A 56207-nucleotide genomic window follows, 5' to 3' on the forward strand; every position below is an offset into this window, starting at 1 on the left:
CCGAAGCCAATTGCTCAGGCGCTGGCAGAAGGTAAATCTCTCGACGATTTCCTGATCTAATTACTGAGGCCGGATGTCGCTGCTAGGGCGCGTCCGGCGTCGCTTCTCAAGCTCGTTGGTTCCACGGCATCTTATCTAACAACCTTGCCATTCCACAAAAACCGCTGATTCCTGCAAACAGTAACCCGGCACCAACAAAGCCACTTAATAAGAAGAAACCGCTATTTACGGTATAACCCAGTACAACGCCGATTAATATTAAACCACCCGCAGCGATCTGCACCTGGCGCATTAACGGCAAGGGTTGAGATTTATTTACCGCTACTGGCAATCCTGCTTTTTTCCAGCCATCAATCCCATCTTCGAGTAAAAAGATTTCTGCGGGGGCGGCAATCGCTGCTAATTTATCGACATTATTACTGGTGCGTTTACCTGCCTGGCAGTGGAATATAATTTGCTCGTGACGTAATTTAGCCGGAAGACCTGACTGTTCCAGCACGGATAATGGAGCCAGATCTGCTTCAGGAATATGTTCACGAAGATATTCATCAGCATCACGAATATCGATTAACTTTGCGCCGCGTGCGATTAATTCTTGTGCATCATGCGGCGAAATGGTTGTCAAAGCCATAGTGACTCCTTACGGACAATAGACATTTTTCAGGGTGGCGATAATGGCATTTACCGCCTCATTTTTAATGGAATATAGAATGCGTTGGGCATCCCGTTGGCTGTCGATAAGCCCTTCGTCCCGCATACGAGCGAGATGCTGTGATGTCGCAGAGGCACTCAGTCCGGTAATGCGCGTCAGCTCTCCCGCGCTGGTGCCGGGGGAACCGCTAAGCATGCACAGAATCAGCAATCGTTTAGGGTGGCTCATTGCTTTCAATAAGGCCGCTGCCTGTTCGGCACTGGCCTGTAATTGCGCGAGTTCAGTCATATTTATTTAAGTATTTTCTAAATTAAGTAAACTCTAAACTAAAAATGCAACATATACCAGCCTCAGCAGCGTAAATGAGAGTAAAAGCGTAAGCTGAAACTGGCAGGCTCCGCTAAAATTACTACGCTTAAGAGATAAAATCTCTTTTTAAACAATGAGTAATTTTCTTATAGGGAGTACATATGGGTTTCTGGAGAATCGTCATCACCATCATTCTGCCGCCGCTCGGCGTGCTGCTCGGTAAAGGGTTCGGTTGGGCGTTCATTATTAATATTCTGTTGACACTGCTTGGGTATATCCCCGGTTTGATTCACGCGTTCTGGGTGCAAACCCGCGATTAAACCTGTGCTCATCCCCGCGGCGTTAACGCGCCGCGTTCCTCTGCTACACTTTCTGAGTGTTTCCGTTAACGAATGAGGTAGCTATGGGTCTGTTCAATTTTGTGAAAGATGCCGGAGAAAAACTCTGGGACGCGGTTACAGGTCAGCACGATAAAGACGATCAGGCGAAGAAGGTGCAGGAGCATCTGAACAAAACCGGTATACCGGATGCCGATAAAGTGAATATTCAAATTGCCGACGGCAAAGCGACGGTCACTGGTGACGGCCTGAGTCAGGAGGCGAAGGAGAAAATCCTTGTTGCGGTGGGGAATATTTCCGGTATTGCCAGTGTCGATGATCAGGTGAAAACGGCGACACCAGCCACTGCCAGCCAGTTTTATACCGTTAAGTCTGGCGACACTCTGAGTGCCATTTCCAAACAGGTCTACGGTAACGCTAATCTGTACAATAAAATCTTCGAAGCGAATAAACCGATGCTAAAAAGCCCGGATAAAATTTATCCGGGGCAAGTGTTGCGTATTCCGGAAGAGTAGTTAATTGCCAGCCATCGCCTGCTGGATAATGGGAATTGGCGTCAGTAAATGCTGGCGCATTAACTCACTGGCGCGCGCGGTATCTCGCGCCAGTACCGCCGCAGTCAGGGTCTGGTGCTGATCGTGTTTATCCTCCAGCATTTCCACCGAAAGCACCGTTCGCCGCAGCCAGATAAATCGATAACGCGCCGCCAGATCAAACAACCGTTCACGCATTTGCAGCAAATAGTGAGAACCACAGCCCGCCACAATTGCCGTATGAAACGCCTGATGACGCAGATCCCACTCATCAAGCATTTTCTCGCTGGCGTCACAGGCCTCAAGCTTACTCAGCAGATGCGCTTTTGCGAGAACGTCTGCCTCCCACTCATCGCCACCGCGGGCAATCGCCAGACTCACTAACATCGCTTCCATATTGGCGCGGGCGTCGAAAATATCGAGCAGCTCCTGCTCTGACATAGACGCCACCCGATACCCTTTTTGATTCACCACCGTGACCAGCCGTTCCGCCACCAGTTGCGAAAGAGCTTCCCGTAACGGCCCAACGCCAAGTGCATAACGCGATGTCAGCAAACTCATTCGTAATTTTTCATCCGGTTGAAAATTACCGCGAATAATATCGTTCTTCAGCCAGCGATAGCCATCCAGAGACGTAATGGTCATGGTGTGACTCCTGATCATGATCAGCGCGTATTATGAACGGGTGTTTTTTGCCACAATACCAGCTTTTTCCAGCGAGCCATAATTGGCACGGTACAGATAATCCCTATCGCTAATAAGCCGGTGGAGATCACTTCTAACTGTTGCGCCGGACGGAATAGCATCACTACCAACACAAAGGTAATAAAGCCGATGACTAGCCAGGTGAGCCACGGATAAAGCCACATTCGCAAGCGAATTTCGCTTCCTTCTGCTCGCAGAATTTTGCGCATCCGCAACTGTGAAACGGCGATGACTAAATAAACCAGCAGGGCGATAGCGCCGGAGCTGTCGATCAGAAATTTAAATACCTTCGCAGGCGCGTAATAGTTCACCACCACCGTTAAGAATGCCGCGCCGGTGGAGAGTAACACCGCCACGTACGGGGTTTTACTGCGGTTGATTTTACCCATTACCGCGGGAGCATCACCGCGACGGCTTAAGGAGTAGAGCATCCTTGACGCGGTATACAGCGCCGAGTTCAGGCAACTGGTTACGGAAAGTAATATCACGCAGTCCATGATTAATTTCGCATGGGGAATATTGAGCAATTCCAGTACCGAGCGATAAGAACCGACGGCTTTTAGTCCGGGCATATTCCACGGAATTAATGCCACGACGACAAAAATAGAACATAAATAGAAGATAGAAATACGCCAGATAACCGAGTTGGTGGCGCGGACAATATGTTTTTCCGGCGTGTCGGATTCCGCGGCGGCAATGGTGACAATTTCTGCGCCCATAAACGAGAACATGGTGATCAACATCGCGCTTAATACCGCACCGAAACCGTTGGGCATAAAGCCGCCGCTATCCCACAATCTTGAGATCCCGCTCACTTCGGCATACGGGTAAAAACCGCTAATTGCGACTGCACCAAGGAAAATAAAGGCCAGGATAGCGATGACTTTGCACAGCGCCAGCCAGAACTCAAATTCGCCGTAGTTTTTAACGCTTAATAAGTTACTGCCAGTTAAGGCGAGGGTAATGACGAGGGAAAATAACCAGATGGGAATGCCTGGAACCCATGAGTGCAGGATCATGGCGGCGATGTTGGCTTCCAGCGGGATAACCAGTACCCAAAACCACCAGTACAACCAGCCGATGGTATAGCCCGCCCAGCGACCAATGGCTTTATCGGCATAGGTGGAAAACGAACCGGTATCGGGCGTGGCAACCGCCATTTCCGCCAACATCCGCATAATCATAACCACCAGTAGCCCGGCGAACAGATAGGCCAGTAATACCGCCGGGCCCGCTTCGGCGATGGCGACGCTGGAACCGACAAACAGACTTGCGCCGATAACACCGGCAATAGACAACATGGTGACGTGGCGTGACTTCAGCCCGCCGCCTAACTCATGTGGTTGCGATGATTGCCCCATCCTGAATCCTCTCGAAAGTGTGTCACTTGGGAGAGCGCCCCGACATTTCCCGCGCCGGGTCACGCGTATAATTGTTATTGATTCTTTTTGCCGGAGAGCGGCTCCGCCTTACCCGGCCAACATAGATTTCTTCCTGTTCACGTACAGATTGTCGGATGCGGCGTAAACGCCTTATCCGACCTGGATCCCCGTAGGCCGGACAAGACGCGCAGCGTCGCCTCCGGCATAGGAGCGGCGCTACTGCTTCGCCTCATCAAAACACTGGCTGATGATCTCCAGACCCTGACGGATCTGAGCGTCTTCAATGGTGAGCGGTACAAGGATGCGCAGCACGTTGTAATACGGGCCGCAGGAGAGAAGAATCAGGCCTTTATCGCGGGCGCGAGCCACGATCTCGGCGGTGAGTTTGGCGTCCGGCTTGTTGTGATCGCCGTCTTCAAACAGCTCAATGGCGATCATCGCCCCCAGCCCGCGTACGTCGCCGATCTCCGGGTGTTTTTCGGCTATCGCCAGCAATCCGTCTTTCAACTTCTGCCCCAGATCGTTGGCTTTTTGCAGCAGATTTTCCTGCTCAAACACCTTCAACACTTCCAGCGCAGCCACGCAGGCAATCGGGTTACCCGCATAGGTGCCGCCCAGACCGCCTGGAGCGACGGCATCCATTACTTCCGCGCGCCCGGTGACGCCCGCCAGCGGGAAGCCGCCCGCGATCGATTTCGCAAAGGTGGTAAGATCCGGCGCAACGCCCATCTGCTCCATCGCAAACAGCGTGCCGGTACGCCCCGCGCCGCTCTGCACTTCATCGGCAATCAGCATGATCCCGTGCTCGTCACACAGAGCGCGTAAACGCTGCATAAAGGCTGGCGACGAGGCGTAGAAACCGCCTTCGCCCTGAACCGGCTCAATCACGATGGCGGCGATATCTTCCGGCGCGGCATCATTTTTGAAGATCCGGTGGATGCTGGCGATAGCGTCATCCTCGCTTATGCCGTGCAGCGGGCAAGGATAAAGCGCGCGATAAACATGACCCGGCATCAGCCCCATGCCCGCAGAGTACGGATTCACCTTGCCGGTCAGCGCCAGCGTGTAATGCGTGCGGCCGTGATACGCGCCGCTAAAAGCGATGGTGCCGCTACGTTTGGTGGCGGCGCGGGCGATTTTCACCGCGTTTTCCACCGCTTCAGAACCTGTGGTGACCAGCAGCGTTTTCTTGGCAAAATTGCCTGGCACCTTCTGATTCATAATCTCGCACAGCTCCAGATACGGCTCGTAGGCCAGCACCTGGAAGCAGGTGTGCGACAGTTTTTTCAACTGCGCTTCCACCGCAGCCACCACTTTCGGATGCAAGTGCCCGGTATTGAGCACCGCAATCCCGCCCGCGAAATCAAGATACTCACGGCCTTCAACGTCCCACACCCGGCAGTTTTCCGCGCGGTCAGCGAAAATCGGGTGAATTTGCCCAACACCACGGGGAATCGCCTGACTGCGGCGCTGCATTAACTCTTTATTGCTGCTCATTCGCGTTCTCCAGTTAAAGACCGATGCACATATATTTGATTTCTAAGTAATCTTCGATGCCATACTTCGAACCTTCACGACCCAGACCCGAGGCTTTAATGCCGCCGAACGGGGCCACTTCATTGGAAATGATGCCGGTATTGATGCCGACGATGCCGTACTCCAGCGCTTCGCCCACGCGGAAGACGCGGCTTAAATCACGGGCGTAGAAATAGGCGGCAAGGCCAAACTCGGTGTCATTGGCTTGCGCAATCACATCGGCTTCATCTTTAAAACGGAACAGTGGGGCGAGGGGGCCGAACGTCTCTTCTTTCGACACTTTGGCGTTGGCTGGAACGTCCACCAGAATGGTCGGCTGGAAGAAGTTGCCGCCGCGTTCATCCGCTTTACCGCCGCAAACCACACGCGCACCTTTCTCCAGCGCATCGGCAATATGCTCTTCCACTTTTGCTACCGCTTTTTCATCGATCAGCGGCCCGATGGTGACGCCTTTATCCAGCCCGTCGCCGATGTGCAGTTTGCTCACCGCCTGCTGTAATTTTTCGGCAAAGCGGTCATACACGCCGTCCTGCACGTATAAACGGTTGGCGCAGACGCAGGTTTGCCCGGCGTTGCGGAATTTCGAGGCCAGTGCGCCTTCCACGGCTTTGTCGAGATCGGCATCATCAAAGACGATAAACGGCGCGTTGCCGCCCAGCTCCAGCGACACTTTCTTGATGTCTTTCGCGCACTGTTCCATTAACTGGCGGCCAATTTCGGTCGAACCGGTAAACGACAGTTTGCGCACCAGCGGGTTGCTGGTCAGTTCGTTACCCACCGCGCCCGCCGAACCGGTGACCACGTTAAATACGCCAGCCGGAATGCCCGCGCGAATCGCCAGCTCCGCCAGCGCCAGCGCAGAGAACGGCGTCTGACTGGCGGGTTTCAGCACCATCGTGCAGCCTGCCGCCAGCGCCGGACCGGCTTTACGGGTAATCATCGCCGCCGGGAAGTTCCACGGCGTGATGGCGGCGGTAACGCCAATCGGCTGCTTGATAACAATCAGGCGCTTATCGGCCTGATGACCGGGAATGGTGTCGCCATAAATGCGTTTGCCTTCTTCGGCAAACCACTCAATAAAGGAAGCGGCGTAGCTGATTTCGCCTTTCGCTTCAGCCAGCGGTTTACCCTGTTCGAGGGTCATCAGGCGCGCTAAATCGTCCTGATGCTCCATCATCAAATTGAACCAGTTGCGCAGAATGGTGGCGCGTTCTTTGGCGGTGAGCGCGCGCCAGGCTGGCAGGGCGCGGTTGGCGGCGTCGATAGCGGCGCGGGTTTCATCCGCGCCCATTTTCGGCACGCTACCCAGCTTGTCGCCGTTCGCCGGATTGGTGACGTCGATGACCTCGCCATTGTTGGCGTCCAGCCATTCCCCGTTAATCAACGCCTGCTGGCGGAATAAGTTACTGTCGTTAAGTTTCATTGTTACGTCCTGTTTTCAAAGGTTATTGATTAAATGCGGCGTGTAAGGCATCCACACTACGTGCCGCTCGCAGCGTGCGTCCGGGGTTACTCTGGCTTGCCAACAGCGTTTGTACCTTGCTGACAATATGCGCACCAATAGGAATTGCTGATGTCGCTGCCGGGGAGGGCGCATTGCAGGTGTGGATCGTGCGCGGGGTGGTGACAAACAGAAAATCGTCAATCAGCTTGCCGTCCGGCGATACCGCCTGCGCCCGCACACCGGCGGGCCAGGGCTGGAGATCGCTTAACGAAAGCCGGGGACAATACTTTTGCACCAGCCGCAGATAGCCGCTTTTGCACAGCGAGTTTTTCATCTCGCCCAGTCCTGAGCGTAGATGGTTTTGCAGCACCCGGCGAATCCCCGACGAGCCCAAAATTTCCAGCGTGTCGCTAAATGAGAAGTCGCGCTTGCGATAGCCTTCACGTTTGAAAGCCAGCACCGCGTTTGGCCCGACGGTCACGCTGCCGTCGATCATGCGGGTGAGATGCACGCCCAAAAACGGCATTGCCGGGTCGGGGATGGGGTAAATCAGGTGGTTAACAATCTGGTTATGCTCCGGCGCAAGGCGGAAATACTCGCCACGGAACGGGCAGATGATAAAGCCCGGTTCGAGTCCGAGCATTTTCACCAGCCGGTCAGCCATCAGCCCGGAACAGCTAATCAGCGTCGATGCTTCATATTCACCGCCCTGACGGGTACGTATCACCACGCCGTTTTTATGCTCATTAAGGGCGCTGACTTCGGCGTTATAAATAATCTCGCCGCCTCTGTCCTGAAAGATTTTTGCCATCGCCGCTGTCACTTCGCGGTAGCTGACAATGCCGCTGGACGGCACAAAAATACCGCCGAGCCCGGTGATATTCGGTTCGCGCTCGCGCAGTTCGTCGGCGTTTAGCCATTCGCGCTCGATACCGTTCGCCGCTGTGCGTTCCCATAAGGCGCGCATCCGTTCCATTTCGAGCGGAGACGTGGCGACCAGCATCTTGCCGCAGTTGTCAAAGCGAATGCCGTTTTGATCGCAAAAGGCTTTAGTGGCGCGGTTTCCCGCCAGGCAAAACTGTGCCTTCAGGCTACCGGGCGTGTAATAGACCCCGGCATGGATCACGCCGCTGTTGTGGCCCGTCTGGTGACAGGCCGGGCCGGACTCTTTTTCCAGCAACGCAATGCGGGCATCCGGATAGACATCAATCAGTTGCATGGCGGTCGACATGCCGATGATGCCGCCGCCAATAATCACAAAATCATACATCCGCTCAATTCCTTTGCGCTTACTGATGCGTCTGGTAGTGGTTAGAGGCGTAAGCGAAATAGCCACGCTGACGCATCAGTTCACGGCGCAGATCCGGGTGCGGAGTAAAGCGGTCGCGACCGTGCAGCCAGAACAGGTTGTTTATCAACAGGAATTTGCCAACGGGAACGGGTACAGAAAGAATGCCTTTGCTGGTTTCAATGGCATCGGAAAGCTCGCTCAACCACACGCCTTCTTCAAAATCTTTTGGCTGGACGAACTGGTCGATATAGCGCATCACCGGGCGACCCTGTTGATCAACGTCGAACACTGGATGGAAAACATCTTTGCTGACGTTTTTGCTCGGCGGCGCGGCAAAGCGCATCGGGCGACGCGCCAGTGGATGGCGGAAATAGTGGTCCAGATGTTCCCAGTCATCGAGATGCAGCAGCAACGAATTTCCACCCTGCATGTTTTGCTCATCGATTTTCATCATCAGCACGTAATCGGTGATCTCTTCGACATACGTGCCGTCGTTGTGCAGTTCCATCACGCGGTGCGGCTGACGCAGATAGCTGTCTGAGTTATCGATATTTTTCACCACGAAACGCGCGTAATACTGACCGCTCATCGCATCGAAATTTGAGCGACCAATCAGATGCGCTACCGCCGTTGCCAGCTTCACCATCTCATCTGCCTGCGCCACATCATCGATACCCACCGCATTGATCAACAGCGCACCTTCAGCACGGTTTAGCAGGGTCTTCAACAGCAATGGTTGCAGCTGATTCGCACACAGATCGTCAAGAATTTTGCCTACCCGAAAACGCAGAAAGGATTTGTACTCCAGCGCCTGTACGGGCCATTCGGCAACCTGTTCGAGAAACTGTTTGGTCGTCTGTTCGGTGAAGGTAAGTTCCAGCAGACGCGGGGATTGCGCCGACGGGATGAAAGTGAATCCGCTATAGTCCTGGCCTGAATCGACAGCGTTATTTTGTACGGCGGTCAGTGCATTCATCAGAAGCGATCCTCTTATGAGATGTAGGGTGACATGGCGATGCTCATTTCGTAGCCATAATCTAAAAATATCTACATTTCTGAAAAATGCGCACAAAAGCGACATATTGTTTTCTTATTGTGATCAAAAGCAACAAATTAGTAACATTTAACGTAGGGTATTAAGGCAAAGTGAGACAGGAAATGAATAACTAAAGCAATAGGTTAGGGGGAGTTACCATCAGAGAACAGATTATCTGGTCGATAAAAAACAGTAAATGGCTTCAATGCAAAATGACCGTTAGTAAACTAAACATATTATCTGCCCCGTTTTAGCGGGGCAGATATAACATTAAATTACAAATAGAGATAGTTCAGCGGTTCGGTGATGCTGCCAACTTACTGATTTAGTGTATGATGGTGTTTTTGAGGTGCTCCAGTGGCTTCTGTTTCTATCAGCTGTCCCTCCTGTTCAGCTACTGACGGGGTGGTGCGTAACGGCAAAAGCACCGCCGGACATCAGCGCTATCTCTGCTCTCACTGCCGTAAAACATGGCAACTGCAGTTCACTTACACCGCTTCTCAACCCGGTACGCACCAGAAAATCATTGATATGGCCATGAATGGCGTTGGATGCCGGGCAACAGCCCGCATTATGGGCGTTGGCCTCAACACGATTTTACGTCACTTAAAAAACTCAGGCCGCAGTCGGTAACCTCGCGCATACAGCCGGGCAGTGACGTCATCGTCTGCGCGGAAATGGACGAACAGTGGGGCTATGTCGGGGCTAAATCGCGCCAGCGCTGGCTGTTTTACGCGTATGACAGGCTCCGGAAGACGGTTGTTGCGCACGTATTCGGTGAACGCACTATGGCGACGCTGGGGCGTCTTATGAGCCTGCTGTCACCCTTTGACGTGGTGATATGGATGACGGATGGCTGGCCGCTGTATGAATCCCGCCTGAAGGGAAAGCTGCACGTAATCAGCAAGCGATATACGCAGCGAATTGAGCGGCATAACCTGAATCTGAGGCAGCACCTGGCACGGCTGGGACGGAAGTCGCTGTCGTTCTCAAAATCGGTGGAGCTGCATGACAAAGTCATCGGGCATTATCTGAACATAAAACACTATCAATAAGTTGGAGTCATTACCAGCGTCGGCATGGTTCCAGCGATCAGATGTCACCGACAGAATATGAAAACCAGTATTATCAACGGCTCGGAAGTGTCTAGATTATCCGTGGCGATTCAGGCTGGTGTGCAAATACATTTCGCGAGCGTTTTAACGAATGGCCCAGAAATTTAAGTGACTACCCAATGGAAATTACTCCCGTGGTTTCTAACTTCATCAAACATAAACAGATCGCTTTTGTTAAACGGCGAGAAAAAGAGCAACGCGGGCAGATGATTAATGAACAACAGCAGAAGCCCATTGCTCCAAAAGTTCAACAAGCTTTAGACCGGATTAGTGACATAAGACAGGAATTATCTAAGCGAGTGCAGGCATGAAAACAGCAGAAGCAGCAAAGGGCCAGTGGGCCATGATTTTCAAGCATTACCGCCTGCCACCAATTACAGGAAAAAATCACTTCAAAGGTAAGTGTCCTGTATGCAGTGCTCGCGGAAAATTCCGCATTGATGATCGTAATGGTGCCGGGACTTGGATCTGCATCTGCGGCAGCGGTGACGGCATGAAGCTTGTCACCCTGACACAGGGGAAGCCATTTAATGAGATTTGCACCGAAATAGACCGTTTGATCGGTAATAATTTTCAGCGTGTGAAAATTCCGGTGATCAGTAATGCTGCTAGTCTGCGCAGTCGCGTGCTGAGCAAGTTTTCGAAGCTGGTGGCGCTGCGTGGTACAACCGGAGCTGACTATCTAAATTATCGTGGAATATTCAACCTGCCTGCTGAGGCGATCCGATTTAACGATAAACAGAGACATAACGGGCGCGTGTTTCAGTCTCTTTATTCTCTGGCTACAGATGATAAAGGGGAATTGTGCTACCTGCACCAGACCTTGCTTGATGGAGCCAAAAAAGCAGACATCGGTTCCAGCGCCAAGCGTCTCAAATCATTACAGGAAGATAACTACCTGGATTATGCGCGTTCAGTTGCGATCAGAATGTTTCCCGTCTCCACTACTCTGGGCATCGCTGAAGGCATCGAAACGGCGTTGTCTGCTCACCAAATTTACAAGGTAAACACTTGGGCAACAATCAATAGCGGCTTCATGAAAAAGTTCCGCGTCCCTTCAGGCGTTAAGCACCTGATTATTTTTGCCGACCGTGACGAGAACAGTGCCACCGGGCTGGCTGCGGCCTACGAATGCGCCCATGCCAATTTGCTGGCAAAGAACGACCTGGAGCGCGTAAGCGTGTACTGGCCGGATCACGATGATTTCAACAATATGCTTATGAACGGCGATCAGGTTCGTGAGCTGGTTTTCTATAAAAAACAGCAGGAGGCCGCATGAAACTGGAAGCAGCACTTAAACATTTTAGCCCGCAAAGCATGCATATCAGCGATACGGTCGGCAGTACAGGTCCTGATCGGCTCACCGGTACCGACATCATGGCGGCATTAGGCACCACCAGCAGTAAGGCCCGTTTTGGGCTGGCTGCATATCTGGGCAAAGCCGGTGTAAGCAAATCAGATGAACAACTGGCTGTTCAGGCGCTCGCCAGGCACGCTATAGATATTGCACCCAAGAGCGTGCGCAAAGCAGCTGGCGGTGAATTCGGCCAATGTATGCTGGTGCTGGCGCAGTTTGCCTTTGCTGAATACTCACGATCGGCGGCCACCAGCGTGACGTGCCACAGCTGTAGTGGTACCGGCTTTACATCACTGTATGAAGATGTGGTTAAACATCCAGGTATTATCAATTCCGAAGGTGTCGAGGCGGTACCAGCAAAAGTTAAGCGTGAACTGGTGAAGCATATCTGCGACGCATGCAATGGGAAGGGGGTTATTTATGCCCGTTGTCGTTGTGGTGGTAAAGGGGAAGTGCTCGACCGCAAAGCGACCAAAGAGCATGGCGCACCAGTGTTTAAAAAATGTGAGCGGTGTGATGGTAATGGTTATTCTTCGTTACCCTCAACTGCTGCATACAGGGCGATTCTTAAGCGCGTCCCGGATCTGCATGTCAGAACATGGACCCGCAACTGGAAGCCATTTCTGGAGCTACTGGTGGATTTTTGCCATCGACAGGAACAGAGGGCTGAAACTGCCTTTGAGACTGCAACCAGCTTTCGTGATGATAAGAGCAATATTTAGAGATTTCGCAACGTTGAACTTGCTTTTGTCCGAAGTTGTCGTGTATGCTTCTAATCATGCGTTATTGCGTCTGAACGATTTATGCCCGCCATGTAGATGATTTTTTACATGTGCGGGAGTGTTAAAGTAACCAGACGTTGACTTCCTGCCTTGAAAATATCAGGTTTCCTGCTTCAGCGAGTCCTTGAAAGAACCCTCCACAGGTAACGACGGCATGCCCTGCCGCCAATTATCTTTAATGTGCTAAGACTGCTCCATACATACAGAACCACCATTCCATGACTGTTTGTATGTTATTTGCCTCAAAAACTCGTATGGTTTGAAATTGATTGGTAGTGGCTTAGTTTTTCTGGCCGAATTTCCCTTTTTCGTATCAACTGAAATTTTCGCGTGGTTATTGCAAATTAAAGTTGAAGTCTTATGCAGGAAATCAATCAGGATATTTCGTAACTTTGCTTTTTTTAAAATTGTACTATGATGAAAAGCCAGCCAGCTTTGACTGTTTTTTATCTTTCTGTGTTTCTGTCTAATTAGTTTGTTTAGCTGGTTAAAATGTTTGCTATAAGTTGCGGGAAGAGCATATTTTTTACCGTCTGATAAAAATATGGTTCCTTCATCGCTTAAGGTGACTTTGATCGTTGAGTTTGATGTATGGACAGGGTCCGGTACCTCAATCTGTGTTTGAAAGCTGACATACCATTTATTGGCTGACTGGGAAATGGTAATGTTTTTTATTTCACCAATGATATCCCGGCTTTTACGGTACCTTACCCACCCAATTTTAGGCAGATAAACTTTTTTATTTCCCTCATCCACTTTCACCCTTTGTTGAGGGAAACGGAAAGATTCATCAGTTCCTTTCTTCCTGAATTTTGGAAAACCAGATTTTCTGGAGATGTAGCCATGAAATGCTCTGTCCAGATCTTTCAGCGATTGTTGCAAAGACTGAGAGGGAGCAAGCTTTAACCATGATAAGTTTTCCTGTGACTTCCACTGTACCAACAAGGGCGCAGTTTTGTTGTAAGGAACGTACTTCTCACCTGCTAAATGGTTTTTTACTGCTATCTCTAAAGCTTTATTAAAAACATAACGACACGCACCAGAGATAACAGTCATCATGGATAACTGTTCCTGATTTGGGTCTAACATGTATTTGAAAGCTTGATGCTTAATCATTAGAAAATAATTAAAAAAGTGAGTGTCAGCATTTTAAAACGCATAAGAAAAAGCAACTGAATGAACAGATGCCTTATTTTTGAAAGCATTGTATATATCGTCTTGCGATGGTTCACTGTTACATGCAGTTAGAAGACATGTAGTAAGGATAACTGTAAGGATTGAGTATATTTTCATTTTATTTCCAGAAATAATTAATTAAGAACGCCCGTTTTGGTGTTGTTATTGTCAGTGGAGAACGTCCATTTGTTGACAACTTCGCCTTTAAAATCTATTTCAAGAGTTTTAGACTGAGTCTGCGAACCGCCAGTAAACAGCCCTACAACTGGAATGAAAGTTGTTGCATTGAACTGATTGTTATACATAAAGTATCTCCACTGCTCATTTCCGTCATCGAGTGTGGTTCTTGTATCAGGCTCACCTAATTTAGTGAGTAATTCCGTCTTAGTTGTTTTGTTTTTAATGATCTTTGATTGGAGGCTTTGAGGTGTTTCGTTTTTAAGGTTCTGGTTCCCTGATGTTGAACAGCCAGAAAGCAGGAAGACAATAATAAAAAAAGATGACTTTATAAATCGGTTCATTTACTTTCTCATTTTAGGTTTGCGGTTGTGTGAAATTAATTTCACCGTATAAAAACAACTCTGTCTGCATACGTTTTTTTAATTTTATAGATAAGAATAATGATGCTTACGAAAAACGTAATGACTGATACAAGAGTGCTGCCAGTCCACGAAAATGCTAACCACGCGACACCAAATGCAACGAATTGAAACAGGAATGCCACACTGAGCGGGCTTTCACCGTAAGCGATCTTTGCATGGCAGCCTTTACAAATCCGCACACCGTGAGGACTTTGTGTAAAGCAGAACGGGCACTTTATTGTTTCGTTTTTCATAGCAACCCCAGGGTGGAAGATTTACTGCGTGTTTGTAGGGATTCTCGATGGCTGGCTGGCTAAAGTAAAATCACTTGTACCGATCGATGTTTGAATCATGATAGGTAAAAACTATCATAACTAGTTTATCGATCTGTAATAACGATCAATATATTGTTGACTTATCCTAAATTAACCACTACCCAAACGATACTGCTGTCAGGAATAATCGGTAAGATTATGTTTATAAATGAATTTTCCTATCTTTATGTAAAGGTCGGGTTCCATAGAGATTTGAGAATCCAGGGAGGGGCTTGTGAAGAATGCTCTTACCATAGCTTCTGAGAAGCTCAATGAACTGCTTTAGAGAAGCAAGCCACTTTAAGAAGCTGAGATGCTTTTGCTGTTGTACTGCGTTTTTTTGAAGAATCTTTTCTACGATTTCGTTTCGTCTGTCTTCGCTGAGTTGCAGTTCGATTTCAGCAATTTTATCGCCTATGCTTTCGCTTCGCACATTCGCTCTGGCAATCTGTTCGACAGGGACAGGGACAGGGACAGGGACAGGGACAGGGACAGGGACAGGTATTGGGATGGGAGCAGGAACAGCAGGGTGGTCTTTTGTTGATGTGTTGGTTTGTATAGCTTTCAAGTGGTCAGGGTTGTAGCTAAGTTGCTTTTGAAGATTTGCCCAAGAGTATGCCTTTCCAAGTTGAGATGCTTTGAAAGCTATATCTCGGTAGGAAAATGAGAACCCGTTCATTTTACCTGTGCTTGCGACATTCGCCGTCCAGCCGACTTCTGCTTCTTCAAGTCTCTTGATAAAAGTTAAAAGATCAGGTGTATCTGCCAAACTTTTATCAAGTATCTGTTGGAGAGCTTCTTTAGGGGAAAGAAGGCCAGTCCGTTCTGAAAGCATCTGTTCATTACGGGAAATCTTTCTTCGCCTCTGTTGCTTTGGTGTAATGGAAGGTGCTGTCTTGGTCACTGTCAGACCGTGAGCGATTTCGAGTTCACTAATTATCCGTGTGCTTATAAGGTTTTCGTTCCTACCCAAGTAGAGCTTCCCACCGGCTATGTCGATTCTGCTGGCGATAATGTGTATGTGCTGACCGGCAGAATCGTCATGTAGAACATAGCAACGGAGGTGAGTATCACTGAATCCCATTCTTCTCATATAGTCATCTGCGATGCTGGACCATTGTTCAGCCGTTAGTGATTCTCCACTAGGCAGGCGAAGCGAGTTGTGCCATACCGGTTTCTGGATATCTGGCCGAAGCTGTTTAGTGCCATCAAATTCAGCGATCAGTTCAAGAGCGGAGCCACCCAGCATATTGCACCCGATTACGGCTGGATCGCTTTTATGATGTGCTCCCGGCTTCAATGCATATTGAACGACACCAGCGAAGCTCTTACCCCTTTTGATCTTCTGCATACCCTTCATAGGGTTTGCTCCATATGTCAGCATTTAGCAGGTGCTGGCGAAGATCTTCCAGTTGTCGCTTCACAGCGAAAAGCTCTGTATGAGTAAGGTGACTATCTTTGCTCTTACCATCTATGTGGGCCGCAATGCGATTTAGTTTTTGCGATATGTCGGTTAAAGCTATCCATGCTTTGGTATTAATCGCTGGAATAACAGGAGGTAACTTTTGAAGGGAAGCCATACGAAGCCACTCTCCTTTCGAATAATGCTCCCTCAATGTATTAAGCTTGTCCAATTCAGCATTGTTAAGACGAACACTAACACAATGAATTCGTAATTCCTGTGGTAGTAACTTACACTTTGATGTTGAATGTTTTGCATTCTGTGTGTTCAAAAACTGCGGTTGTTTATTTGCCATATAAACTCCTTTTATATGCCATGTTTTTAAAGTAATCAACTAACCTTCTCTCTTGTTATAGTAAATAATCCTTGCTTGTCAATATTAAGCGTGGCTTAATATTTCTGTTTTCCGTATTAAATAAGAATGGACGACTAATTGAAAAATAGGTTAATTAGTTAATGTGATGAATCCAAATCAAAAAAAAAGTGGAGGTAAATATCTCAGCAAGCTGTAAGCCTCAGTTTCTTCATTAAAATAAAGGGCCAAAAGGCCCCTTTTTAAAATTAGTTCCATTCAAAATGGAATACATATCCATTTAATGTTAAAAAAGTCATTGCCAAGATTAGAGTTATGATTCCGCCATTGCCGAGGGCTTGAACTCGGAATAAATTAGTTAATTTAAGGCTTGCAAACCAAAACCCAGACTTATTTTTGTTAGCTAAGGAGTATGATAATTCTCTGAACGCTGAGAATATTATCAATATTATTGATGTGCCAATCAAGATACTCGAAGATATCAACGACAAAGAAAGGTTTTTACCATATTCGTTTAATCCGTTCCAAAAACCTGAAACTGATACGGCTTGTTTTGATAAGTCTATAATTTCTTGTGGAACATTTATATTCAAATATTCATTTAATAAAAAAACAGAACCTCCTGCTAAGACTAAGAAAAAAAATCTGACTATGTCTGTCGTTTCAACCTCTTCCCTAAGAACCAAAGATATAATCCCAATTATCGATAATACAGGAGAGAATAGAGCACCTGTTTTTAAAATGGGATATATTTCTTGATAATGGGTGAAAAATGACCAAATAACAAATCCTATTCCTACAGTTAAAATCGCTGCTCCCGCCATAAAGGCACCTGCATCACCATCACCATTAGAATTCTGCTTTGTATAATGATTGTTAATGGTTCGATTATTTATGACCTGATTATTTTGAACATTATAACCACCACTATTGCTTTGGCTGACATTAGTATTTTCGGTATTGTTTTTGATATTAAAATCCGCAAATTTTCCCATTTTTTATTCCATGTCAAACGAAGAAGTAATAATTTTACATCGATTGATTTGTAGATCATAGAAGTTTCGTATTGGCATACGAAAGTTATCTTTCCATGTGGCAATTAATTACATCCTAATTAAAATAGGAGTTCGAAAGTAAAGATTCCATGTTTTAAATCATTCTTTTTCAATCATAGAGCAGAAAAAGCAAGGCAACTTAGAGAAGCGGAGCATCTCTGAGTTAGCTCTTGCTTTTTATTGATGGGGTATTGACAATACGTGAAAAAAAATTATAGGTATATATGAAAGTTAATTTAGCATGAGGAGTCGGATATGCATTTTTTTTTGTTAATGGCGGTGTTTAGTTTATTTAATTTGCTAGGGTATTTATTACCATTTATTAAACCAACAGTTTTTGTGTTTGATATATTCATAATGCTATTAGGAATGATCGGTCTTTTGTTTTTTAGGAAGGATTTTGATGATTTTTAGAATGGTTTTCTTTGATGTTGCGTAATAAAACTATCTCGTTGGATATATTAGATATTAACTCTTCCTTTGTATTGTGTTTTTTATTGAATTCGATTTTTTTCTCTAAATAAAATTCCATAGCCGATATGAAAAATTTAGCAAATGAGCATAGTAAGATGAGAGATTTGAATAAAGCTAATGTGTGAATGTCAATGGCTTTTTCTATTAATGTTATAAGGTCATTAGAGTTTTGCTCATAAGTTTTATAAACGACAATTGACGCAGAGAAAAATAACACGCAGTCGTTCAATGATTTTATGGATTTACCTATTTTTTTAAAAAATATTGAAATCAATAAACCACCCAGGAATAAACAAGTGAAAAGAATGTCTTCTTTATTTATTGTTATCATTGAGCTTGTAAAGTTTAAAATCTTTGGATCAAATTTATCAATGAGAAATTTTATGATGACATTTATTAAGAGTAGAAATAATACGAGCAAAGAGATTTCTAACGATAATTTTTTATAAAAAAGTAGTCTTAATGATGATTTCATTTAAAACCCTCTGTATTTTTGAATATCCATTATGATAAAAGAATGTTTTGGTTCTGACTGATGTTTAAAACTTATATCGTATTTATTTCACAGAATTAATATCGCGTCGCGATTTTTCAACGCTTAATGATTAGTATATATACTTATACGGGTAAGGCTCATGTTTAATTCTCCAGTTGACAGTTTTTTTATTTTTAGGTAGTAAATGTGTAAGGTATAATTTCAATTAATAAAAATCCCTTAAAGAATAAAGGATTTTTATTTGCAGCCATAAACAAACTTTAAAATTCTGTTTACGTCTGTAATGTAGTTTACATATTCATCTTCAGTTTTTCAAGAGAAAGGCCACTTAGGTGGCCTTCAATGGGACTGCTTATGCATATTGTGTTAACTTCCAGGTTACGGCTTTACCATCATATGGAGGGAAGCGGTTTCCTTTTGCTATTGGTGCAGTTGTTGATGGTGTCCCTACAACAGTCCACACTCCACTCTCAGGGCAACTCTCGCCAGTTCTCCCGGTAGTGCCCAATGGTGCTTTTGCCATTACGGAATCTCCATGTCATATGTGTTTAGCTATGTGTGTCGAAATTTAACAGCGTGACGATTATATGGCGGTTACATACTTTGGTTTATTAAGAATTTATTATTTTTGTATTTTTGAGAGGTGAATCGATTAAATTATATTGATATATTATGCATTGTGTTTCATATATTTAAAGTTTTGACATTGGTATTTGTCATGCAATATACAAATATGCAGTTATTAACTGTTAACTTTACCTATCGAACCCATTTTATCTAACCCACTTATGTATGCCATATGTAGATCATTACATTGAAAGTAAATATTTAGTCATATAATTCAATTTGATAATTACATCTTATGAGTACTGCTGCATCATGTGAGTGCGTGATTCGATTAATTTTAGTTGAACTGAATCTTAGAATTTTGACATACTCAGTAACATGTTTTGAAAAGTGTTATATCATTAATCTATAAGAAAAAACCTAAATGGAATAAGTTTCTTTCCGTTATTATTTCTTTTGTAAGGTAATAGTGATGTGGGAAAAGATATTACAAAAAAATCTTTATTCTGAATGGGTTATCCGAAACACCCTATACTGGATGACTCCTGTAAGCCCATGGAAACTTGAAGAAAACATATCCTCGTGGATTATCTTCTTTGAGATAGGTGGTCCTGAATGTGAGTTTGAATTCGCAAGGTTGTTAAACGATTTTAGCCTCCGTGAGAAACTTCACCATCAAACTGGTCAGTTGCGTGATGCCATCATCAGCAAGGTTCTCCGAAGCATAGATGACAGGCTTGCATAATGAAACTCATGCCTTTTAACTTCGACAGGATGCCTGACGGCCGGGTATTCATCAGTAACCTCGCTGGCTTTCATCATTTTTTAGGAGAGCAGGAATTTCTCGATCTGGTAAACGGTCACATCAGTCAAGAACAGTCCTCATCGCTTGAAAGCAAACTTTTCATTTGCGGAGATGAATCTTCCTCCGTTACCCCTTATGCACTAAGTTCGGCTTTTGCCAAACGACTCATGAATGAACTGGCGATCAGGCCAATCTTCATGATTGTACCTACTCTTCGTTGTGATCATACTTGCAAATATTGCCAGGTCAGTAGGGCATCGGTCACCGCTGATGGTTATGACCTCAATCCTGAACTGATACCGCAAATTGTCAGCACCATTAAGAAACTAGGTACACCTCCCTACAAGATAGAAGTACAGGGCGGTGAACCACTTCTCAGGTTCGATCTTGTTCAGTCAATCTATCACGAGTGTGAGATTTCATTGGGTAGTGATGCTTTTGAAATGGTGATTGCTACAAGTCTGTCATTACTCGATGAAAGCATTCTCTCATGGGTTAAAGAGCGGAATATCACCTTCTCGGTCTCGCTCGATGGGAATGAAGCTGTCCATAACAAGAATCGCATCCTTACTGACTTTCAAGCTCATAACAAAGCAGTAACTGGTATTCGGAAAATCACAGAAGAACTTGGCGCAAACCGGGTAGCTACGGTTACCACAGTTACTAAGGAGCTGACTAAAGAGCCAGCTTCCATAGTAGATGCTCATTTGTCTCTGGGTCTTACAGACATGTTTATCAGGCCTGTTAGTCCTTATGGGTTTGCTCAGAAGCAGAGCTTCACTTTTTCAATGCCAGAGTATTTTGCTTTTTATAAAGAGTTGATGCAGGAAGTGTTGATTCAGAATGAAAAGGGAATACCTGTCATTGAGCACTCGGCTGCTATTCATCTCAAGCGAATTTGCAATCCAGGCTTCAGTGGTTATGCAGATCTAAAATCGCCAAGCGGAGTTGTGCTGAACTGCATCCTGTTCAATTATGACGGTAAAGTCTACGGTAGTGATGAAAGTCGTATGCTTCAGAAAGTAAACCCGGAAGCAGATTTCAGTGCAGGAGAGTTTGCCTCACTCTCATTCAGTAGCAACGAATACTACCGTTCCGCTCTCTCATCTTCATTTAACTTCGCCATGCCAGGTTGTGACACCTGTGCATACCAGCCTTTCTGTGGAGCAGATCCTTGCCAGAACATTAGTGTTCATGGCGAACCTGTTGGTGACAAGAGTCGTTCTACTTTCTGCCAGTATCACAAAGGCATGTTCCGCTTCCTTCTGAACGAAATCTCTCAGGATGGACCGATGGCAAAGATGCTTAAAGGGTGGGCTTATGTCTGAGGTGCTGAGAAACGACATTTTCAGATTTACGGCAGATCTGCCAGTTCAGCAAGGTTTCTATCGCTTGTGCAAATCTAAGCCCGAAAATCCTCAATTCTATCTGCCAAATTTACTGGTCAGTGAAACTCAACTTGATTCCAGACTTCCTGCATATTTTGCAGACTTCGTTGTGAGCACTGATCTTTTCAATTCCATAGAAGATGGTGATATAGGGATTGTTAACAATGGCAACATGATTAGGGTGATTTTGTCACGGAGAGCAAACCATAACACTGTTCTGGTAACTGAAAGGTGCAACAACCGTTGCCTTTTTTGTTCTCAGCCTCCTAAGACAGGAAACGATGACTGGCTTCTTAACCAGTCAGCACTTGCCATCGCCTCTTTCTCCCTGAATGGTGTAGTAGGAGTGAGTGGGGGAGAACCTCTACTGTATGGCGAAGATTTCTTGCAATTTCTGGACTTCATAATCGAAAACTCACCTGAGACAGCTTTGCATGTTTTGACCAATGGACGAAAGTTTGCAGATGTCGGTTTTACTCAACAGATGAAAGATCGAAGCGAAAAGCTCAAAATAACTTTCGGTATTCCGCTTTATTCTTCAAGGTCGTCAGTTCATGACTATCTGGTTGGAAGCGAAGGGGCATTTGATGAGACAGTTATGGGGCTTATCAATGCCGGTAACTCAGGGATCAACATTGAGTTAAGAATCATTCCGACACTGGCTAACTATATGGAACTGGACAAAATCATAGAGTTCGCTGGTCGCGTGTTTTCCAATATCAACCAGATTTCTCTTATGGGGTTAGAATCTATCGGCTGGGCACGTAAAAACTGGTCATCAATCTTCATTGAGCATGATAGCTATAGTGCGAAAATTCTCTCTGCCATAGGAACAGCACAAAGGTCAGGCATCACCCTAACAATCTTCAATTACCCATTGTGCCATCTTCCTGATAGAGCTTGGGGATTTGCTACTCAGTCAATTTCTGACTGGAAAAATTACTACCCCAAAGAATGTGATGAATGTACTCAGAAGTCTTCCTGTGCTGGTTATTTCAGTTCATCAAAAGGCCGTTTTCATCAACCACCGAGACCAATTTTATGAAAAAATTTAATTTCGCTGCTCTGCTTCCGGGATTTTTAGCACTCAATAATTCTGTATGGGCAAGTGATTCCTCCACTGGTGCAAGTGATTTGCCCGGTATGACTCTTAATGAGCATGATTTAGTTATAGCTCCACTTAACACGGAAGTACCTTTCTACATTGCAGGGCATCGTAGTCATAGCTCCCATCGAAGCCATAGTTCTCATAGATCTTCTTCTGGTGGTGGGTACTATGGTGGAAGCACTCCTTATTATCCTAAAACATACAGTTCACCAAGCTCATCAGGCTCATCCACTTCAGGTACAAATTCGCCATCGTCTTCTTCATCTGTTCGTTCGCTTCGCTCTAATGACACCGATGCCTCTACGACCACAAAGTCTGCTGGAATGAATGGAACTACTCGTGCAAGTAGTGGGCTGGCTTCTGATACTGAAAAGCGTAAGCGTTTGATCATGCGAGTGCAGTTCGCATTACTGGATAAAGGGTTTTATAACGGCAATATAGACGGAAGTATGGGGCCTGCGACACGAACTGCTATCAAAAAATACAGAGTTGCATATGGGCTTCCTACTCCAGTAAGAGAAACATTAGATGCTCAGTTATTGAATTCTTTGAATATACTGGCTCGTTAAAATATTAGGTAAAATAGAATGAAGATAAAACTCTCTATTTATAAAACAAAAAGGTTTAGCGATGATATTGATCAGGTTTTGAATTTGGAAAGGGTCAAAAGACCTGTTGAATTCGAGATGGAGGATGCACGAGCATATCTATATGTAAAGGAGTACATGGACCCAAAACCTCCTGAATGGACCACCTTTTTTATGGGCCAAAATCCTGGCATAGAACCTGATTTCTTCGGTATGAATAGTAGCACAGGAGCAGTATTAGTTATTGAAGCTAACAATTCCAGATATCTTATTCCCTTTGGAACCGGTCATCACTTAATCAATGATGGCAGCATTGTCAAAGGATTTGGGCTTAAAACAACTCTTAATAGTATAGAACATAAAAAAATTCGCAGTTTAGATAAAGGTAGTCACAACGAAACGAACCTGTTAACTCGCAGTCAGAGCAGTAAAGAAGTCGATATATACAACCTAAAAATAGATTCTGAGATGGATATTCTCACAACTCTCACAGGCACTTCAACAGAAGATATTTTAGGAAGTAAAATTACTGGCAAAGATGCTTTTGTGATCATGCCGGATATTGAATTGAAGGCTATTCCAGCACTGTTGACCAAAATAGACTCTATTTACTTATTACCTCTTCCTGAAGAATTCGAATGGGTTAACAATATCAAGGAGGCTGATGAACAAGAAGTTGAGATATTGGATTCGCTTTTGATTGATCGGATAAAGGAAAAAGACTTCAATGATTTATGGCTTGGAGAGCCAGAAATAGTAGACTGGGAAAATCAAATAGGCTATTGCTTTGATAAGAGACAAAGATTCATTCATGAAACCTTATCAATATACCATGTTTGTGATTATTTTGATGGTAAGAAAACTGAAGTAACTGTTGATGAACTCAAAAAAAATTACCTGCATGTTTTGAATGCCGATTTTGAATCGATAAAAAAATGGTCTTTATATAGGTGCCTCTATGCCGAGATAAAAGAAGGTGATCAGAACTATATTCTTCGAGACTCTATATGGTATGTTGCAGATAGGAATTTTGTATCGACTATTGATGATGAAATGAAAAAAATAATTCATTATGAGGAGTCGGATAAATTCCCTGTATATTCATATAAACGAGAGGAGGATTATAATAAAAAACTTTGCCAAGATGATAATTCCTTTACACACATGGATCAGAAATTCATTCATCATGGTGGTGGTAAAAGTAAGATTGAATTTTGTGATCTTATCAGAGGTCAATCAGATTTTATCCATGTAAAATATTATACTGGTTCGCAAAGTATGAGCCATCTTTTTTCACAAGGATTTATAGGTTCTGAACTTTTTATAAGTGACTCTGAATTTCGAGGAAAACTTAATGAGAAACTACCTGCTCATATAAAATTAGCCGATCATATAAATAGACCAGATGCTAAAAAATATAAACTAGTTTTCGCCATAGCTTCTAATAAAAATCTTCCCGAAGATTTACCTTTGTTTTCTAAAGTAAACTTGAAAAATTTCCATAAGAGTATTACCAATTTTGGGTATGAGGTCAGGATCTGCAAAATTGCTGTGGACCCAGATATTTATAAAAAGAAGCTATGTAAACCACAGAAGAACAAGCTTTAAATAAATTTTTCAATGCCAGAGACGTTTGCCAGTTCATGCAGAAAATCGCTTTTGTAAGTTACAGCCCATGTATCTTGGTTTAGAACAAAGTGGTGTCAAAAAAGGTTTATGTCTTGGTGGATAAGGGGCTGGGAGATTTAACCCCTTATAGAGTTGTTATGCCGCAATAGCTTTAAATTTTTGAGCAATGAAATAATCACTCCACCACTGCATGAGAATCACTCGTTCTGCCAGATATTCCGGGCGATTGTAAGCTGCAATTATTTCATCTTTCTTCGAGTGGGCAAGGGCCGCTTCTAAGACACCAGTCCTGAACTTACCAGATTCGTCTGTCGCCGTTCTCACAATAGATCTCATTCTGTTAACCATAAGTTCACCACCTTAAACCGTTCGAATGATTACGGCTTATACTGCCTACTTATGCTAATATCTAAGAGAAGCCATTATGGTTGTGTAAGTATACTTCATGGTTTATTTCGGATATATAAAAGCATATCTATGACTGGCTGTTTTCAGCAAGAGTCTTATCATCTAAAGAATTAATTTTCGAAATTCTTTTTAACTCATTAAGATAATCAACCTCGTTTTCCAAGAACCAATGAAGAACTTTAGAGTTACCCAGTAATTTATTAATATATGACTGGATTATCACGAATTTCAACATATCTGAACCATACTCAGTTTGAAGTTTTTTTGTTTCTTCCGAAGTTGTTGCCATTTCCTGTTCCAGACGAAGTATGGTTTTTTTTATGTCCTTTTTATAGGGAGTGTTTTTCCCTTTATTTACTATCATTGATGCCGGTGTAGCATCCAAGATGCTCATTGCAAATTTTTTACTATAATTATCAAAATTAATCATTGTACCGACTGCTTCAATTTGACGAATTGGCTTCATTTTCCTTAAAACATCAAATGTAGCCTTAGGTATAGGTTTATCAGAAAGTTTCGCAATTACACTTGGATCTATACCGTTCATCACATTAGCTTTATCTTTTATAGCATCAATAGATATTCCCAAAGCAGCACTAAGTTTTTCAATTGAAACTTTTGCCAAGGACTTGATTATCATTCTATGTTCTTCAACTACATTTATATGATTGACTTGTTTGTTAGGAGTGAACGCATCATCTATGCTCGAAAGTAAACATGGAGCTTTTTCTATGCCTAAGTCTTTTAAAGCCTCAACCCTCAAATGGCCATCGAGTATCTTAATGGCATCTTTATCTTTGTCATAGAACACTATTATTGGTTCAATAATACCTAAGCTTTCAATAGAGGTAACTATTTGATGATATTTATGACTTAACTTTACATTTTCTAACAATTCCTTAGAGGGAATTAACTTGTTAGTTTCTAAATAAATAAAATTGTCGCCAAAACGTATCTGAATCATTTTGATGCCTCTTTGTTTATTGGATTGAGTATTTGAGATGGCAGTTCTGATAGATTCTCTTGTTCAAGTATATTTTGAAAGCTTTTATTCATCATTATGATGTTAAAGATCTCATTTACTATCAGCAAATTAGTTTTAATAAATTTAGAGTTGTTATAAACAGATTTATGTTCAGCGATACTATTTTCATAAAGCTCAATTAACTCTTCAGCAGTCATTCTTTTTGATGGTTTGTGATAATAAAACCCGGCTGCTTTTGCACCTTTATTCCCTATTGTTCGCTGATTTAGAATGTGTCTTATCTTTATAATGTCCCGGCTTTTTATTAATTTTTTATCATATGCTTCGGTAAGAATATCTTGTGCTTCTTCAGTTTCACATCTTGCAAATTGCACTGCGAGATACAGAGGTAAATTCCCCCGTTCGACTGCAGAGAGAAGTTTATGCTCTCCCTTATCAAGAAGCATATTTATACTGCTCACCCAGTTCGATGAATACCCAGTAATCTCACTTATTTCGGAGTCTGAAAGTCCTCTGTTTTTCATATCTTTTATTATCTGTAATAACTCATTGGAACGTGGTCTCCTCCTTGCAATGTTTTCAACCAAACTCATAACATAAGCATCTTCTTCTGATACATCTCTTATAATTGCTGGAATAATGGTTTCACCTAATGCAACGAGAGCCTCTATTCTCCCTTGGCCACAAATTAAAGCATATTTGAAGTCGTCTTCATCAATCGCTCTTACGCTTATAGGCTTGCTTAATCCTCTTTTTTTTATACTTTCCTTAATTTCTTCATGCACTACCTTATTTCTAGTTCGCGGGTTAAGAAATTTTATTTTGGAAATTTCAATTTGGATTATTGGGAATTCATTTGATTCAGGCAGCATATAGTTCCCTCACTTTCATGCGAGTAATAATTTGTAGAAGTTTATCCAGATTATCAAATCTATACAGATCTAATCGAATGTTGTTTGTTTCCGTCATACACATTTTACTATATTCTTTTTCAATCTTTGGTATGATATAAAAATCAAGTGGTGAAATATTTTGTGAATCCATTCGTATAACAATTGTTATGTCTGCTTTCTGTGAGTTATCAAACCGGACTTTCCATCTAAGTTTACCCGATTTCATATGTGTGCATTTAGTAATAAGGACGGAAATTAAAAACTCATCATTGATGTAAAGCATTGGTGCATATTTATATTCGTCTATATAGCACTTGCTTTTTAAAATTCCCCCCTTAAAATCCTCAATTATTCCTGAGTAAAATGATCTTAGTGCTTCATTTATTTGGATATAGCTGTAATCATGTTCTGGCTTATAACCAATCAAAGTATATGCTCTTAAAAGACCACCAAATCGGGTTCTGTAAACAGAAGATGAAGGGCCTGTATCATCTTCATCAATGATAAAGCCAGATAGTTTTCCATTAGATTCTAATTTTTGTTTTAGCTTTTCTAAAAGCTCTTCATTAGTCAAATGTACGGATCGGAGCTGAATTATTTCTTGAGCTTTATTATATTTTTTCTTTGAAATAATGGGTTTATATGCCTTGTCGCATCTAACCCATTCATTTTTGGGGTTTTTTACAAGCCTGCTTTTTAGTTTAGATGAGGTTTTGTTATATATGTTATTTCCAATATATTTTTCATTTGTCAAGATTTGATGTATTTTAGCACGAGTCCATAATGTTCCATTTTCTGCAGGTATATTCTGTTCATTTAGTCTCTCAGCAATAATGAATTCTGGCATGTTATCATCTATAAAGAGATCATAGATGCTATTTACAATTTTTATCTCATTTTTTGGTCCCGGAATTAATATCACCCTATCTGTTTGAATACTCTTTCTTTTGCGAAAGCCCAATATTTCTTTAGCTATGCCATTTTCATCTACTAAAAGACGTCTCAGCCCATAACCAGCCATTCCGCCTTGATGATAACCAAGCTTTATTAAATTTACTTGCCCTATAAATACCTTTTCTGATAAATTCCTGCTGTGATATGCGGCACTAGATCTTTTTATATTCAGTATAACAGAAGACTCTAAAGGGAAATCTTTAGTGGGAATAGGTTCAGAACAGTATATAAGATCTACACCGTTTCTCTCAAATAGAAAGGAATAATATGCAGCTTCATCACTATTTTGAAAACGACCAAAACGGCTCACATCATAAAATAATACAGCCTGTATATCTATTTTCTTTTGTTCTACATCACTAAGTAACTGCTGCAAAGAATGCCGGCCTATGATACTGACTCCGCTCTTACCTGCATCATCGTAGGTATAAGCGATTTCCATATTGTTCTTTTCAGCATAATCTTTGATATATTCGGACTGATTATGTAAAGAATATTGCTGATGGTCGGTAGACATCCTCAAGTACTGTGCGACCCTAACTTTATGATTTTTATCATTTTCGCTAGCCATGCACGAAACCTCATGGATGATTCAATACAATGTAGAGGATAAAATTGATCAATTTTTAACCAAATTCAACTGTTTTATCATTGATTAGAGCGAATTTAGTAAATCTTCATGGTGTATGATAATCGAGAAGAGATGTGAATTATTTAGCTGATATGACCGACAGCTTTCGTTATGTGGCCTCAAGGTATCGATTCGTAAATGGCTATGCTTAGTCCACATAGGTTAATAATATGATTATTAATTCTTTAACTAAATCAAGATAGTTAACCCATCATGGAAGAGTTATGCGGCAATAATTTTGTATTTTTGAGACGAAACAAAGTCACTCCACCACTGCATGAGAACCACCCGTTCTGTGAGATACTCTGCACGATTGTAGGCTGCAATTATTTCATCTTTCTTCGAGTGGGCAAGGGCGGCTTCTAAGACATCAGTCCTAAATTTACCAGACTCCTCCGCAGCCGTTCTGGCGATTGATCGCATACCGTGAGCTACAAGCTCACCTCCGAAACCCATACGGATTATGGCCGCATTAGCTGTTTGTTCATGCATGTGATTGAGTGGAGCTTTGATACTGGGGAAAACCCACTCTCTATGCCCACTGATGGCTTTCATTAAATCCAATACTCGCAAAGCTTCTTTGCTCATTGGAACTTTGTGAGGCTTCTTCATTTTCATAAACTCCGCCGGGATGTTCCACATGCCAGTTTCAATATCAATATCTGACCATCTTGTGCGAACAGCTTCACCTGGGCGAACCCATGTGAGAAGTTGCCACTCAATCAGTAGCCTTGTTTCCAAACGGATAGAAGCATTGTTTAGAGCAACCAGGAAGCGAGGGAGTTCGGAAGGGGGTAATGCTGGCATATTCAGTTTTTTTGGCTTGCTGAACCGTTGCCCCAGATTGTCTGCCGGGTTGAATTCTATGAGTTCTTCTGTTGCTGCATAGCGGAAAATTTCATTCAGGCGGGATATGATGCGGCGAAGTGTTTCAAGGACACCTCGTTTTTCTATAGGTTCTAAATGCTGTTTAAGCATTTTAGGGCGAATCTCCTTAATGGGGGTATCACCCAATGTGGGAAAGATATTTCTCTCTAGGCTTCGCCAGATGTCGTTAGCATGATCTTGGGAGATGCCTGACGTTTTGACTTTCTCATCAAGCCACTTCTTGGCTACTGCTTGAAATGTATGTTCTGTGGCATCTTTCAGTGCATTGGTTTTTTGGGTGTTATGAACTTGGGGGTCTATACCATTTGCAAGCAACGACAAGTATTCATCACGTAAAGCTCGTGCCTTCGCAAGTGTAAGGTGAGGATAGGTTCCTAAGCTCACCTTAGTTCGCTTTTTGGTCACAGGCACTGCATATCTGAAATACCAATTTTTCTTCCCTCCCTTCGCCAAGGGAGCGATTCGCAACAGCAAACCATCGCCGTCAAAAAGGTTAACCTCTTTCTCGGAAGGTTTGGTGCTTTTGATTTCAGTGTCAGTGAGTTTCTTAGCGATTTTGGCCATGTTTGGGACCCTCAATTTTAGGACCCTTTTCGTGGGTCCCATTCAGGGTGCCATAACTCGTAGTTCTCAGCAATTCTCACTAGACTACAATAGACGTAAAAAAGCCCGCAGAGCTTGTGCTGTACGGGCTTAGTAGACTTTACTGAACTTCAGTACATCAATATTTGGTGGAGCTGGCGGGAGTTGAACCCGCGTCCGAAATTCCTACATCCTCGGTACTACATGCTTAGTCAGTCTTTACATTCGCTTGCCAGCTGCGGACGGACACGCCACTAACAAACTAGCCTGATTAAGTTTTAACGCTTCAACCCCAGGCAGGGCTTCCACGCGATCTCTTTTGGGTTTGACCTCTCTTGATCCCCGTCCTAAGAGCGGAGGCTAGGGAGAGAGGGCTCTAAGCAGGTTATTAAGCTGCTAAAGCGTAGTTTTCGTCGTTTGCGACTATTTTTTGCGGCTTTTTACGAGGCCAACCGCCCCTCGGCATGCACCTTGGGTTTCGCAAATCCCGTCGAATCCAGAATCAGCCCCAATGTGTAAAGGTAAGTATACCAGATTTATGAGCGCCATGACCAGCCTCAATGGCGTTATCGTTAAAGATTTAGCACCCATGTAGCCTGATTTTTATTCGATTAAGCAATGGGATGGCAACATTTGTGTCGGATGTGATAGCCAATAAGATGTTCATTCGCGCCGCCGGAGAGGGAGGCGCGGTGAGGAACTGGTCAATAATTGGAGTGCAGGTTTAACGGTGGGCGTTTTTCATGATACGCGCTTTATCCACCTGCCATTCGCGCTCTTTGATATCTGAACGTTTATCGTGCTGTTTCTTACCTTTGGCGACGCCGATTTTCACTTTGCACCAGGCATTTTTCCAGTACAGGGAGAGCGCCACTACGGTATAGCCTTCTCGATTGACGCGACCGTACAATGAGTCCAGTTCGCGCTGGTTGAGAAGTAACTTGCGGGTACGGGTAGGATCGCACACCACATGCGTGGAGGCCACTGCCATTGGCGTGATGTTTGCGCCAAACAGGAACGCTTCTCCGTCACGCAGAAGGACATAGCTGTCGCTGATATTGGCTTTTCCTGCGCGCAGGGATTTAACTTCCCAGCCTTGCAGGGCAAGTCCCGCTTCGAACTCTTCTTCGATAAAGTATTCGTGACGGGCGCGCTTGTTAAGCGCGATGGTCGCTGAACCAGGTTTATGTGCTTTTTTCTTCGTCATAAGCGTCGTGAATCATCGGTAATCTGAAATCGAAAACACCCCATATCAATCCTGCGGGGGACAAGGCTCTATCTTAGCATGAACCCGATGTTACCCAGCGCCGGGATAGCGTTTTTTTTACAGCAGGATAAATGATATTATTTGTTGGATTTTTGTTGATGGAAATTGTTATGCCTCAGATTAGCCGGACCGCACTGGTACCCTACAGCGCGGAGCAAATGTATCAGTTAGTGAATGACGTTCAGTCTTATCCTCAGTTTTTGCCGGGTTGTACCGGAAGTCGGATTCTGGAGTCCACTCCTGGGCAGATGACTGCGGCGGTAGATGTCTCTAAGGCTGGGATCAGCAAAACGTTTACTACCCGCAACCAGTTGACCAGTAACCAAAGTATTCTTATGAATCTGGTGGATGGGCCGTTCAAGAAATTGATTGGTGGATGGAAGTTTACGCCGCTGAGCCAGGAGGCGTGTCGTATCGAGTTTCATCTCGACTTTGAGTTTACCAATAAGTTGATTGAACTCGCCTTTGGTCGCGTGTTTAAAGAGCTGGCGGCTAATATGGTCCAGGCTTTTACGGTTCGTGCGAAAGAGGTTTACAGTGCCAGGTAAAATTGCCGTTGAGGTGGCTTATGCGCTACCTGAGAAGCAGTACCTGCAGCGCGTGACGCTGCAGGAGGGCGCGACGGTTGAAGAAGCTATTCGCGCCAGTGGCTTGCTGGAATTGCGTACCGATATCGATTTAACTAAAAACAAAGTCGGCATTTACAGCCGTCCGGCAAAACTAAGCGATAGTGTGCATGATGGCGATCGGGTGGAGATTTATCGCCCTCTCATTGCCGATCCGAAAGAGCTTCGCAGGCAACGAGCAGAAAAATCAGCGAATAAATAACAGACAGAAAAAAGGTGCTCATTGAGCACCTTTTTTAACGTCTTTGAGAGCAACTTTATTATTAGTTACCACTCAGCGCAGGTTTGTTATCAATATTGGTCAACACACCGCTACTGTTAAAGGTCAGCGTCAGCGTTTGCTGCGTTACACCTTCATGACCTGGTTGCTGGCGGAAGACATAGAACCAGGTATTCGTACCAAATGGATCGGACATCAGCGGTGTACCTAATGCGTACGCAACTTGTTGTTGCGTCATGCCAACACGTATTTTGGATACGTCGTTAGCGGTCAGATAGTTCCCCTGGTTGATGTCAGGACGGTAAACCACTCGCTCCAGAGTGGAACAGCCTGCGGTCAACATCAATAGTACTGCTGCTGCAGCAGTCAGCGTTTTACAGCGCATAGTGATTTGATTCCTTTTCGGGCCCGAGCAGTACGAGGCTCATCTGTAATATGCCGATGATAATAGACCTTTCATCACTTTAAAACCTTTTGCTTTCCGGTCTTACGGCGTTTTGCTGTTTACTCTGACCGTGAAGCAGGAAAAAAGTTTACGCTGCAAGCAGTTCTTTCGCATTCGCCAGTGTATTACGTGTGACTTCACTGCCACCAAGCAGGCGCGCCAGCTCTTGTAACCGCGCTTTTTTATTCAGGGATTGCATATGCGTTTCTGTCATCGCACCATCGGTTTCTTTGCTGACAAAATAGTGTTGATGACCACATCCCGCGACTTGTGGCAGGTGGGTAACACACATCACCTGAGTTGATTCGCCGAGTTGACGCAGCAGTTTGCCGACAACTGCCGCTGTTGGACCGCTAATCCCTACATCCACTTCATCAAAAATCAGTGCCGGGGTTTCCATTTTACGCGCCGTGATGACCTGGATTGCCAGTGCGATGCGGGACAATTCACCACCGGATGCGACTTTGGCAATAGGCTGCATTGGCTGACCTGGGTTGGTGGTTACCCGAAACTCAATACGATCGGCACCGTCAGCGCCCAGGTGATGCTCGTCAAATTTAACATCGATCGTAAACTGCCCATGCGGCATTGAGAGCGCATGCATACTGTCGGTGATCAGCTGTGCAAGTTCTTCTGCATATTGCTGGCGTTGTTGGTGTAATGCGCGCGCGATTTCCAGTGCCTGCTGATGATGTTTCGTTACCGCCAGCGCAAGCGTTTCTTGTGAGTCGGCCTGATCGTCCAGTTGCTGCTGTTCTTCCAGTAGCGACTGGTAATACTGTGGCAATGCCTCAGGGCTGACGTGATGTTTACGTGCCAGCGAAATCTGTTTTGAGATGCGCTGTTCAAGTTCAAATAGTCGGTTGGGATCGAGATCCAGATGATCGCAGTAGTGGCGCAGTTCATCGCTGGCTTCAGCAATCTGGATGGTAGCTTCTTCCAGCATATCAAGTACGCCGGACAGTTTGCTGTCCATGCCAATCAATTCGCTCACCAGTTGTTTAGCCGTGTAAAGCTGACTTTGCAGGTTTGCGTCTTCACCGTCGGCCATTAATGCCAATGCATTCTGGCTGGTGGTCAGCAATTGACCGCTGTTCGCCAGACGTTTGTACTCTTCGTCGATTTGTTCAAACTCTCCGGGCTGCGGATTAAATTCGTTAAGTTCTTTTAATTGGTATTGCAGCAGTTCCGCACGGGCGGCGCGTTCCTGACTTAACTGTTGATGATGCGCGAGGTCACGGCAGCTTTGATGCCACAACTGATAACGTGCGGTCATTTCCTGCAGTAGAGAGGTTTCATTGGCATAGCCATCAAGCAGGAATTTTTGGTGCTCAGGTTTGGTGAGTAATTGATGAGCGTGCTGACCATGGATCTGAATCAGCAACTGACCCAGTTCGCGCAGTTGTGACAGAGGAACAGCTGTACCGTTGATGAAACCACGGGAGCGACCATCGCTGCTGATCACGCGACGAAGCAAACATTCATGCCCGTCTTCAAGCTGGTTTTCTTCCAGCCAGCGCAGAGCCGCTGGCGTATCTTTCAGAGAAAAACGGGCGCACAGGTCAGCGCGAGCAGCGCCGGTACGCACCATGTCGGCTTCAGCGCGACCACCGAGACAAAGACCGAGGGCATCTATTGCAATAGATTTACCCGCGCCGGTCTCGCCAGTTATTACGGTCATGCCGCTATGAAAATCAATCTCAAGCTCACGAACGATAGCAAAGTTGCTGATGGTCAGTTGTGCCAACATAGTTGTTTTCCTGTATGAAAAACCATTACTGTTATTGTGTACAGTATAAACTGGTTTTATATACAGTAAAGAGGCTGGCGTAAAATTAGAATAATTTTTTTGACCAGCCGAGCTTGGTGCTTAATGTGTTGAAATAACTGTAATCTTTCGGATGAATCAGATTCAGATGGTAATCACAGCGACGAATCAGGACATCTTCACCTTCCTGAATCGGCAGTGCTATCTGGCTGTCGCAACTGATTTCCAGGTCGTTACGGCGATGCGAAAAACGCAGACGGATCGTGCTGCTGCTGTTTATGACCAGTGGTCGTGCTGACAACGTATGCGGGAACATGGGCACCAGGGTAATCGCATCCAGAGAGGGGGTCAGAATAGGACCGCCTGCAGAGAGGGAATAGGCGGTGGAGCCTGTTGGCGTCGAAATAATTAGTCCATCAGATCGCTGAGAAAACGCAAAGATCTCGTCGATATACACTTCGAACTCAATCATATGCGCCACTTTGCCTGGATGAAGCACCACTTCATTTATCGCGGTGCTGATGCGTTTCTGGCAATCTTGCTGACAGACTTGCGCTTCCAGCAAAAAACGTTTCTCGCTGATGTAGTGGCCTTCCAGCACATCGGCTAACTGTTGCTGGGCGTTATCGGGGTCAAGGTCAGTCAGGAAACCCAGGTTGCCACGGTTGATTCCAATAACTTTAATATCGTAACGGGCGAGTGTGCGTGCCGCGCCCAGCATATTACCGTCGCCACCAACGACTACCGCGAGATCAGCTAGTTGCCCAATCTCCGCGAGCGTGCCAGTTTTCACATTCTTCAGTTGCAGTTCGTGAGCGATTTGTTGCTCAACGATGACCTCGTAACCTTTTGTGCACAGCCAGCGGTAGAGCATTTCATGTGTTGTCAGTGCAGTGGGGTGCCGTGGGTGTCCCACAATGCCAATACACTTGAAATGATTATTCATTTTTCCGAGGTCCTTGTTGCGAAGATTGATGACAATGTGAGTGCTTCCCTTGAAACCCTGAAACTGATCCCCATAATAAGCGAAGTTAGCGAGATGAATGCGAAAAAAACGCGGAGAAATTCATGAGTAGTAAAGAACAGAAAACGCCTGAGGGGCAAGCCCCGGAAGAAATTATCATGGATCAGCACGAAGAGATTGAGGCAGTTGAGCCAGAAGCTTCTGCTGAGCAGGTGGATCCGCGCGATGAAAAAATTGCGAATCTCGAAGCTCAGCTGGCTGAAGCCCAGACCCGTGAACGTGACGGCATTTTGCGTGTAAAAGCCGAAATGGAAAACCTGCGTCGACGTACTGAACTGGATATTGAAAAAGCCCACAAATTCGCGCTGGAGAAATTCATCAACGAATTGCTGCCGGTGATTGATAGCCTGGATCGTGCGCTGGAAGTGGCTGATAAAGCTAACCCGGATATGTCTGCGATGGTTGAAGGCATTGAGCTGACGCTGAAGTCGATGCTGGATGTTGTGCGTAAGTTTGGTGTTGAAGTGATCGCCGAAACTAACGTGCCGCTGGACCCGAATGTGCATCAGGCTATCGCAATGGTGGAATCTGATGACGTTGCGCCAGGTAACGTACTGGGCATTATGCAGAAGGGTTATACGCTGAATGGTCGTACGATTCGTGCGGCGATGGTAACTGTAGCGAAAGCAAAAGCGTAATTTCTGTTTTCGTAATAATTCACGGCCCTGCATGCGAATGCAGGGCCGTTTTCGTTACTCCGCCACACTCTCGCGCAGCGGTTTCACAGGAAAAACTTTTACCTGCTTAATCATATTGTCCTGTACGTCGAGAATATCTATATCGTACTCGCCAATACGCACGCGGGTGCCTGCGACAGGGATCTCTTCCAGTGCCTCAAGAATGACGCCATTAACCGTGCGGGCATCATCTTCCGGTAGATGCCAGTTAAAGGCTTTGTTGATTTCCCGCACGTTGGCGGTGCCATCGATAATCACCGAACCGTCGTTTTGCGGCGTGACCTCTTCGGCAAGTGTTGGCGACATCGACGTAGTGAAATCGCCGACAATCTCTTCCAGAATATCTTCAACCGTCACCAGCCCCTGAATGTCTCCATACTCGTTGACGACCAGGCCGACTTTCTTTTTGTTGCGCTGAAACTTTACCAACTGCGTGCTGAGCGGCGTACCTTCCGGCACAAAATAGATCTCGTCCGCGGCGCGCAGCATGGTTTCTTTGGTGAACTCTTTTTTCTCCGACATCAACCGCCAGGCTTCACGTACTCGCAGCATACTGATGGCGTCGTCCAGCGAATCACGGTAGAGCACGATGCGCCCGTGAGGTGAGTGGGAGAGTTGGCGCAGAATCGATTTCCAGTCATCGTTGATATCAATACCGATAATTTCACTGCGCGGCACCATGATGTCATCAACGGTCATTTTTTCCAGATCGAGCACCGACAGCAGCATATCCTGATTGCGACGGGAAATTTGTGAGCGTGATTCGTGCACGATAGTGCGCAACTCTTCTTTGCTCAAAGAGCCGCTAACCACGATATCGGTTTTGATACCCATCATGCGCATCAGCATACGGGTGATAGCATTCAGCAACCAGACCAGCGGCATCATCAAAATTTGCAGCGGAGCCAGCAGAAAACTACTCGGATAAGCGACTTTTTCCGGGTACAGCGCGGCAATGGTTTTCGGCAATACCTCAGCAAATACCAGTACGACAAAAGTCAGCACACCAGTCGCAATTGCCACGCCCGCATCGCCGTACAAACGCATCCCAACAATAGTGCCGAGCGCGGAGGCAAGAATATTGACCAGGTTATTGCCGATTAACACCAGGCTTATCAGGCGGTCTGGCTTACGCAGCAATTTTTCGACGCGTTTGGCCGAGCGATTACCCTGTTTCGCCATATGTCGCAGACGATAGCGGTTGAGGGTCATCATTCCGGTTTCGGACCCGGAAAAATAGGCTGAAATGACCACCATGATGATCAGAATAATGATCAACGTAGTAGTAGAAATGTGTTCCAGGGGAAACTCCTTTTCTGGGTTTAGCTGATTAACTGCTGGACAATTCGGCTGCCGAAGTAGGCCAGTGTCAGAATTACCGCGCCCGCAACGTTAAACCAGACGACGCGGCGTCCACGCCATCCTTCATGGTAATGTCCCCACAGCAGCACAATATAGACAAACCACGCCACGATAGAGAGCACAGCCTTGTCGATATTTTCCATGCTAAATAGGTTGTGCATGTAGAACAGGCCAGTGCAAAGCGTGAGCGTTAGCAGCACCACGCCAATCTGCGTGATGTGGAACATTTTACGCTCGATACTCATCAATGGCGGCATTTCCTGGTTAAATGCCAGCTTCTTGTTCTTCAGTTGGTAATCAATCCACGCCAGTTGCAGCGCGTACAGGGCGGCGATAATTAGCGTGGCATAGGAAAAGAGCGATAAGCCAATGTGCACCAGCATCCCAGGCGTTGCTTCCAGATGGGTGATGTATTCATTGGGCATGAAGGTCGCCAGCGCCAGGTTGATAAGCGCAAAGGCATAGACAATGGGTAGCAGCAACCAGCCACGATTGCGAGAAGCCACAATGGTCATTACCGTACAGATCATCAAACTGACCAATGAACCAACGTTCAGCAGGCTGAGGTTTTGTCCGCTATCACCGTCGGGCAGGATGCGGGCTTCCAGAGCGATTGCGTGGCAGACCAGCGCAATGACCGCAGAAATAATAGCCATGCGCCGCCAGCCGCCGTTTTTTTGCAGCAGACCGGGAACAATCAGCGCAAGACTGACGGAGTAGGCGACAAGCGCGAGCAGAGCAAAAACGGGCATAGTGATGTCGACAGTTTGAGCAATAAGAAAGAGAAGCAGTATAGCGTCAGGTGAACGCTGCTCCAACCGTTGCATAACAACAAAGACGCCTTCATGTTATACTGCGGCAAAATACTGATGATGTGTCGCGATTGCGGCCAACCGTTTCCACCCCAGGCGAGAGACAATGTTTGATAATTTAACCGATCGTTTGTCGCGCACGCTGCGCAATATCAGTGGCCGTGGACGCCTCACTGAAGACAACGTAAAAGATACGCTGCGCGAAGTGCGCATGGCGCTGCTGGAGGCGGACGTCGCTCTGCCGGTAGTGCGTGAGTTTATCAATCGCGTAAAAGAGAAAGCGGTTGGTCATGAAGTTAATAAGAGCCTGACGCCGGGGCAGGAGTTCGTCAAAATCGTCCGTAACGAACTGGTTGCGGCGATGGGCGAAGAGAACCAGACCCTGAACCTGGCGGCGCAACCGCCTGCGGTCGTGCTGATGGCGGGCCTGCAAGGTGCCGGTAAAACAACCAGCGTTGGTAAACTCGGTAAGTTCCTGCGCGAGAAGCACAAGAAGAAAGTGCTGGTGGTTTCTGCCGACGTTTATCGCCCGGCGGCAATCAAACAGCTTGAGACGCTGGCAGAGCAGGTGGGCGTTGATTTCTTCCCTTCTGATGTTGGTCAGAAGCCGGTAGATATCGTTAACGCGGCGCTGAAAGAAGCCAAACTGAAATTCTACGACGTGCTGCTGGTGGATACCGCTGGTCGTCTGCACGTTGACGAAGCGATGATGGACGAGATCAAACAAGTCCATGCGTCGATTAACCCGGTTGAAACCCTGTTTGTGGTTGACGCCATGACCGGTCAGGATGCGGCCAATACGGCAAAAGCATTCAATGAAGCGTTACCGCTTACCGGCGTAGTGTTGACCAAAGTGGACGGCGATGCCCGCGGCGGTGCGGCGCTCTCTATTCGTCACATCACTGGCAAACCGATCAAGTTTCTCGGTGTTGGCGAGAAAACTGAGGCGCTGGAGCCGTTCCATCCGGACCGCATCGCGTCGCGTATTCTCGGCATGGGCGACGTACTGTCGCTGATCGAAGATATCGAAAGCAAAGTTGACCGCGCGCAGGCAGAGAAATTAGCCAGCAAGCTGAAAAAAGGCGACGGCTTCGATCTCAACGATTTTCTTGAGCAACTGCGCCAGATGAAAAATATGGGCGGCATGGCTAGCCTGATGGGCAAGCTGCCGGGCATGGGGCAGATCCCGGATAATGTTAAGTCGCAGATGGACGATAAAGTGCTGGTGCGTATGGAAGCCATCATCAACTCGATGACGATGAAAGAGCGCGCTAAGCCAGAAATCATCAAAGGTTCGCGTAAGCGTCGTATCGCTGCCGGTTGCGGTATGCAGGTGCAGGACGTTAACCGCCTTCTGAAGCAGTTCGACGACATGCAGCGCATGATGAAGAAAATGAAGAAGGGCGGAATGGCGAAGATGATGAGAAGCATGAAGGGGATGATGCCGCCGGGATTTCCTGGTCGCTAAATGACCTTATGCGACAGAGTTATTAACTGCTGATTGCATTTTCTCCAGAAATCAGTAAAATTTTCGGGCTTTTAATATGACACCGGACTCCGTTCCTCGATGGGGTCCGGTTGTTTTATTCACACAAGAGGATGTTATGGTAACTATTCGTTTAGCACGTCACGGCGCTAAAAAGCGTCCGTTCTACCAGGTTGTTGTCGCTGACAGCCGTAATGCACGCAACGGTCGCTTCATCGAGCGCGTTGGTTTCTTCAACCCAATCGCTAGCGAAAAAGAAGAAGGCACTCGCCTGGATCTGGATCGCATCGCTCACTGGGTTGGCCAGGGCGCAACTATTTCTGATCGCGTTGCTGCGCTGATCAAAGAAGTAAACAAAGCAGCTTAATCTGTCACGGTGGTCATGATGAGCAAACAACTCACCGCGCAAGCACCTGTTGATCCCATCGTTTTGGGAAAAATGGGTTCGTCTTACGGTATTCGTGGGTGGCTCAGAGTGTTTTCTTCCACCGAAGACGCCGAAAGCATTTTTGACTATCAGCCCTGGTTTATCCAGAAGGCGGGTCAGTGGCAGCAAGTCCAGCTGGAAAGCTGGAAGCACCACAATCAGGACATGATCATCAAGCTGAAAGGCGTTGACGATCGTGATGCGGCGAACCTGCTGACGAATTGTGAAATTGTCGTGGATTCATCGCAGCTGCCTCAGCTTGAAGAGGGGGACTACTACTGGAAAGACCTGATGGGCTGCCAGGTAGTAACCACTGAAGGCTACGATCTCGGTAAAGTCGTCGATATGATGGAAACCGGATCTAATGACGTTCTCGTCATTAAGGCAAACCTGAAAGATGCGTTTGGTATCAAGGAACGTCTCGTACCGTTCCTCGATGGGCAGGTTATCAAGAAAGTCGATCTCACTACTCGTTCAATCGAAGTAGATTGGGATCCTGGTTTTTAAACCACCGGATAAACGGTAAAAGACGGCGCTATGTGGATTGGCATAATTAGCCTGTTTCCTGAAATGTTCCGCGCAATTACCGATTACGGGGTAACTGGCCGGGCAGTTAAAAATGGCCTGCTGAGCATCCAGAGCTGGAGTCCTCGCGACTTCACGCATGACCGGCACCGTACCGTGGACGATCGTCCTTACGGCGGCGGACCGGGGATGTTAATGATGGTGCAACCCTTGCGGGACGCCATTCATGCAGCAAAAGCCGCGGCGGGTGAAGGCGCAAAGGTGATTTATCTGTCACCACAGGGACGCAAGCTTGATCAAGCGGGCGTCAGCGAACTGGCAACGAATCAAAAATTGATTCTGGTGTGCGGTCGCTACGAAGGTATAGATGAGCGCGTGATCCAAACCGAAATTGACGAAGAATGGTCAATCGGCGATTACGTTCTCAGTGGTGGTGAGTTACCAGCAATGACGCTGATTGACTCCGTTTCCCGGTTTATTCCGGGAGTACTGGGACATGAAGCCTCGGCAACGGAAGATTCCTTTGCTGAAGGATTGCTGGATTGCCCGCACTATACGCGGCCTGAGGTGTTAGAAGGGATGGAAGTTCCGCCAGTGTTACTGTCGGGCAACCATGCCGAGATACGTCGCTGGCGTTTGAAACAGTCGCTGGGCCGTACCTGGCTTAGAAGACCTGAACTTCTGGAAAACCTGGCTCTGACTGAAGAGCAAGCAAGGTTGCTGGCGGAGTTCAAAACGGAACACGCACAACAGCAACATAAACATGATGGGATGGCGTAAGCCCCCGAGATATCAGTTTACCCAGGATAAGAGATTAAATTATGAGCAACATTATTAAGCAACTTGAACAAGAGCAGATGAAGCAGGACGTACCTTCCTTCCGTCCGGGTGATACCGTGGAAGTGAAAGTATGGGTTGTTGAAGGTTCCAAAAAACGTCTGCAGGCATTCGAGGGCGTGGTTATCGCTATTCGTAACCGCGGTCTGCACTCTGCATTCACTGTTCGTAAAATTTCCAACGGCGAAGGCGTTGAGCGTGTCTTCCAGACTCACTCTCCGGTAGTTGACAGCATTTCTGTCAAACGTCGTGGTGCTGTTCGTAAAGCTAAACTGTACTACCTGCGTGAGCGTACTGGTAAGGCTGCTCGTATCAAAGAGCGTCTTAACTAAGATTTCGCTTAAGCGACATCCTGTTAAGAAGGGCTGGCCAATTGGCTGGCCCTTTTTTATCTGTTTGCTGGTGTTTTAAGGGGTAGTAATCACCACTGCGACGCGGCGGTTCTCGGCGCGGCCCTGGGCGGTCTTGTTACTGGCTATGGGATATTTTTTTCCTAAACCCTGTGTGGTGAGATTGCTGCGTGGAATTTGTCCACCCATAGCCCATGCATCGGCCACGACATTCGCCCGTTTCAATGATAAGCCTTCGTTGTAACTGTCTTCACCATAGTTATCGGTGTGTCCATCCATACGGGCATGTGTTAGCCCTGTCGAGGCCAATTTGGCTGCCATGGTTTGGATCTGTTGCTGGCTTTCCGGGAGCAATTTGTAGTCATTTTTTGCGAACAGAATGGCATCTGATAAGCCCAGCGACCAGTCGCCGGCGGATTCAGTAAATCCATAAGATTGCATAGCGGCGACTTGCTCAGGAGTAAACTTTCCCTGAGGGGACTGGCAGCCAGTCAGTATTAGTGAGGTGAAAATCAGGGGTGCTACCAGGTGCTTTATCATATCGATATATCCTTGTTATCTCACCAGCTTTTCGGCACGCTGGTGTTTGGCCTGATACATATTGTGATCGGCAAGCTCTTGTAATTTTTCCGCAGAGGCGTGCTCAATGGTCATCGCGTAACCAATGCTTAATGTCATGGTGGTCTGATGACCATTATGAAGATCAAACGGGAGATTAAAGATTTGTGTCAGTGCTGAGCATATCTGCTGCACTTCAGATTCTGACTGTACATCATAGAGCACCATAGCGAATTCATCGCCGCCCAGGCGGTATGCTTTATGTCGCAGCCCGCCAACTTCAGCTAACCGTTTTGCGATTTCAATCAAGACTCTATCGCCCGTCGCATGACCCCAGGTATCATTGATGTATTTGAAATTATCGCCATCAAGAAATAGTAACGCCGACGTTTTTCGGGCATCGGAATTGTTCATCAACGTGTTGATGCCGCTACGAAACGCTGCGCGGTTAGCCAGCCCGGTTAATGGGTCATGTAGCGCGGTACGTAGAAGCTGCGCATTTTTAGCCTGTAAACGAAGCTGCCACTCTTCCATTTCATCCAGCAGACTGTTGAAGTCGAGAGCGAAGCGGTGAAACTCAGCGATACGTTCTTCCGAAACTCGTCGGGAAAAATTGCGGTTGGAACGCACATCATGTACGACATCGGTGATATTTTTCAGTGCTTCCACCAGGCCATTGTGCAAATGGCGGGTGAGGGTAATTGCGATGCCTGATGCCAGCAGAATACAACCGGTCAGTACGGCGAGCGAAAACCAGATAAAATGGCTGATTGAACTGTCGCGAGCGGTTAAGCGTACTTCGCCAATGGTTTCACCATTGTGACGAATCGGCTGAATGATGGGGGCGGGGAAGAGCCAGTGGCTTATGAAATTGCTGAAAGTATCGCCTGGATCCTTACGGGTGTAATGCCAGGACGCCAGAATATTTTGCTGCTTATCACGTACTTCTGCAGTTGAAAATTGCCCTTGCTGGCCCAGCGCTGCCAGTGTTTCAGTTGCTGCAGGGCCATCGGCAAAAACGACAGCTGCTTCCAGACTGTAAGTCATTGTTGCTGCTGTCAGTGCCAGGTTTTTTTGCGCGTACTGTTTCAGGGGCAGCACCGAGGTCACGGAAAGCAGCAACCAGATCAGCATCATAGTGATAAATATGCTGGTGATACTGATGTTGCGTAATGCTCTTTTAAACGTGGGGCGCTTATTAAGAGAATTATCGTTATCCATCATTTTTCTTCCGTGCGAGCATTAAGACATCCGGGTTGACCTTTACACCGCTACGCGATAAGGCATCCAGGTTTACGGCAAATCTGACGTCATTATTGTGGATGATCAGACAAAAGGCGCTACCAATAATGCACTCGGTATTTTGTTCGGCAATTAATAATAACGCCTTTGACGGATATTGTTCGGTTAATTCCATCTGGAATGTCGGTGACTCGTTGCCAAAATAAAAACCATTGCAGCCTGAAATCATCGCCTCTTGTTGAGTGTGAATGATGACAGGCAGATAAGGCAAAGATGTCGCGGCATTCTCTTGTAGGGCGGTACTAAAACGTGAAGATGAAAAGATACATAACTTTGGTGGCCCTGATAGCGCAGGCCAGCGGGTGTAACTGACAATACCGGAAACCATCATACGCACGTTTTTCGCAACGTCAGAAGGCTCCTGAGCGAGTATTGGTGCTCCCGTCAGCAGGAGAATCAGAAGTAAGAACAGTCGGTGAGAAAAACGCATTCAGGGATCCCCACCATCTTCGCTCGAAATGCATCGATATTTTTTCAGAATGCTCATTAAAATATCATTTTTTCATGCAATCGTCATCAATGTGAGAAATAAAACACAATGAGTAAAATCTTATGTTTAATTTATTTGTGGGGTTTTAATTAATTTAATCGTATTGTGCTGGCATTTTCATCAGCCCCTTTTTGCCATACTTCATGCAGTTGGCTGGCATTTTCAACATTGTTGCAGCTGGCAGGAAAGCTTTTACCGGAAAGTCCTCGGGCATAAGTAAAATCGGTCTGGCAAGTTTTCTTTTGTCCTTCGGCATATCCTTTAAGGTATAGACCGCGATCCGCCTGTGAATCGCTAAATGCATCGTCATCTTTTATGGCGCTGCCCGATATCGCATCTTCCATACCAACATCATACCAGTCGGTGCTGGTCAAGGTTGGCGCGTGAGTATAAGGATCAATCTGACATCCGCTAACCAGTAAAGCCAACAAGGGGGCGATAAACTTTTCCATCATTTCTTTCTCCTTTTTCAAAGCATAGCGGATTGTTTTCAAAGGGAGTGTAAATTTATCTATACAGAAGTAAGGGTTGAAATCGCGACTAAATTGCCTGTGTAAATAAAAATGTACGAAATATGGATTGAAAACTTTACTTTATGTGTTATCGTTACGTCATCCTCGCTGAGGATCAACTATCGCAAACGAGCATAAACAGGATCGCCATCATGCAAAAAGACGCGCTGAATAACGTACATATTACCGACGAACAGGTTTTAATGACTCCGGAACAACTGAAGGCCGCTTTTCCATTGAGCCTGCAACAAGAAGCCCAGATTGCTGACTCGCGTAAAACCATTTCAGATATTATCGCCGGGCGCGATCCTCGTCTGCTGGTAGTATGTGGTCCTTGTTCCATTCATGATCCGGAAACTGCTCTGGAATATGCTCGTCGATTTAAAGCCCTTGCCGCAGAGGTCAGCGATAGCCTCTATCTGGTAATGCGCGTCTATTTTGAAAAACCCCGTACCACTGTCGGCTGGAAAGGGTTAATTAACGATCCCCATATGGATGGCTCTTTTGATGTAGAAGCCGGGCTGCAGATCGCGCGTAAATTGCTGCTTGAGCTGGTGAATATGGGACTGCCACTGGCGACGGAAGCGTTAGATCCGAATAGCCCGCAATACCTGGGCGATCTGTTTAGCTGGTCAGCAATTGGTGCTCGTACAACGGAATCGCAAACTCACCGTGAAATGGCCTCCGGGCTTTCCATGCCGGTTGGTTTTAAAAACGGCACCGACGGCAGTCTGGCAACAGCAATTAACGCTATGCGCGCCGCCGCCCAGCCGCACCGTTTTGTTGGCATTAACCAGGCAGGGCAGGTTGCGTTGCTACAAACTCAGGGGAATCCGGACGGCCATGTGATCCTGCGCGGTGGTAAAGCGCCGAACTATAGCCCTGCGGATGTTGCGCAATGTGAAAAAGAGATGGAACAGGCGGGACTGCGCCCGTCTCTGATGGTAGATTGCAGCCACGGTAATTCCAATAAAGATTATCGCCGTCAGCCTGCGGTGGCAGAATCCGTGGTTGCTCAAATCAAAGATGGCAATCGCTCAATTATTGGTCTGATGATCGAAAGTAATATCCACGAGGGCAATCAGTCTTCCGAGCAACCGCGCAGTGAAATGAAATACGGTGTATCCGTAACCGATGCCTGCATTAGCTGGGAAATGACCGATGCCTTGCTGCGTGAAATTCATCAGGATCTGAACGGGCAGCTGACGGCTCGCGTGGCTTAAGAGGTTTATTATGGTTGCTGAATTGACCGCATTACGCGATCAAATTGATGAAGTCGATAAAGCGCTGCTGAATTTATTAGCGAAGCGTCTGGAACTGGTTGCTGAAGTGGGCGAGGTGAAAAGCCGCTTTGGACTGCCTATTTATGTTCCGGAGCGCGAGGCATCTATGTTGGCCTCGCGGCGCGCAGAGGCGGAAGCTCTGGGTGTACCGCCAGATCTGATTGAGGATGTTTTGCGTCGGGTGATGCGTGAATCTTACTCCAGTGAAAACGACAAAGGATTTAAAACACTTTGTCCGTCACTGCGTCCGGTGGTTATCGTCGGCGGTGGCGGTCAGATGGGACGCCTGTTCGAGAAGATGCTGACACTATCGGGTTATCAGGTGCGGATTCTGGAGCAACATGACTGGGATCGAGCGGCTGATATTGTTGCCGATGCCGGAATGGTGATTGTTAGTGTGCCAATCCACGTTACTGAGCAAGTTATCGGCAAATTACCGCCTTTACCGAAAGATTGTATTCTGGTTGATCTGGCATCAGTGAAAAATGGACCATTACAGGCCATGCTGGCGGCGCACGATGGCCCGGTACTGGGGTTACACCCGATGTTCGGCCCGGACAGCGGTAGCCTGGCAAAGCAAGTTGTGGTCTGGTGTGATGGACGTAAGCCGGAAGCATACCAATGGTTTCTGGAGCAAATTCAGGTCTGGGGCGCTCGGCTGCATCGTATTAGCGCTGTCGAGCACGATCAGAATATGGCGTTTATTCAGGCTCTGCGCCACTTTGCTACTTTTGCTTATGGGCTGCATCTGGCAGAAGAAAATGTTCAGCTTGAGCAACTTCTGGCGCTCTCTTCGCCGATTTACCGCCTTGAGCTGGCGATGGTCGGGCGACTGTTTGCTCAGGATCCGCAGCTTTATGCCGACATTATTATGTCGTCAGAGCGTAATCTGGCGTTAATCAAACGTTACTATAAGCGTTTCGGCGAGGCGATTGAGTTGCTGGAGCAGGGCGATAAGCAGGCGTTTATTGACAGTTTCCGCAAGGTGGAGCACTGGTTCGGCGATTACGCACAGCGTTTTCAGAGTGAAAGCCGCGTGTTATTGCGTCAGGCGAATGACAACCGCCAGTAATAATCCAGTGCCGGATGATTCACATCATCCGGCACCTTTTCATCAGGTTGGATCAACAGGCACTACGTTCTCACTTGGGTAACAGCCCAATACCTTCATTGAACGGGTAATTTCCCCTAACTCTTTCAATGCTTTTTGCATTTCCGCTGATTCAAGATTGGCCTGAATATCCAGATAGAACATCTCTTCCCATGGATTACCGTGAATCGGGCGTGATTCCAGACGGGTCATAATCAGATTGTGGTTGCGCAGTACCAGCAACGCTTCAACCAGCGCACCGGCTTGTTGCCCGGTCGCCATTAACAACGTGGTTTTCGCCGGAACCTGATCAGACACGTTAATGGCTTTACGCGCCAACACCACAAATCGGGTGAAGTTTTGTCGCTGATTTGCTTCAATACGCTCCAGTACCTGCAAACCGTACAAAGTGCCGCCAGCTTCGCTTCCCAACGCAGCAACATGCGGTGATTTTGCCTGTGCAACCTTTTCCATTGCCGCAGACGTACTTTCGGTATATTCAATCTTCCAGTGCGGATAACGATTAAGGAATTTGCTGCATTGCTGGAATGGCTGCGGATGGCTGTAGACCGTATTGATGGTGGATAAATCAGTAGTGCCGGAGACCAACAAACAATGGTCGATAGTTAACGTCATCTCGCCAACAATCGACAAGCTGGTATGTTGCAGCAGATCGTAAACGTCGTTTATGGCACCGGAGCTGGTATTTTCAATCGGTACGACGGCATAGTCGGCCTGGCCGGTTTCCACCTGATTAAAAATATCGGCAAATTTGGCGCAGCCACTTTCAATGAATTGCTCAAAGTGACGGGCAGCGTACTGACGAGCGGCAAGATGTGAATAGGAGCCTTTGGGGCCGAGAAAAGCGATGCGTGCTGAGTGCGGATTAATTTTATTGAGATGTTGTTGGAGCAAAGCCTGCTGAGTTAATACGGAATCTTCAATGATGAGCTGGAACAGGCGAGTAATGTAATGGGCGTCCAGATGGTGCGCTTTACCGAGCGTAATTAATCTTTCCAGTAAATCGCGTTCACGATCAATATCACGTACCGGGCGATGCGAGAGCAGTTTGGCTTTTCCCACCTCGACGGCCAGTTCGCGCCGCTCTGCGAGTAATGCTAATAATTTTTCATCCAGCGCGCTGATTTTCTCTCGCAGCGCCAGTAACGGGTTTTCCGATGTCATAGTGTTGCCTTTTTGTTATCAATAAAAAAGGCCCCCGATTTGGGAGGCCTTATTGTTCGTCTTCGCATTCTGTTTCACACGACGAAACGCCTCCCTTTCAGGGGAAGGTAAAAAAGAATGCGAAGAAAAACGGTGTGTGTTTCATGTTTGTTTCCTTAAGTGACTTTAGTACAGTACCCGTACTGTTTTCACGCTGTCAACAAAAAACGCGCCCGAAGGCGCGTTGGCGATACACTCAATATAAAGGACTACTCTTCTTCAACTTCTTCGACGAAGTTGGCGTCTTTCACCGATGTTGCGGCACGACGTGCTTCGCCTTTGTGCTGCAGTTTATTGAGCTGCCGTTCCAGCTTGTTGATCAATTCGTTAATTGCGGTGTACATATCTTCATGTTTACCACTGGCAACCAGAACGCCGTTAGGTGTATTGATTGTGGCGTCAGCAACAAACCCTTGTGGCTCTTTGGACAGAATGATATGTGGATTAATCAGATGTGTTTGCCATTTTTCCAGTTTGGCGAGACGGTCTGCGACATGTTGGCGGATGGCCGGAGTAATTTCCATTTGTTTGCTGGTAATGTTCATTGTCATAAATTTTACCTCTTGTCTTCCCGTCTTGGTGAATTCAGCATACCGTTCCTGATGTCAAAATGTGTGATGAAAATCTCATAATTTTGTCACTTTTTGTCAACGAATCTTTTTTGTGAGAAATCGCAGGAAGAGGTGTTTTTTTACTTGAGGAATATCTCAAAGCGAGCCATATTTGATGAGATCGATAGCGACTAAATCGCTTCAGTTTCACAACTGACAGAATAAAAAAACGGCAGCTCAAGGGCTGCCGTTTTGTGTTTCAGGTTTCTGTTATGTATTGCTGCTGTTTGCGGCGATGATTTTCGCTACTTTTTCAGCTTGCGCATTCATCTGCATCTGACGGTATGCATTTTCCATCAGCGGCAGCGCATCACGCGTAGCCTGGGTATCCGGGTAGTCGCGCAACATGCCTTCTACGCGGTTAACGACGGCAACCCATGCGCCACGTTCTGTATAGTACTCGGCCACGGAGTATTCATATTTCGCCAGACGATCTTTCAGGAATACCAGACGTTTGGTGGCATCGGTGGTGTACTGACTGTTCGGATAGCCGCGCACCAGTTTGGAAAAGTCACTAAACGCAGCTCGTGCATGTTGAGGATCGCGATCGCTACGATCGACGCCAAAGAACCCTTGCAGCGCACTGTCATCCAGCGCCATATTGGTCAGGCCACGCATGTACATGACATAATCGATATTCGGATGGGTCGGGTTAAGGCGAATAAAACGATCGATGGCAGCCTGTGCTAACGGCAAATCGGCGTTTTTATAGTAGGCGTAGATGAGATCCAGCTGCACCTGCTGCGAATACGGACCAAACGGATAGCGATTATCTAACGCTTCCAGTTGCGTTATTGCCTGTCTCCAGTTACCGTCCTGCAGCTTTTGTTGTGCAGTCGCGTAAATTTCATTTGGCGGATTATCAGGTACTTCTTCCTTTGACCCCGAGCAACCCGCCAAAAACAGGCTTAGTGTGGCGGCTGCCACCAGATATTTCATGCGCGTCATGACGTTTTGACTTTCCTCAAAATGTAATACGGGAGATTCTCTGTTCCTGCTCCCGGTTAAGACCAGCTACAATAGCACACTATATTAAACGGCAAAGCCGTAAAACCCCAACGATAAACGAAGAAGCAGTATATATGGCACAACGAGTACAGCTCACTGCAACGGTGTCCGAAAACCAACTCGGTCAACGCTTAGATCAGGCTTTGGCCGAAATGTTCCCGGATTATTCACGTTCGCGAATAAAAGAATGGATCCTCGACCAGCGAGTGCTGGTTAACGGCAAAGTTTGTGATAAGCCGAAAGAAAAAGTATTGGGTGGCGAGCAGGTTGCCATCAACGCTGAGATTGAAGAAGAAGCGCGTTTTGAACCGCAGGATATCCCGCTGGATATCGTCTATGAAGATGAAGACATTATTATCATTAATAAACCGCGCGACCTGGTGGTACATCCTGGCGCGGGTAACCCGGATGGCACGGTACTGAATGCGTTGCTTCATTACTATCCACCCATTGCCGATGTACCGCGTGCGGGCATCGTCCATCGTCTGGATAAAGACACCACTGGCCTGATGGTTGTGGCAAAAACCGTTCCGGCTCAGACGCGTTTAGTCGAATCTTTGCAACGGCGTGAAATTACTCGTGAGTATGAAGCGGTGGCGATTGGTCATATGACCGCAGGTGGCACGGTGGACGAGCCAATCAGTCGCCACCCGACCAAACGTACCCATATGGCGGTGCATCCGATGGGCAAACCAGCGGTGACTCACTATCGCATCATGGAACACTTCCGTGTGCACACGCGTCTGCGGTTGCGTCTGGAAACTGGACGTACGCACCAGATCCGCGTGCATATGGCCCATATCACTCATCCGCTGGTGGGCGATCCGGTTTATGGTGGCCGTCCGCGTCCGCCAAAAGGTGCTTCGGAAGCATTTATCTCCACGCTGCGTAAGTTTGACCGCCAGGCGCTACATGCAACCATGCTGCGTCTTTATCACCCGATCTCCGGCATCGAAATGGAATGGCATGCGCCTATTCCACAAGATATGGTGGAGCTGATTGAGGTGATGCGCGCCGATTTCGAAGAACATAAGGATGAAGTGGACTGGTTATGAGTAAGCTGATTGTCCCGCAGTGGCCGCTGCCAAAGGGTGTTGCGGCTTGTAGCTCTACTCGTATCGGCGGCGTGAGCTTGCCCCCGTATGACTCGCTCAACCTCGGTGCCCATTGTGGCGATAACCCGGATCACGTTGAGGAGAATCGCAAGCGACTTTTTGCTGCGGGCAATTTGCCTTCTAAACCGGTCTGGCTTGAGCAGGTACACGGCAAAGATGTGCTTAAGCTTACTGGCGAACCTTATGCCTCAAAACGAGCAGATGCCTCTTATAGCAATACGCCTGGCACGGTTTGCGCAGTGATGACTGCCGACTGCCTCCCTGTGCTGTTTTGCAATCGAGCGGGAACGGAAGTCGCCGCCGCTCATGCTGGCTGGCGTGGACTGTGCGCAGGCGTGCTGGAAGAGACAGTTTCCTGTTTTGCTGATAATCCGGAAAATATTCTCGCCTGGTTAGGGCCGGCAATTGGTCCACGCGCGTTCGAAGTGGGGGCGGAGGTTCGCGAGGCGTTTATGGCAGCAGACGCCAAAGCGAGTACAGCTTTCATTCAGCATGGTGATAAGTATCTGGCGGATATTTATCTGCTTGCCCGGCAGCGTCTGGCGAGCGTTGGTGTTGAACAAATTTTCGGCGGCGACCGTTGTACATATACGGAAAATGAGACTTTCTTCTCTTATCGTCGCGACAAGACCACCGGGCGTATGGCAAGTTTCATTTGGCTGATATAACCTAAAGAATCAAGACGATCCGGTACGCGTGATTTTCTTTTCACATTAATCTGGTCAATAACCTTGAATAATTGAGGGATGACCTCATTTAATCTCCAGTAGCAACTTTGATCCGTTATGGGAGGAGTTATGCGTCTGGATCGTCTTACTAATAAATTCCAGCTTGCTCTTGCCGATGCCCAATCACTTGCACTCGGGCACGACAACCAATTCATCGAACCACTTCATTTAATGAGCGCCCTGCTGAATCAGGAAGGGGGTTCGGTTAGTCCTTTGTTAACATCAGCTGGCATAAATGCTGGCCAGTTGCGCACAGATATCAATCAGGCATTAAATCGTTTACCGCAGGTTGAAGGTACTGGTGGTGATGTCCAGCCATCACAGGATCTGGTGCGCGTTCTTAATCTTTGCGACAAGCTGGCGCAAAAACGTGGTGATAACTTTATCTCGTCAGAACTGTTCGTTCTGGCGGCACTTGAGTCTCGCGGCACGCTGGCCGACATCCTGAAAGCAGCAGGGGCGACCACCGCCAACATTACTCAAGCGATTGAACAAATGCGTGGAGGTGAAAGCGTGAACGATCAAGGTGCTGAAGACCAACGTCAGGCTTTGAAAAAATATACCATCGACCTTACCGAACGAGCCGAACAGGGCAAACTCGATCCGGTGATTGGTCGTGATGAAGAAATTCGCCGTACCATTCAGGTGCTGCAACGTCGTACTAAAAATAACCCGGTACTGATTGGTGAACCCGGCGTCGGTAAAACTGCCATCGTTGAAGGTCTGGCGCAGCGTATTATCAACGGCGAAGTGCCGGAAGGGTTGAAAGGCCGCCGGGTACTGGCGCTGGATATGGGCGCGCTGGTGGCTGGGGCGAAATATCGCGGTGAGTTTGAAGAACGTTTAAAAGGCGTGCTTAACGATCTTGCCAAACAGGAAGGCAACGTCATCCTGTTTATCGACGAATTACATACCATGGTCGGCGCGGGTAAAGCCGATGGCGCAATGGACGCCGGAAACATGCTGAAACCGGCGCTGGCGCGTGGTGAATTGCACTGCGTAGGTGCCACGACGCTTGACGAATATCGCCAGTACATCGAAAAAGATGCTGCGCTGGAACGTCGTTTCCAGAAAGTGTTTGTTGCCGAGCCTTCTGTTGAAGATACCATTGCGATTCTGCGTGGCCTGAAAGAACGTTACGAATTGCACCACCATGTGCAAATTACTGACCCGGCAATTGTTGCAGCGGCGACGTTGTCTCATCGCTACATTGCTGACCGTCAGCTGCCGGATAAAGCCATCGACCTGATCGATGAAGCAGCATCCAGCATTCGTATGCAGATTGACTCAAAACCAGAAGAACTCGACCGACTCGATCGTCGTATCATCCAGCTCAAACTGGAACAACAGGCGTTAATGAAAGAGTCTGATGAAGCCAGTAAAAAACGCCTGGATATGCTCAACGAAGAACTGAGCGACAAAGAACGTCAGTACTCCGAGTTAGAAGAAGAGTGGAAAGCAGAGAAGGCATCGCTTTCTGGTACGCAGACCATTAAAGCGGAACTGGAACAGGCGAAAATCGCTATTGAACAGGCTCGCCGTGTGGGGGACCTGGCGCGGATGTCTGAACTGCAATACGGCAAAATCCCGGAACTGGAAAAGCAACTGGAAGCCGCAACGCAGCTCGAAGGCAAAACTATGCGTCTGTTGCGTAATAAAGTGACCGACGCCGAAATTGCTGAAGTGCTGGCGCGTTGGACGGGGATTCCGGTTTCTCGCATGATGGAAAGCGAGCGCGAAAAACTGCTGCGTATGGAGCAAGAACTGCACCATCGCGTCATTGGTCAGAACGAAGCGGTTGATGCGGTATCTAACGCTATTCGCCGTAGCCGTGCGGGGTTGGCGGATCCAAATCGCCCGATTGGTTCATTCCTGTTCCTCGGCCCAACGGGTGTGGGGAAAACAGAGCTTTGTAAGGCGCTGGCGAACTTTATGTTTGATAGCGACGAGGCGATGGTCCGTATAGATATGTCCGAGTTTATGGAGAAACACTCGGTGTCTCGTTTGGTTGGTGCGCCTCCGGGATATGTCGGTTATGAAGAAGGTGGCTACCTGACCGAAGCTGTGCGTCGTCGTCCGTATTCCGTCATCCTGCTGGATGAAGTGGAAAAAGCGCATCCGGATGTCTTCAACATTCTGTTGCAGGTACTGGATGATGGTCGTCTGACTGACGGGCAGGGGAGAACGGTCGACTTCCGTAATACGGTTGTCATTATGACCTCTAACCTCGGTTCCGATTTGATTCAGGAACGCTTCGGTGAACTGGATTATGCGCACATGAAAGAGCTGGTGCTCGGTGTGGTAAGCCATAACTTCCGTCCGGAATTCATTAACCGTATTGATGAAGTGGTGGTCTTCCATCCGCTGGGTGAACAGCACATTGCCTCGATTGCGCAGATTCAGTTGAAACGTCTGTACAAACGTCTGGAAGAACGTGGTTATGAAATCCACATTTCTGACGAGGCGCTGAAACTGCTGAGCGAGAACGGTTACGATCCAGTCTATGGTGCACGTCCTTTGAAACGTGCTATCCAGCAGCAGATCGAAAACCCGCTGGCACAGCAAATACTGTCTGGTGAATTGGTTCCGGGTAAAGTGATTCGCCTGGAAGTTAATGAAGACCGGATTGTCGCCGTCCAGTAAATGATAAAACGAGCCCTTCGGGGCTCGTTTTTGTCTATAAGTTAGACGGAAAAGACTATATTTAAGATGTTTTGCCTGAAAAATGAGCGAACGATAAAGTTTTTATATTTTTCGCTTGTCAGGCCGGAATAACTCCCTATAATGCGCCACCACTGACACGGAACAACGGCAAACACGCCGCCGGGTCAGCGGGGTTCTCCTGAGAATTCCGGCAGAGAAAGCAAAAATAAATGCTTGACTCTGTAGCGGGAAAGCGTATTATGCACACCCCGCGCCGCTGAGAAAAAGCGAAGCGGCACTGCTCTTTAACAATTTATCAGACAATCTGTGTGGGCACTCGAAGATACGGATTCTTAACGTCGCAAGACGAAAAATGAATACCAAGTCTCAAGAGTGAACACGTAATTCATTACGAAGTTTAATTCTTTGAGCGTCAAACTTTTAAATTGAAGAGTTTGATCATGGCTCAGATTGAACGCTGGCGGCAGGCCTAACACATGCAAGTCGAACGGTAACAGGAAACAGCTTGCTGTTTCGCTGACGAGTGGCGGACGGGTGAGTAATGTCTGGGAAACTGCCTGATGGAGGGGGATAACTACTGGAAACGGTAGCTAATACCGCATAACGTCGCAAGACCAAAGAGGGGGACCTTCGGGCCTCTTGCCATCGGATGTGCCCAGATGGGATTAGCTAGTAGGTGGGGTAACGGCTCACCTAGGCGACGATCCCTAGCTGGTCTGAGAGGATGACCAGCCACACTGGAACTGAGACACGGTCCAGACTCCTACGGGAGGCAGCAGTGGGGAATATTGCACAATGGGCGCAAGCCTGATGCAGCCATGCCGCGTGTATGAAGAAGGCCTTCGGGTTGTAAAGTACTTTCAGCGGGGAGGAAGGGAGTAAAGTTAATACCTTTGCTCATTGACGTTACCCGCAGAAGAAGCACCGGCTAACTCCGTGCCAGCAGCCGCGGTAATACGGAGGGTGCAAGCGTTAATCGGAATTACTGGGCGTAAAGCGCACGCAGGCGGTTTGTTAAGTCAGATGTGAAATCCCCGGGCTCAACCTGGGAACTGCATCTGATACTGGCAAGCTTGAGTCTCGTAGAGGGGGGTAGAATTCCAGGTGTAGCGGTGAAATGCGTAGAGATCTGGAGGAATACCGGTGGCGAAGGCGGCCCCCTGGACGAAGACTGACGCTCAGGTGCGAAAGCGTGGGGAGCAAACAGGATTAGATACCCTGGTAGTCCACGCCGTAAACGATGTCGACTTGGAGGTTGTGCCCTTGAGGCGTGGCTTCCGGAGCTAACGCGTTAAGTCGACCGCCTGGGGAGTACGGCCGCAAGGTTAAAACTCAAATGAATTGACGGGGGCCCGCACAAGCGGTGGAGCATGTGGTTTAATTCGATGCAACGCGAAGAACCTTACCTGGTCTTGACATCCACAGAACTTTCCAGAGATGGATTGGTGCCTTCGGGAACTGTGAGACAGGTGCTGCATGGCTGTCGTCAGCTCGTGTTGTGAAATGTTGGGTTAAGTCCCGCAACGAGCGCAACCCTTATCCTTTGTTGCCAGCGGTCCGGCCGGGAACTCAAAGGAGACTGCCAGTGATAAACTGGAGGAAGGTGGGGATGACGTCAAGTCATCATGGCCCTTACGACCAGGGCTACACACGTGCTACAATGGCGCATACAAAGAGAAGCGACCTCGCGAGAGCAAGCGGACCTCATAAAGTGCGTCGTAGTCCGGATTGGAGTCTGCAACTCGACTCCATGAAGTCGGAATCGCTAGTAATCGTGGATCAGAATGCCACGGTGAATACGTTCCCGGGCCTTGTACACACCGCCCGTCACACCATGGGAGTGGGTTGCAAAAGAAGTAGGTAGCTTAACCTTCGGGAGGGCGCTTACCACTTTGTGATTCATGACTGGGGTGAAGTCGTAACAAGGTAACCGTAGGGGAACCTGCGGTTGGATCACCTCCTTACCTTAAAGAAGCGTTCTTTGAAGTGCTCACACAGATTGTCTGATGAAAAGTGAATA

The 56207-nt window shown here is 46.8% G+C and carries 57 protein-coding genes, 1 rRNA gene, 1 other RNA gene, 3 pseudogenes and 1 other annotated feature (1 of these 63 cut by a window edge); of the genes and pseudogenes, 26 read left to right on the top strand and 36 right to left on the bottom strand.

Annotated elements, in window-relative coordinates; genetic code table 11:
* On the top strand, positions 1 to 60 hold the 3' end of the coding sequence (gene stpA, locus ACU8XX_RS05915; RefSeq protein ID WP_000115383.1) for a DNA-binding protein StpA. Its footprint begins 345 nt before the window's first position; the window shows 60 of its 405 coding nt (coding positions 346-405); the start codon falls outside the window, past its left edge; it ends in the stop codon at positions 58 to 60.
* 46 nt (positions 61 to 106) lie between these two features.
* Here the strand turns inward: stpA and ygaP are convergent, their stop codons facing one another.
* Together ygaP and ACU8XX_RS05925 are read right to left on the bottom strand one after the other, a co-directional pair.
* Positions 107 to 631, bottom strand: a complete 525-nt coding sequence (ygaP, locus tag ACU8XX_RS05920; protein ID WP_032289822.1) for a thiosulfate sulfurtransferase YgaP — start codon at positions 629 to 631, stop codon at positions 107 to 109.
* A gap of 9 nt (positions 632 to 640) precedes the next feature.
* On the bottom strand, positions 641 to 940 hold the full coding sequence (locus ACU8XX_RS05925; RefSeq protein WP_000137280.1) for an ArsR/SmtB family transcription factor: 300 nt from the start codon (positions 938 to 940) through the stop codon (positions 641 to 643).
* A 182-nt stretch (positions 941 to 1122) separates the two neighbouring features.
* On the opposite strand from ACU8XX_RS05925, the gene ACU8XX_RS05930 reads away from it, so the two are divergent.
* Both ACU8XX_RS05930 and kbp read left to right on the top strand, forming a co-directional pair.
* Positions 1123 to 1281: a YqaE/Pmp3 family membrane protein gene (locus tag ACU8XX_RS05930; RefSeq protein ID WP_000508177.1), complete on the top strand. Its 159-nt coding sequence runs from the start codon at positions 1123 to 1125 to the stop codon at positions 1279 to 1281.
* An 83-nt stretch (positions 1282 to 1364) separates the two neighbouring features.
* A complete protein-coding gene (gene kbp, locus ACU8XX_RS05935) occupies positions 1365 to 1814 on the top strand; it encodes a potassium binding protein Kbp (RefSeq protein ID WP_000522415.1) in 450 nt (149 codons plus the stop codon).
* Here the strand turns inward: kbp and csiR are convergent, their stop codons facing one another.
* The 6 genes from csiR to glaH form a co-directional block, all read right to left on the bottom strand.
* Entirely contained in the window at positions 1815 to 2477 is a 663-nt protein-coding gene (csiR, locus tag ACU8XX_RS05940) for a DNA-binding transcriptional regulator CsiR (RefSeq protein ID WP_000156811.1), read from the bottom strand.
* Positions 2478 to 2497: 20 nt separating this feature from the next.
* Complete coding sequence (gene gabP / locus ACU8XX_RS05945; protein ID WP_001295173.1) at positions 2498 to 3898, bottom strand: GABA permease; 1401 nt, start codon at positions 3896 to 3898, stop codon at positions 2498 to 2500.
* Between the two features lie 237 nt (positions 3899 to 4135).
* Positions 4136 to 5416 carry a 4-aminobutyrate--2-oxoglutarate transaminase gene (gene gabT / locus ACU8XX_RS05950; protein WP_000097662.1) on the bottom strand — a complete coding sequence of 427 codons (1281 nt, stop codon included), beginning with the start codon at positions 5414 to 5416 and terminating at the stop codon, positions 4136 to 4138.
* A 13-nt stretch (positions 5417 to 5429) separates the two neighbouring features.
* On the bottom strand, positions 5430 to 6878 hold the full coding sequence (gene gabD / locus ACU8XX_RS05955) for an NADP-dependent succinate-semialdehyde dehydrogenase (RefSeq protein ID WP_000772876.1): 1449 nt from the start codon (positions 6876 to 6878) through the stop codon (positions 5430 to 5432).
* Between the two features lie 22 nt (positions 6879 to 6900).
* The gene (gene lhgO, locus ACU8XX_RS05960; protein ID WP_000271943.1) at positions 6901 to 8169 is read right to left on the bottom strand and encodes an L-2-hydroxyglutarate oxidase; all 1269 of its coding nucleotides are present in this window, start codon (positions 8167 to 8169) and stop codon (positions 6901 to 6903) included.
* A 19-nt stretch (positions 8170 to 8188) separates the two neighbouring features.
* Positions 8189 to 9166 (bottom strand): glutarate dioxygenase GlaH, encoded by a 978-nt coding sequence (gene glaH / locus ACU8XX_RS05965; RefSeq protein WP_001295172.1) that lies wholly within the window; start codon positions 9164 to 9166, stop codon positions 8189 to 8191.
* Between the two features lie 417 nt (positions 9167 to 9583).
* Here glaH and ACU8XX_RS05970 point away from each other — a divergent pair.
* The 4 genes and pseudogenes from ACU8XX_RS05970 to ACU8XX_RS05985 all read left to right on the top strand — a co-directional run bounded on the left by ACU8XX_RS05970 (position 9584) and on the right by ACU8XX_RS05985 (position 12420).
* Positions 9584 to 10281 (top strand): IS1-like element IS1A family transposase gene (locus ACU8XX_RS05970; protein WP_103215986.1). Its coding sequence is split into 2 segments (ribosomal slippage): positions 9584 to 9833 and positions 9833 to 10281, totalling 699 coding nucleotides; the frame shifts between segments, so codons are not numbered across the junction.
* A gap of 113 nt (positions 10282 to 10394) precedes the next feature.
* Positions 10395 to 10652 (top strand): annotated as a pseudogene (locus tag ACU8XX_RS05975) (DEAD/DEAH box helicase); the annotation flags it as partial.
* A complete protein-coding gene (locus ACU8XX_RS05980) occupies positions 10649 to 11620 on the top strand; it encodes a toprim domain-containing protein (RefSeq protein ID WP_032174087.1) in 972 nt (323 codons plus the stop codon). The pseudogene ACU8XX_RS05975 and the gene ACU8XX_RS05980, both read left to right, overlap by 4 nt.
* The gene (locus tag ACU8XX_RS05985) at positions 11617 to 12420 is read left to right on the top strand and encodes an antitermination protein (protein ID WP_032174088.1); all 804 of its coding nucleotides are present in this window, start codon (positions 11617 to 11619) and stop codon (positions 12418 to 12420) included. The genes ACU8XX_RS05980 and ACU8XX_RS05985 overlap by 4 nt, the downstream gene beginning before the upstream one ends.
* Positions 12421 to 12663: 243 nt before the next feature.
* Here ACU8XX_RS05985 and ACU8XX_RS05990 read toward each other — a convergent pair whose 3' ends face one another.
* The 8 genes and pseudogenes from ACU8XX_RS05990 to ACU8XX_RS06025 all read right to left on the bottom strand — a co-directional run bounded on the left by ACU8XX_RS05990 (position 12664) and on the right by ACU8XX_RS06025 (position 18330).
* The gene (locus tag ACU8XX_RS05990) at positions 12664 to 13596 is read right to left on the bottom strand and encodes an RNA-guided endonuclease InsQ/TnpB family protein (RefSeq protein WP_064735610.1); all 933 of its coding nucleotides are present in this window, start codon (positions 13594 to 13596) and stop codon (positions 12664 to 12666) included.
* A gap of 75 nt (positions 13597 to 13671) precedes the next feature.
* Positions 13672 to 13773: pseudogene (locus tag ACU8XX_RS05995) on the bottom strand (cell wall-binding protein); the annotation flags it as partial.
* A 17-nt stretch (positions 13774 to 13790) separates the two neighbouring features.
* Positions 13791 to 14177, bottom strand: a complete 387-nt coding sequence (locus ACU8XX_RS06000) for a hypothetical protein (RefSeq protein ID WP_003845907.1) — start codon at positions 14175 to 14177, stop codon at positions 13791 to 13793.
* A gap of 41 nt (positions 14178 to 14218) precedes the next feature.
* Positions 14219 to 14491, bottom strand: a complete 273-nt coding sequence (locus ACU8XX_RS06005) for a hypothetical protein (protein WP_240765393.1) — start codon at positions 14489 to 14491, stop codon at positions 14219 to 14221.
* A gap of 223 nt (positions 14492 to 14714) precedes the next feature.
* Positions 14715 to 15911: a relaxase/mobilization nuclease domain-containing protein gene (locus tag ACU8XX_RS06010; RefSeq protein ID WP_446908494.1), complete on the bottom strand. Its 1197-nt coding sequence runs from the start codon at positions 15909 to 15911 to the stop codon at positions 14715 to 14717.
* Positions 15880 to 16308, bottom strand: coding sequence for a hypothetical protein (locus ACU8XX_RS06015; RefSeq protein WP_001284648.1), 429 nt, complete (start codon positions 16306 to 16308; stop codon positions 15880 to 15882). The genes ACU8XX_RS06010 and ACU8XX_RS06015 overlap by 32 nt, the downstream gene beginning before the upstream one ends.
* 266 nt (positions 16309 to 16574) lie before the next feature.
* Entirely contained in the window at positions 16575 to 17321 is a 747-nt protein-coding gene (locus tag ACU8XX_RS06020) for a hypothetical protein (protein ID WP_000514294.1), read from the bottom strand.
* A 448-nt stretch (positions 17322 to 17769) separates the two neighbouring features.
* Positions 17770 to 18330: a hypothetical protein gene (locus ACU8XX_RS06025; protein ID WP_003845893.1), complete on the bottom strand. Its 561-nt coding sequence runs from the start codon at positions 18328 to 18330 to the stop codon at positions 17770 to 17772.
* Positions 18331 to 19390: 1060 nt separating this feature from the next.
* On the opposite strand from ACU8XX_RS06025, the gene hxsD reads away from it, so the two are divergent.
* Genes hxsD through ACU8XX_RS06050 form a run of 5 tightly spaced genes read left to right on the top strand, consistent with a single transcriptional unit; the run spans position 19391 to position 24414 of the window.
* A complete protein-coding gene (gene hxsD / locus ACU8XX_RS06030; protein ID WP_003845891.1) occupies positions 19391 to 19663 on the top strand; it encodes a His-Xaa-Ser system protein HxsD in 273 nt (90 codons plus the stop codon).
* Entirely contained in the window at positions 19663 to 21051 is a 1389-nt protein-coding gene (gene hxsB / locus ACU8XX_RS06035) for a His-Xaa-Ser system radical SAM maturase HxsB (RefSeq protein ID WP_214551253.1), read from the top strand. The genes hxsD and hxsB overlap by 1 nt, the downstream gene beginning before the upstream one ends.
* Positions 21044 to 22156 carry a His-Xaa-Ser system radical SAM maturase HxsC gene (gene hxsC / locus ACU8XX_RS06040; RefSeq protein ID WP_214551255.1) on the top strand — a complete coding sequence of 371 codons (1113 nt, stop codon included), beginning with the start codon at positions 21044 to 21046 and terminating at the stop codon, positions 22154 to 22156. The genes hxsB and hxsC overlap by 8 nt, the downstream gene beginning before the upstream one ends.
* Positions 22153 to 22788: a His-Xaa-Ser repeat protein HxsA gene (hxsA, locus tag ACU8XX_RS06045; protein ID WP_214551257.1), complete on the top strand. Its 636-nt coding sequence runs from the start codon at positions 22153 to 22155 to the stop codon at positions 22786 to 22788. Before hxsC ends, hxsA begins: the two co-directional genes overlap by 4 nt.
* A gap of 18 nt (positions 22789 to 22806) precedes the next feature.
* Positions 22807 to 24414 (top strand): TIGR04141 family sporadically distributed protein, encoded by a 1608-nt coding sequence (locus ACU8XX_RS06050; protein WP_000694699.1) that lies wholly within the window; start codon positions 22807 to 22809, stop codon positions 24412 to 24414.
* A gap of 156 nt (positions 24415 to 24570) precedes the next feature.
* On the opposite strand, the pseudogene ACU8XX_RS06055 reads toward ACU8XX_RS06050, so the two are convergent.
* The 7 genes and pseudogenes from ACU8XX_RS06055 to smpB all read right to left on the bottom strand — a co-directional run.
* Positions 24571 to 24795, bottom strand: a pseudogene (locus ACU8XX_RS06055) (integrase); the annotation flags it as partial.
* A gap of 115 nt (positions 24796 to 24910) precedes the next feature.
* Positions 24911 to 25807: a ParB/RepB/Spo0J family partition protein gene (locus ACU8XX_RS06060; protein ID WP_160269030.1), complete on the bottom strand. Its 897-nt coding sequence runs from the start codon at positions 25805 to 25807 to the stop codon at positions 24911 to 24913.
* The gene (locus ACU8XX_RS06065; protein WP_214551261.1) at positions 25804 to 26700 is read right to left on the bottom strand and encodes a ParB/RepB/Spo0J family partition protein; all 897 of its coding nucleotides are present in this window, start codon (positions 26698 to 26700) and stop codon (positions 25804 to 25806) included. Before ACU8XX_RS06065 ends, ACU8XX_RS06060 begins: the two co-directional genes overlap by 4 nt.
* Positions 26690 to 28246, bottom strand: a complete 1557-nt coding sequence (locus ACU8XX_RS06070; protein WP_214551263.1) for a recombinase family protein — start codon at positions 28244 to 28246, stop codon at positions 26690 to 26692. The genes ACU8XX_RS06065 and ACU8XX_RS06070 overlap by 11 nt, the downstream gene beginning before the upstream one ends.
* 282 nt (positions 28247 to 28528) lie before the next feature.
* Positions 28529 to 29758, bottom strand: a complete 1230-nt coding sequence (locus ACU8XX_RS06075) for an integrase domain-containing protein (protein ID WP_214551265.1) — start codon at positions 29756 to 29758, stop codon at positions 28529 to 28531.
* A 165-nt stretch (positions 29759 to 29923) separates the two neighbouring features.
* Positions 29924 to 30286: a transfer-messenger RNA gene (gene ssrA / locus ACU8XX_RS06080) on the bottom strand.
* A 214-nt stretch (positions 30287 to 30500) separates the two neighbouring features.
* Positions 30501 to 30983, bottom strand: a complete 483-nt coding sequence (smpB, locus tag ACU8XX_RS06085; protein WP_000162574.1) for an SsrA-binding protein SmpB — start codon at positions 30981 to 30983, stop codon at positions 30501 to 30503.
* A 170-nt stretch (positions 30984 to 31153) separates the two neighbouring features.
* Here smpB and ratA point away from each other — a divergent pair, with 170 nt between their 5' ends.
* Together ratA and ACU8XX_RS06095 are read left to right on the top strand one after the other, a co-directional pair.
* The gene (gene ratA, locus ACU8XX_RS06090) at positions 31154 to 31591 is read left to right on the top strand and encodes a type II toxin-antitoxin system toxin RatA (RefSeq protein WP_001300750.1); all 438 of its coding nucleotides are present in this window, start codon (positions 31154 to 31156) and stop codon (positions 31589 to 31591) included.
* Positions 31581 to 31871: an RnfH family protein gene (locus ACU8XX_RS06095; RefSeq protein ID WP_001117838.1), complete on the top strand. Its 291-nt coding sequence runs from the start codon at positions 31581 to 31583 to the stop codon at positions 31869 to 31871. The genes ratA and ACU8XX_RS06095 overlap by 11 nt, the downstream gene beginning before the upstream one ends.
* Before the next feature lie 61 nt (positions 31872 to 31932).
* Here the strand turns inward: ACU8XX_RS06095 and bamE are convergent, their stop codons facing one another.
* From bamE to nadK, 3 genes are all read right to left on the bottom strand, one after another.
* A complete protein-coding gene (gene bamE / locus ACU8XX_RS06100; protein WP_001203437.1) occupies positions 31933 to 32274 on the bottom strand; it encodes an outer membrane protein assembly factor BamE in 342 nt (113 codons plus the stop codon).
* 148 nt (positions 32275 to 32422) lie between these two features.
* On the bottom strand, positions 32423 to 34084 hold the full coding sequence (gene recN / locus ACU8XX_RS06105) for a DNA repair protein RecN (protein ID WP_096317619.1): 1662 nt from the start codon (positions 34082 to 34084) through the stop codon (positions 32423 to 32425).
* An 85-nt stretch (positions 34085 to 34169) separates the two neighbouring features.
* Complete coding sequence (nadK, locus tag ACU8XX_RS06110; protein WP_001059169.1) at positions 34170 to 35048, bottom strand: NAD(+) kinase; 879 nt, start codon at positions 35046 to 35048, stop codon at positions 34170 to 34172.
* Positions 35049 to 35170: 122 nt separating this feature from the next.
* On the opposite strand from nadK, the gene grpE reads away from it, so the two are divergent.
* Positions 35171 to 35764, top strand: a complete 594-nt coding sequence (grpE, locus tag ACU8XX_RS06115; RefSeq protein WP_001296310.1) for a nucleotide exchange factor GrpE — start codon at positions 35171 to 35173, stop codon at positions 35762 to 35764.
* Between the two features lie 54 nt (positions 35765 to 35818).
* Here grpE and ACU8XX_RS06120 read toward each other — a convergent pair whose 3' ends face one another.
* Together ACU8XX_RS06120 and ACU8XX_RS06125 are read right to left on the bottom strand one after the other, a co-directional pair.
* The gene (locus ACU8XX_RS06120) at positions 35819 to 37105 is read right to left on the bottom strand and encodes an HlyC/CorC family transporter (protein WP_010723175.1); all 1287 of its coding nucleotides are present in this window, start codon (positions 37103 to 37105) and stop codon (positions 35819 to 35821) included.
* Positions 37106 to 37125: 20 nt separating this feature from the next.
* Positions 37126 to 37917, bottom strand: coding sequence for a cytochrome C assembly family protein (locus tag ACU8XX_RS06125; protein ID WP_001338897.1), 792 nt, complete (start codon positions 37915 to 37917; stop codon positions 37126 to 37128).
* Positions 37918 to 38083: 166 nt separating this feature from the next.
* Between ACU8XX_RS06125 and ffh the strand changes: the two genes are divergently transcribed.
* The 5 genes from ffh to rplS all read left to right on the top strand — a co-directional run bounded on the left by ffh (position 38084) and on the right by rplS (position 41584).
* Positions 38084 to 39445 carry a signal recognition particle protein gene (gene ffh, locus ACU8XX_RS06130; protein ID WP_000460035.1) on the top strand — a complete coding sequence of 454 codons (1362 nt, stop codon included), beginning with the start codon at positions 38084 to 38086 and terminating at the stop codon, positions 39443 to 39445.
* Between the two features lie 136 nt (positions 39446 to 39581).
* Entirely contained in the window at positions 39582 to 39830 is a 249-nt protein-coding gene (gene rpsP / locus ACU8XX_RS06135; protein WP_000256450.1) for a 30S ribosomal protein S16, read from the top strand.
* A gap of 18 nt (positions 39831 to 39848) precedes the next feature.
* On the top strand, positions 39849 to 40397 hold the full coding sequence (rimM, locus tag ACU8XX_RS06140) for a ribosome maturation factor RimM (RefSeq protein WP_000043335.1): 549 nt from the start codon (positions 39849 to 39851) through the stop codon (positions 40395 to 40397).
* Positions 40398 to 40427: 30 nt separating this feature from the next.
* Entirely contained in the window at positions 40428 to 41195 is a 768-nt protein-coding gene (gene trmD / locus ACU8XX_RS06145) for a tRNA (guanosine(37)-N1)-methyltransferase TrmD (protein ID WP_000264777.1), read from the top strand.
* A gap of 41 nt (positions 41196 to 41236) precedes the next feature.
* Positions 41237 to 41584, top strand: a complete 348-nt coding sequence (gene rplS / locus ACU8XX_RS06150; protein WP_000065253.1) for a 50S ribosomal protein L19 — start codon at positions 41237 to 41239, stop codon at positions 41582 to 41584.
* Between the two features lie 75 nt (positions 41585 to 41659).
* On the opposite strand, the gene ACU8XX_RS06155 is transcribed toward rplS, so the two are convergent.
* The 4 genes from ACU8XX_RS06155 to ACU8XX_RS06170 all read right to left on the bottom strand — a co-directional run bounded on the left by ACU8XX_RS06155 (position 41660) and on the right by ACU8XX_RS06170 (position 44407).
* Positions 41660 to 42142: an OmpA family protein gene (locus ACU8XX_RS06155; protein WP_000589828.1), complete on the bottom strand. Its 483-nt coding sequence runs from the start codon at positions 42140 to 42142 to the stop codon at positions 41660 to 41662.
* Between the two features lie 15 nt (positions 42143 to 42157).
* Positions 42158 to 43384 carry a diguanylate cyclase DgcN gene (dgcN, locus tag ACU8XX_RS06160; protein ID WP_016242308.1) on the bottom strand — a complete coding sequence of 409 codons (1227 nt, stop codon included), beginning with the start codon at positions 43382 to 43384 and terminating at the stop codon, positions 42158 to 42160.
* The gene (locus ACU8XX_RS06165; protein ID WP_001212391.1) at positions 43374 to 43892 is read right to left on the bottom strand and encodes a YfiR family protein; all 519 of its coding nucleotides are present in this window, start codon (positions 43890 to 43892) and stop codon (positions 43374 to 43376) included. The genes dgcN and ACU8XX_RS06165 overlap by 11 nt, the downstream gene beginning before the upstream one ends.
* Positions 43893 to 44041: 149 nt before the next feature.
* On the bottom strand, positions 44042 to 44407 hold the full coding sequence (locus ACU8XX_RS06170) for a DUF2799 domain-containing protein (protein WP_024176546.1): 366 nt from the start codon (positions 44405 to 44407) through the stop codon (positions 44042 to 44044).
* A 209-nt stretch (positions 44408 to 44616) separates the two neighbouring features.
* On the opposite strand from ACU8XX_RS06170, the gene aroF reads away from it, so the two are divergent.
* Both aroF and tyrA read left to right on the top strand, forming a co-directional pair.
* A complete protein-coding gene (gene aroF, locus ACU8XX_RS06175; protein ID WP_001168045.1) occupies positions 44617 to 45687 on the top strand; it encodes a 3-deoxy-7-phosphoheptulonate synthase AroF in 1071 nt (356 codons plus the stop codon).
* Between the two features lie 10 nt (positions 45688 to 45697).
* On the top strand, positions 45698 to 46819 hold the full coding sequence (gene tyrA / locus ACU8XX_RS06180) for a bifunctional chorismate mutase/prephenate dehydrogenase (protein ID WP_000225221.1): 1122 nt from the start codon (positions 45698 to 45700) through the stop codon (positions 46817 to 46819).
* 42 nt (positions 46820 to 46861) lie between these two features.
* Here tyrA and pheA read toward each other — a convergent pair whose 3' ends face one another.
* The 4 genes from pheA to bamD all read right to left on the bottom strand — a co-directional run bounded on the left by pheA (position 46862) and on the right by bamD (position 49620).
* Positions 46862 to 48022, bottom strand: coding sequence for a bifunctional chorismate mutase/prephenate dehydratase (pheA, locus tag ACU8XX_RS06185; RefSeq protein ID WP_000200120.1), 1161 nt, complete (start codon positions 48020 to 48022; stop codon positions 46862 to 46864).
* A gap of 21 nt (positions 48023 to 48043) precedes the next feature.
* Positions 48044 to 48168: a sequence feature (Phe leader region), on the bottom strand.
* Complete coding sequence (gene pheL / locus ACU8XX_RS06190; protein WP_001386991.1) at positions 48120 to 48167, bottom strand: pheA operon leader peptide PheL; 48 nt, start codon at positions 48165 to 48167, stop codon at positions 48120 to 48122. It overlaps the preceding feature by 48 nt.
* 102 nt (positions 48169 to 48270) lie before the next feature.
* A complete protein-coding gene (raiA, locus tag ACU8XX_RS06195) occupies positions 48271 to 48612 on the bottom strand; it encodes a ribosome-associated translation inhibitor RaiA (RefSeq protein ID WP_000178456.1) in 342 nt (113 codons plus the stop codon).
* 270 nt (positions 48613 to 48882) lie between these two features.
* On the bottom strand, positions 48883 to 49620 hold the full coding sequence (gene bamD / locus ACU8XX_RS06200; protein WP_000197686.1) for an outer membrane protein assembly factor BamD: 738 nt from the start codon (positions 49618 to 49620) through the stop codon (positions 48883 to 48885).
* A gap of 134 nt (positions 49621 to 49754) precedes the next feature.
* On the opposite strand from bamD, the gene rluD reads away from it, so the two are divergent.
* The 4 genes from rluD to ACU8XX_RS06220 all read left to right on the top strand — a co-directional run bounded on the left by rluD (position 49755) and on the right by ACU8XX_RS06220 (position 56151).
* On the top strand, positions 49755 to 50735 hold the full coding sequence (gene rluD / locus ACU8XX_RS06205; protein WP_000079100.1) for a 23S rRNA pseudouridine(1911/1915/1917) synthase RluD: 981 nt from the start codon (positions 49755 to 49757) through the stop codon (positions 50733 to 50735).
* Positions 50732 to 51463, top strand: coding sequence for a purine nucleoside phosphorylase YfiH (gene yfiH / locus ACU8XX_RS06210; RefSeq protein WP_000040129.1), 732 nt, complete (start codon positions 50732 to 50734; stop codon positions 51461 to 51463). The genes rluD and yfiH overlap by 4 nt, the downstream gene beginning before the upstream one ends.
* Before the next feature lie 129 nt (positions 51464 to 51592).
* Entirely contained in the window at positions 51593 to 54166 is a 2574-nt protein-coding gene (clpB, locus tag ACU8XX_RS06215) for an ATP-dependent chaperone ClpB (RefSeq protein WP_001235102.1), read from the top strand.
* A gap of 443 nt (positions 54167 to 54609) precedes the next feature.
* Positions 54610 to 56151 (top strand): 16S ribosomal RNA (locus ACU8XX_RS06220).
* Positions 56152 to 56207: the final 56 nt, after the last annotated feature.

The sequence above is a fragment of the Escherichia sp. MAL-1 genome (assembly GCF_052948035.1).

Excerpts from the sequence above, each read along its gene's own strand:
- grpE (WP_001296310.1), top strand. The coding sequence starts at position 35,171 with ATGAGTAGTAAAGAACAGAAAACGCCTGAGGGGCAAGCCCCGGAAGAA.
- ACU8XX_RS06165 (WP_001212391.1), bottom strand. The coding sequence starts at position 43,892 with ATGCGTTTTTCTCACCGACTGTTCTTACTTCTGATTCTCCTGCTGACG.
- ACU8XX_RS05985 (WP_032174088.1), top strand. The coding sequence starts at position 11,617 with ATGAAACTGGAAGCAGCACTTAAACATTTTAGCCCGCAAAGCATGCAT.
- rimM (WP_000043335.1), top strand. The coding sequence starts at position 39,849 with ATGAGCAAACAACTCACCGCGCAAGCACCTGTTGATCCCATCGTTTTG.
- csiR (WP_000156811.1), bottom strand. The coding sequence starts at position 2,477 with ATGACCATTACGTCTCTGGATGGCTATCGCTGGCTGAAGAACGATATT.
- gabT (WP_000097662.1), bottom strand. The coding sequence starts at position 5,416 with ATGAGCAGCAATAAAGAGTTAATGCAGCGCCGCAGTCAGGCGATTCCC.
- rplS (WP_000065253.1), top strand. The coding sequence starts at position 41,237 with ATGAGCAACATTATTAAGCAACTTGAACAAGAGCAGATGAAGCAGGAC.
- hxsB (WP_214551253.1), top strand. The coding sequence starts at position 19,663 with ATGAAACTCATGCCTTTTAACTTCGACAGGATGCCTGACGGCCGGGTA.
- pheA (WP_000200120.1), bottom strand. The coding sequence starts at position 48,022 with ATGACATCGGAAAACCCGTTACTGGCGCTGCGAGAGAAAATCAGCGCG.
- ACU8XX_RS05925 (WP_000137280.1), bottom strand. The coding sequence starts at position 940 with ATGACTGAACTCGCGCAATTACAGGCCAGTGCCGAACAGGCAGCGGCC.
- tyrA (WP_000225221.1), top strand. The coding sequence starts at position 45,698 with ATGGTTGCTGAATTGACCGCATTACGCGATCAAATTGATGAAGTCGAT.
- gabD (WP_000772876.1), bottom strand. The coding sequence starts at position 6,878 with ATGAAACTTAACGACAGTAACTTATTCCGCCAGCAGGCGTTGATTAAC.
- ACU8XX_RS06005 (WP_240765393.1), bottom strand. The coding sequence starts at position 14,491 with ATGAAAAACGAAACAATAAAGTGCCCGTTCTGCTTTACACAAAGTCCT.
- gabP (WP_001295173.1), bottom strand. The coding sequence starts at position 3,898 with ATGGGGCAATCATCGCAACCACATGAGTTAGGCGGCGGGCTGAAGTCA.
- ACU8XX_RS06155 (WP_000589828.1), bottom strand. The coding sequence starts at position 42,142 with ATGATAAAGCACCTGGTAGCACCCCTGATTTTCACCTCACTAATACTG.
- ratA (WP_001300750.1), top strand. The coding sequence starts at position 31,154 with ATGCCTCAGATTAGCCGGACCGCACTGGTACCCTACAGCGCGGAGCAA.
- bamD (WP_000197686.1), bottom strand. The coding sequence starts at position 49,620 with ATGACGCGCATGAAATATCTGGTGGCAGCCGCCACACTAAGCCTGTTT.
- hxsC (WP_214551255.1), top strand. The coding sequence starts at position 21,044 with ATGTCTGAGGTGCTGAGAAACGACATTTTCAGATTTACGGCAGATCTG.
- hxsA (WP_214551257.1), top strand. The coding sequence starts at position 22,153 with ATGAAAAAATTTAATTTCGCTGCTCTGCTTCCGGGATTTTTAGCACTC.
- ACU8XX_RS06025 (WP_003845893.1), bottom strand. The coding sequence starts at position 18,330 with ATGAAATCATCATTAAGACTACTTTTTTATAAAAAATTATCGTTAGAA.
- ACU8XX_RS05980 (WP_032174087.1), top strand. The coding sequence starts at position 10,649 with ATGAAAACAGCAGAAGCAGCAAAGGGCCAGTGGGCCATGATTTTCAAG.
- ACU8XX_RS06125 (WP_001338897.1), bottom strand. The coding sequence starts at position 37,917 with ATGCCCGTTTTTGCTCTGCTCGCGCTTGTCGCCTACTCCGTCAGTCTT.
- ACU8XX_RS06075 (WP_214551265.1), bottom strand. The coding sequence starts at position 29,758 with ATGGCCAAAATCGCTAAGAAACTCACTGACACTGAAATCAAAAGCACC.
- rluD (WP_000079100.1), top strand. The coding sequence starts at position 49,755 with ATGGCACAACGAGTACAGCTCACTGCAACGGTGTCCGAAAACCAACTC.
- ACU8XX_RS06050 (WP_000694699.1), top strand. The coding sequence starts at position 22,807 with ATGAAGATAAAACTCTCTATTTATAAAACAAAAAGGTTTAGCGATGAT.
- ACU8XX_RS06010 (WP_446908494.1), bottom strand. The coding sequence starts at position 15,911 with ATGAAGGGTATGCAGAAGATCAAAAGGGGTAAGAGCTTCGCTGGTGTC.
- bamE (WP_001203437.1), bottom strand. The coding sequence starts at position 32,274 with ATGCGCTGTAAAACGCTGACTGCTGCAGCAGCAGTACTATTGATGTTG.
- ACU8XX_RS06070 (WP_214551263.1), bottom strand. The coding sequence starts at position 28,246 with ATGGCTAGCGAAAATGATAAAAATCATAAAGTTAGGGTCGCACAGTAC.
- ACU8XX_RS06060 (WP_160269030.1), bottom strand. The coding sequence starts at position 25,807 with ATGATTCAGATACGTTTTGGCGACAATTTTATTTATTTAGAAACTAAC.
- ACU8XX_RS06170 (WP_024176546.1), bottom strand. The coding sequence starts at position 44,407 with ATGATGGAAAAGTTTATCGCCCCCTTGTTGGCTTTACTGGTTAGCGGA.
- nadK (WP_001059169.1), bottom strand. The coding sequence starts at position 35,048 with ATGAATAATCATTTCAAGTGTATTGGCATTGTGGGACACCCACGGCAC.
- lhgO (WP_000271943.1), bottom strand. The coding sequence starts at position 8,169 with ATGTATGATTTTGTGATTATTGGCGGCGGCATCATCGGCATGTCGACC.
- kbp (WP_000522415.1), top strand. The coding sequence starts at position 1,365 with ATGGGTCTGTTCAATTTTGTGAAAGATGCCGGAGAAAAACTCTGGGAC.
- ACU8XX_RS06020 (WP_000514294.1), bottom strand. The coding sequence starts at position 17,321 with ATGGGAAAATTTGCGGATTTTAATATCAAAAACAATACCGAAAATACT.
- dgcN (WP_016242308.1), bottom strand. The coding sequence starts at position 43,384 with ATGATGGATAACGATAATTCTCTTAATAAGCGCCCCACGTTTAAAAGA.
- ACU8XX_RS06065 (WP_214551261.1), bottom strand. The coding sequence starts at position 26,700 with ATGCTGCCTGAATCAAATGAATTCCCAATAATCCAAATTGAAATTTCC.
- rpsP (WP_000256450.1), top strand. The coding sequence starts at position 39,582 with ATGGTAACTATTCGTTTAGCACGTCACGGCGCTAAAAAGCGTCCGTTC.
- ACU8XX_RS06000 (WP_003845907.1), bottom strand. The coding sequence starts at position 14,177 with ATGAACCGATTTATAAAGTCATCTTTTTTTATTATTGTCTTCCTGCTT.
- hxsD (WP_003845891.1), top strand. The coding sequence starts at position 19,391 with ATGTGGGAAAAGATATTACAAAAAAATCTTTATTCTGAATGGGTTATC.
- ffh (WP_000460035.1), top strand. The coding sequence starts at position 38,084 with ATGTTTGATAATTTAACCGATCGTTTGTCGCGCACGCTGCGCAATATC.
- ygaP (WP_032289822.1), bottom strand. The coding sequence starts at position 631 with ATGGCTTTGACAACCATTTCGCCGCATGATGCACAAGAATTAATCGCA.
- ACU8XX_RS06015 (WP_001284648.1), bottom strand. The coding sequence starts at position 16,308 with ATGGCAAATAAACAACCGCAGTTTTTGAACACACAGAATGCAAAACAT.
- raiA (WP_000178456.1), bottom strand. The coding sequence starts at position 48,612 with ATGACAATGAACATTACCAGCAAACAAATGGAAATTACTCCGGCCATC.
- clpB (WP_001235102.1), top strand. The coding sequence starts at position 51,593 with ATGCGTCTGGATCGTCTTACTAATAAATTCCAGCTTGCTCTTGCCGAT.
- ACU8XX_RS05990 (WP_064735610.1), bottom strand. The coding sequence starts at position 13,596 with ATGATTAAGCATCAAGCTTTCAAATACATGTTAGACCCAAATCAGGAA.
- yfiH (WP_000040129.1), top strand. The coding sequence starts at position 50,732 with ATGAGTAAGCTGATTGTCCCGCAGTGGCCGCTGCCAAAGGGTGTTGCG.
- ACU8XX_RS05930 (WP_000508177.1), top strand. The coding sequence starts at position 1,123 with ATGGGTTTCTGGAGAATCGTCATCACCATCATTCTGCCGCCGCTCGGC.
- recN (WP_096317619.1), bottom strand. The coding sequence starts at position 34,084 with ATGTTGGCACAACTGACCATCAGCAACTTTGCTATCGTTCGTGAGCTT.
- glaH (WP_001295172.1), bottom strand. The coding sequence starts at position 9,166 with ATGAATGCACTGACCGCCGTACAAAATAACGCTGTCGATTCAGGCCAG.
- aroF (WP_001168045.1), top strand. The coding sequence starts at position 44,617 with ATGCAAAAAGACGCGCTGAATAACGTACATATTACCGACGAACAGGTT.
- smpB (WP_000162574.1), bottom strand. The coding sequence starts at position 30,983 with ATGACGAAGAAAAAAGCACATAAACCTGGTTCAGCGACCATCGCGCTT.
- trmD (WP_000264777.1), top strand. The coding sequence starts at position 40,428 with ATGTGGATTGGCATAATTAGCCTGTTTCCTGAAATGTTCCGCGCAATT.